The following is a 56742-nucleotide window of genomic DNA, read 5'->3' as shown; positions in this document are numbered from 1 at the left end:
GATGACATTCCGGGTGATGACATTCCGGGTGATGACATTCCGGGTCTTGCCGGAGACTCAAGCGTTCTTCACGCTTCACCACACCGCCACCTGTCCGTCGCGGCGGGGATCGCTGGCGCCGACATAACCCTCGGTGCCGGGGTCGCCCATGCGCCAGATGAACTGGCCGGCGCCGAAATCCTGGTAGCTGTCCTGGATCACGTCGACCCGGTGGCCGCGCGCCTGCAGACCCTGCAGGGTCGCGGCCGGCATGGTCGACTCCGCGTTGATCTCCAGGCCGGCGTTGAAGCGCCAGCGCGGCGCGTCGCAGGCGGCCTGCGGGTTCTGGTGGTGGTCGATCATCCGCACCAGGGTCTGCAGGTGGCCCTGAGGCTGCATGTTGCCGCCCATCACGCCGAAGCTCATCACCGGGGCGCCGGCTTTCGTGAGGAAGCCCGGGATGATGGTGTGGAAGGGGCGCTTGCCGGGCGCCACCCCGTTCGGGCTGCGCGGGTCGAGCACGAAGCCGTAGCCGCGGTTCTGCAGCGACAGGCCCCATTCGGGCACCACCACGCCGGAGCCGAAGCCCATGAAGTTCGACTGGATGAAGCTCACCATCATGCCGGATTCATCGGCCGCGGTGAGGTAGATGGTGCCGCCACGGACCGGATTGCCGGCGCCGAAATCCTGGGCCCGGCGCGGATCGATCAGCTTGGCGCGCGACGCCAGATAGGCGGGGTCGAGCATCGCCTCCGGGGTCACCTCCATGGTGCGCGCGTCGGCGACGTAGCGGTAGGTATCGGCGAAAGCGAGCTTCATCGCCTCGATCTGGAAGTGCTGCGCCTCGGGTCCGTCCACCGCGAGGCCGGCGAGGTCGAAGGATTCGAGAATGCCGAGGGCGATCTGGGCGGCGATGCCCTGCCCGTTCGGCGGGATCTCGTGCAGGGTGTAGCCGTGATAGTCCTTGGCCGTCGGCGTCACCCATTCGGGCCGGAAGGCAGCGAGGTCCGCCACCGTCATGGCGCCGCCATGGGCCGCGGCGTGGCGCGCCATGGCCTCGGCGATCTCGCCCTCGTAGAAGGCGCGCCCCTTCGTCTCGGCGACGGCCCGCAGCGTCCGGGCGATGCCCGGCAGAGTGACGCGCTCGCCCACATGCGGTGCGCGGCCGTGGGGCAGGAAGGTCTCGGCGAAGCCGGGCTGGCTCACGAGATCGGTGACTTTCGCGGCGGCCGCCCATTTCTGCTGCACCACCACCGGGGCCAGATAGCCACGCTCGGCGATCTCGATGGCGGGCTGGAGCAGGTCCCCGAAGGGCAGCTTTCCGAAGCGCTCGCTCAAGGCGACCCAGGCGGCGACGGCGCCCGGCACCGTGACGGAATCCCAGCCCCGCATCGGCGGCCGCTCGGCCGCCCCGTATTTCCGGATGAAGTAGTCGGCGGTCCAGGCGGCGGGCGCCCCGCCCGAGGCGTTGAGTCCGTGCAGCGCCTTGCCGTCCCACAGGATGCAGAAGGCATCCGAGCCGAGACCGTTGCTGCACGGCTCGGTGATGGTCTTGGCCGCCGCCGTGGCGATGGCGGCATCGACGGCGTTGCCGCCCTGCCACAGCATGCGGATGCCGGCCTGGGCCGCCAGCGCGTGCGAGGTCGAAACCATGTTGCGGCCGAAGATCGGCATCCGCACGGTGGGATAGCCGGTGGTCCAGTCGAACGGCGTCATCGGGTCGGGGTCTCGCGCATCGGAGGGTGTCCGCTGAGTGTGGAGACAAACGCCGGGGCCGCCAAGTCGCCAAATCGGCGTGCAAGTCGAAGAATGGGCGACGGGACGGAGCAGCAAGGTGAGGGAGCCGCCCCGGCCGGTCGCCCTCAGCGTTCCGTCGCCCGTTCCGGCATCAGGCGGTTGATGACGCTGTAGTTGATCGCCGTCCAGAACTCGGACGTCTCCGGATCGGCGATCGCGTTCTCCGCCGCCTCGATCACGGCATGGTCGGCCGTCACCAGGAAGTCTTCGACGTCGTTCAGCGAATCGAAGGACAGGACCGAGATGCCGTCGATCTTCGAGCCCTCGGGATCGGCCCGGGTCGCGCCGAACGGATGGAGCTGGGCGTAGCGGCGGACATACTGCGCGGTCGCGCCCTGCGCGCGGACGAGGTCGGCCTGCGCGTGCAGCCACGCCTCCTGGAACGCGGCGCGCGACAGGTGCGGCCGGCGCCGGTGGATCTTCACCAAGCTGACGGGATCGCGGTGACGCGCGCTCGGGATCAGGATGTATTCCCGCGCCACTTCGCGGGTCACCATGCGGAAGGCGGTCCGCTCGTCGGCGACGATGCGCTCGGCATATTGCTCCTGGTCGAGCACGGCCGCGATGTCGTCCTCGTCCGCGTAGGCGATGTAGGCGAAGCCGTCGAAGCTCGGGCGCCGGTAGGCCGGGACCCGCGCCGCCGGATCGGGCACCAGCTTGCCCGCTCCGTCCACCATCGCCCGGTAGGGTGGCCGGAAGCCGGAGGACGGCCCCGAGGCGACGCGGTGGACCTGATCGTAGCGCACCACCCGGTCGTTCCGCGTTCCGGGCTCCGCATGGGCGAATTTCGGCCCGTGCACCTTGCGCCAGTATTCGTCCCAATGCTCGAAGGCGAGGTTGGGGTCGGGCTCCAGCGCCACCGCCTCGGGATGGCGCCCGGGCCGCATCACGGGCCGGCCGTCGCGGCCGACATTCGCGCCGTCGTCGCGCGGGCGCCGGGACGGCGAGGTGTCGTCGCTGCGCGAGACGAAGGTCGGCGTCACGATCAGTGGCTTGGTGGTGGAGCGGACCGCCTCCCCGTGGGGCGGCCGCTGCAGCATGTCCGAGCGGGCGAGGTCGGGGGTTCCGGCGGGATCGGTCATCGGGGCTCCTGGGTGCGGACGGGACGGCGTCGGGATCACGGGATCACCCGCTCCGCCCGCAGGCGCGCGAACAGGTCGAAGAAGGCCTCGTCGGTGGCCTGATAATCGAGGAAGCCGAGGCGCCGGCTCTTGCTCATGTCGGTGACGACCTCGATCGGCCGCCCGAGATCGGCGTCGGTGTGCCAAGCCGAGGCGAGGCGGCCGAGATCGGCCTCCTTGAGGCCGTGGCGGGCGGCAAGCTCGGCCCAGAGCGGGGCGGCCCCGTCCATCTGCTGCTCCAGGGGCAGGACTTCGCCGTCGAAGGGCGCCGGCGCCACGCCGAACCACTCAGCGATCCGGCCCCACATCCAGCTCCAGCGGAAGACGTCGCCGTCGACGATGTTGAAGGCCTCGTTGCGCGCCGCCGGCGTGGTCGCGGCCCAGGCGAGCTGGCGCGCCAGGATGCGGGCGTCGGTCATGTCGGTCAGCCCGTTCCACTGCGCCGCCGAACCGGGGAAGCGGAACGGCCGCCCGGTCTCGCGGCACAGGGTGGCATAGACGGCCAGCGTCACGCCCATGTTCATGGCGTTGCCCAGCGCGTAGCCGATGATGGTGTGCGGCCGGTGCACGCTCCAGCCGAAGCCGTCCCGCTCGGCGGCGGCGAAGACCTCGTCCTCCTGCGCGTAGTAGAAGTTCTCGACGTCGAGGCGGCCCTGATCCTCGCGAAACGGCGTCGCCGGCAGGGTGCCCTTCCCGTAGGCCTCGAACGGCCCGAGATAGTGCTTGAGGCCCGTGACCAGGGCGACGTGCTCGACGCCGCCATTCGGCCGGAGGGCGTCGAGGAGGTTGCGCACCATCGCGCCGTTGACGCGGATGTTCTCCGCCTCCGTCGCCTGGCGCAGCCACGTGGTGATGAAGACGTGGGTCGGACGGACCTGCGCCAGGGCGCCCTTCAGGCTGTCCGGTTCGAGAAGGTCGGCCTGGACCGGGGTGACACCCGGCAGGTCGGTGGGCGGCTTGCGCGCGAGGCCGGCGACGGACCAGCCCTCCGCAACGAGATGATGCGCGAGATTGTTGCCGACGATGCCGCTGACACCGGCGATGAGGGCCGTCCTGCTCATGATGGGTCTCCGTTTTGCGTCGAAAGGGACCTATGGAGCGGGTCCGGCCCCGACCAGACGGCACCGTTTGGGGTCATAGGCACGAGAAGGTAACCAGCATGGAGCGGGGAAGTGCGGACGAGGCATGGCGCGAGGACTGCGCCCCGCGCCGGGTGCTCGACCTGTTCGCTACCAAATGGACCAGCATGGTGCTGCACACGCTCCAGGCCCGCCACGGCGGGGCGGCGCGCACCGGCGTGCTCCAGCGCAGCCTGCCGGGCATCTCGAAGAAGATGCTGACCCAGACCCTGCGCGACATGGAGGCGAGCGGCCTCCTCACGCGCCATGTGGCCGGCACGGTGCCGCCCGCCGTGGAGTATCGCCTGACCGCGCTCGGCCACCGCTTCGTCGAGCCGGTCGAACTCCTCTACGCCTGGGGCCGCACCAATGCCGACGCCCTCGACGCCCTCAAACCCCGGCCGACCTCCCGGCGCTGATTGCGTGCCAAACCCAATTCGGCAAACCTCCTGCATACGCGGGCGTCATCGAGCGGGAACGGGTGGAGACGGACGATCATGGCGGCACGACCCAAGGTGGCCTTCATCGGAACGGGCGGGACGATCTCGTCGCTCGGGTGGGATTCCCTCGACGTCCTCGACTACACCGCCACCGGACAGCGCCTGGACGCCGAGGCGATCCTCGAGCGGGTGCCCGAGGCCCGGACCATCGCCGACATCGTGGCCGTGCCGTTCCGCGCAGTTCCGAGTCCGGCGATCGGGTTCGCCGAGTGGCGCGCCTTGGCCAATCTCTGCGCGGAGTTGGCCGGGGCGCATCCCGACCTCGCCGGGATCGTAATCGGGCACGGTACCGCCACCCTGGAGGAGACCGCCTATGTGCTCAGCCTCACCCTCGCGGTCGATTGCCCCGTGGTGATGGTGGGCGCCCAGCGCCCGATCAGCGCCCTGTCGAGCGATGCCGGCCTCAACCTCGTGGCGGCCCTGCGTACCGCCGCCGACCCGGCCTCGCGCGGACGCGGCGTTCTGGTGGTGCTCAACGACGAGATCCAGGCGGCCCGGGAGGTGACGAAAACCTCGGTCGGCCGGCTCCAGACCTTCCGGACACCGGATTTCGGCGTGCTCGGTCAGGTCGACGGCCCGGCGGTGCGCTACTACCGACGCGCCCTTCGACATTCGCGCCCTGCCCGCCCTGCCCCGGGTCGACGTGTCTTACGCCTATGCGGATGCGGACGGCACGGCCGTGCGCGCCTTCGTGGCGGCCGGCGCGCAGGGCCTCGTCTCGGCCGGCCTCGCGCCCGGCATGACCCCGCCGGGCGAGGCCGACGCGCTCGCGGCCGCCGTCGCGGCGGGCGTGATCGTCGTCCAGTCGACCCGGGCCGGCAGCGGCGTGGTGCCCGCCACCACGCGGTTGCGGGAGCGCGGAATCCTCAGCGCCGACAACCTGACGCCCCAGAAGGCGCGCATCCTGCTGGCCCTCGCGCTGACCGTCAGCCGCGACCCGGCGGATGTCGCCGAGATGTTCGCGACCTACTGAGGAATGCGGCACTCGGAGGGTTCACCGGGACGTCTCCACGCGAATATTGCGACCTTTCCGGCTCTCGGCCGTTGATGGGACAGACCGGACCAGTCGCCTAAAGCGCGATCGGCCCCCCACGCACCATCACGAGGAACCGCTTCATGAAGTCATTCGTCATTGCCACCGCCCTCCTTCTCAGCCCCGTCGCGCTGTCGGCCACGGCCCAGGCCCAGGGCACCATCCGCGGCGCCGAACGCGGCGTCGAGGACGGTAACCGCGCGGCCGGCCCGATCGGCGGTGTGGTGGGCGGCGCCGTCGGTGCAGCCACCGGCACGGTCGGGGGCGTCCTCGGCGTCGATCCGGATCGCCGCGAGGACCGGATGGAGCGCCGCGAAGAGCGCACCACGATCACCCGCGAGCGTCGCGACCGCTAAGAAACCCACGGCCTCGGCCCCGAGCGGGGCCGGGGCTCCGGCCTGTTCCTTGCTCGCCGCCCCGCATGATGCCTGAGGCCGATTCCCACGCGCACCTGCTGGCCGTGGCGCAGCGGTTGTCGATGCCGCTCTACGCGGCCCTCGCCGGCTTGGGTCCGGTCGCGATCACGCCCCCGACACACGCGCGGGTCGCCGATCGGCTCGCCCTCGAAGTGGTGAACCAGCAGCTCTCGACCAAGGCGGCGGCCGCGATCTGGTCCCGGGTCGAGGCCGCATGCGCCGTCCAGGGCCTCGCACCGCGCGACCTCTTCGTTTCCGAGCACACCGAGACGCTGCGCAGTTGCGGCCTCTCCGCCGCCAAGGTCCGGGCCGTCCAGGCGATCAGGCTGGCGGACGAGGCGGGCCTGTTCGGCCCCTCGCTCGCCACCCTGCCTCACCCGGAACGGTCCGCGATCCTGCGCAGCATCAAGGGCGTCGGACAATGGACCGCCGACATGATCGGCATCTTCCACTACGGCGACCCGGACATCTGGCCGGCCGGCGACGTTGCCGCCGTGGGGTGCCTCCGGCGCCTGACCGGTGGCACCGCCACCCAAGCCTTCGATACCCGGGCCTTCACGGCCCCCTTCGCCCCCTACCGGTCCCATCTCGCTGTGTCGCTGTGGCGGCTCCGGGATGGAGTGCCGGCCCCGACCGTCGCGGTCTGATCAGCGCCGATCCGACGCCGTCAGCGGCGGCGTGCTGGCCGGGGCCCGGCGCAGCTTCGTCGCCTGCTCGAAGGCGTAGGCGAGGCCGAGCAGCTTCGCCTCGCTCCAGGGCCGCCCGAGCAGATCCATCCCGATCGGAACGCCGTCCGGCGCCGTCGCGCTCGCGGCCGAGAACCCGGCCGGCACGTCGATGGCCGGGAAGCCCGTCAGCCCGGCGACGATGCCGTTGCGGTCGGCCTGATTCAGTTCGCCGATCGGCACCACCAGCCGCTTCTGCAGCGGATAGACCAGGGCGTCGAGGGTCTGGGCCTCGAACACCGCTGCCACATGCGCCTCGAAGGCGGCGATCCGTCCGAGCCGCGCCGCGTATTCGGGATCGGCCATTCCGTCCGCCCGCGCCTCCGCGCCGGTCAGGAACTTTTCGAGTGCGGCGCGATGGAATTGGCCCGAGGCGAGAATGCCGGCCAGATTCGTCTGCGGCGCATTCGGGATGGTGGCGAGGTAGGCGTTCATCAGAGCCTTGAACTCGTAGGTCTGGACGTCGTCGTCGCGGTTCAGCGCATCGGCCTCGAAGGCGGGATCGTCGACGGTCACCAGGGTGGCGCCGGCCGCCGCGAGGGCATCGAGCGCCTGGCGCATGACGCGATTGACCTCGGCGTGCTCGGGCTTCGTGCCGAACAGGGCGGTGACGACCCCGAGGCGCGCGCCCTTCAGGGCATCGGGCTTGAGCGCATCGGCATAGCGCTCCGGAACCCGGCCGGCCGCCGCCGCGGTGAGCGGATCGGCCGGATCGGCCGGATCGGCGCCCGCCATGGCCTGCAGCAGCGCCGCCGCGTCCGCGACCGTGCGGGTGATCGGCCCGATCGCATCCTGCGTCTTCGAGACCGGCATGATGCCCGCGAGGCTGATCAGCCCTTGCGTGACGCGCAGGCCCACCAAATTGTTGGCCGAGGCCGGCGAGCGGATCGAGTTGACCGTGTCGCTGCCGAGGCCCCCGAGGGCGAAATCGGCCGCGATGCCGGCGCCGACGCCCCCGCTCGAGCCGCCGGGGGTCCGGGTCAGGTCGTAGGGGTTTCGCACTTGGCCGCCCAGCGAACTGACCGAGACGCCCCCGAGGGCGAATTCCTGCATGTTCGCCTTGGCGAGCACGATGGCGCCGGCCGCGCGCAGCCGGGCGACGGCGGTCGCGTCCCGCGCCGGTTGCGCCCCCTCCAAGGATGCCGAGCCGCCGGTCGTCGGCACCTCCGCCGTGTTGTAATTGTCCTTGAGCAGCAGGGGCACGCAGCCGAGAGGCTTGGAGGCGCCGGCAGCCCCAACAGCGCGGTCGGCGTCGTAGGCCTGCGCCTGCGCCAGGGCGTTCGGGTTCACCGCCCGGATCGCGCGCAGAGCCGGCCCGGCCTGATCGTAGGCGGCGATGCGGTCGAGATAGGCCTGGACCAGGCCCACGCAGGTGATCCGCCCGGAGGTCAGCGCCTGCCGCACCTCGGCGATGGAGGCCTCTTCGACGGCGAACGCCCCAGGCGGTCCGCCCTGCGCCGCGGCCGGCGAGACCGGCAGCGCCAGGCAGATCGCGACGGCGATCGGCAGTCTCCGAGGGGACGAGAGCCTGAAGACCGAGGAGAATCGGGAGATGGGAGAAAATCCGGAGATGGAAGAAAATCCGGAGATGGAAGAAAATCGGGAGACGGACGAAGAAATGGACATGTATCCCTGACGGTCAGATTGCGACGCGTGCCATGAGGCATGCATCATACCAGCTTCCTCGCCGCGCCCAGCCGCCCGTAAAGATGCCGCCCGTGAAGATGCCGCCCGAGAGAAGCCCCCGGCCATGACGTCTCCCCTGGTCCTCGTCACCAGCCTGCCCCCGGACGAGAACGCAGCCTGGCGCGACTGCCTCGCCCGGGCCATGCCGGCGGAGCGCATCCTCGAGCCCGAAGCGATCTCCGATGCGGGCGCGGTGGAGATCGCCATCGTGGCGAACCCGGTGCCCGGATGGGCCTGCGCCTTCCCGCATCTGCGCTGGGTCCAGAGCCTGTGGGCCGGTGTCGACCGCCTGCTCCGCGATCCCGCCCTGCCCGACGTGCCGGTCCGGCGCCTCGTCGATCCGACCCTGGCACGCGCCATGGCGGAGGCGGTGGCGGCGGCCGTGCTGTCTTGGCACCGGGATTTTCCCCGCTACGCGGCCCAGCAGCGCGCCGGACTCTGGCGCCAGCACCCGGTTCGACCGGCCAGCGCCCGGCGGGTGACGATCCTGGGCCTGGGCGAGATGGGCCGGGCCTCGGCCGAATTGCTCCGGGCGATCGGCTTCCCGGTCCAGGGCTGGAGCCGGTCGGGCCGGCCCGCCGGTGCGATCCCGGTCTCATCCGGCCCGGAGGGATGGGCCGCGTGCCTCGCGGAGGCCGACATCCTGGTCAACCTCCTGCCCCTGACGCCCGAGACCCACGGCATCCTCGATCGGTCCGCCTTCGCATGCCTGCCCGAGGGGGCGGCCCTGGTGAATTTCGGGCGCGGCGCGCACGTGGTCGAGGACGACCTGATCGCAGCCCTGGCGACGGGCCGCCTCGCGCATGCGATCCTCGACGTGTTCCCGGAGGAGCCGCTGGCCGAGACCCATCGCCTGTGGTCGCAGCCCGGCGTGACGATCCTGCCCCATGTCGCCGCGCCGACCAGCCTGGACTCCGCCGCCGCCATCGTCGCCGAAACGGTCGCCGCATTCCGCCGGACCGGACAGGTGCCGGTGGGAATCGACCGCGGGCGCGGATACTGAAACCGCGCCGTCGCAAACCTCGGGGCGGCGATCGGCGCGCCCAGACGTCTTCGTTTGTCTTGTCGGGATGACCGGTTTCCACGGATCCCCGACAAACTCTGGCGCTTCCTCTAACGCTTCTTGCCGAGTTCGGCCGCGATGTCCTTGGTCATCCGCCCGACCTTGCGGTGCGCCGCCGTGATCTGGTCCTGGGTGACGCCCCAGCGCTTCATCCAGAACTCCACGGCCTTCCGCTCGGAGAGGTCCAGGCGCTCCTTGTCGATGAAGCCGCGCTTGTCCTTGAGGCCAGCCATGATTGCTCCTGTGGGGCGGAGAATGCTCCTGTGAGATCGGACCCGTGTCGGCCCGCGAGGGCGCGCGGTCAAGCGGTCCCGAAGGCGCGCGGCGCGCCCGCCGGCCCGGCCGGCGGGGCGATGCCCTGCGGGCGAAGACTCCGCGAATCCGAACGAAGCCGCCGGGTTCGTGCCCGACGGCTTCGAGCTCGGTGCGCCCCGCCCGTCTCTCCGCCCGTCTCTCCGCCCGTCTCTCCGCCCGTCTCTCCGCCTACCAGCGGCCGTCGCCATGCGGTCGGTCGCAATCCCGGCCGAAGCCATATCCCTCGGAACGGTATCCATACCCCGCGCTGCGATAGCCGTACCCCTCGGGGCGGTCGTACCCCTCGAATCGATCGTGATCGAAGCGCGCGCGACGCGGATACCGGTAGACCGGCGCGTCGGCGAAGTCGTCTTGCGGGACCACCCGGGCGGGGCGATAGCGGACCACCGGGGGTACGGCGTCGTCATATCCGTAGACCGGCGCGGGACGGGCATAGCCATAGCCGTCAACCGGGGCCGCCTGCGAGACGGCGGCCCCCAGGAGGGCGCCGGCGGCGAGCCCCCCGATGAGGCCGGCCGCGACGGCACCCCCACCGCCCCGGGCCTCAGCCTTCGGCGCTCCGAGGGCGCCGGCGGCAACGAGCGCCGCGGCCGTCAACGCTGCAAACCTGTTCATCGCCGAACCCCTGATGCTTCGCCCAAAGCCGCGCCGAGACCCGCGCCAAAACCGGCCTGCGGCCCAGCCGGGGATGTCCCGGCCGTGAGGAAGACATTGGCAGATCCACGCTGCATCGCGGCTGAAGCGCCCCGGCAGCATCCGTTCAGGTCCGGGCGGGCGGTGGCGGTGGCGCGGGGCACCGCGCAGGCGGACGGGATTCCGCCCTGGCGCGGAGGACCAGACCGAATTCGGACGCCGTCAGTGGAGCGTGCCGCCCCCTCGCTCGGGTTCGGGGACCGGCTGCTCGATGAGCGCCTCGCTCAGGGGAAATTCAAGGATGATCTCCCGCGCTTCGTCCTCCACGAACAGGACGGCGGTGAGGAGCGCGGGGTCGCTGTCGGCGCCCTGAAGCAGTTGCCGGGCGAGAATCCGGGCGGCGTCCCAGGCGGCATCGGCGCTCGCCAGCTCTCGGCCGTCCGGGTCCACCACCACGTCGTCCCCGATATGGGTGTGGAAGAAGTAGCGTTGCATGCGAAGCCCGTCCCTTGCCCGTCGCGAGACCATCCGGGTGGCCCGCCTCCGCAACCGAGATGGGGATGGGCACGGCCGAACCCCAGCCTTCGGCCCAGCCGCGCCTGTCCGGTCCGCTGAATCGTCAGCGCGTGGGGGCGCTGGTCCCCTTGCCGGCCGCGCCCGGTGACGCTCCCGAGCCTGCATCGTTGGCCCCGGTGCTGTTGGCCGTGCCCGAGCGGCTCTTGTCGCCGGTCGAAGGGCCGCTTCCCGCCGCACCGGGCGAGGCGCCGGCGCCGGCGTCGTTCGGGCCGGTGCTGTTGAGGGTGCCCGACCTGGTGGTCCCGGAGCCCCCTTCGGCGGCGATGGCCCCCGAGGACAGGACAAGCGTGGTGGCGAGCGCAAGCGCGACGGCCTTCATGGTCTCTCTCCCTGATGTTTGGCGTGAAGCACGCCCAGGGTAACGCCCGGCCCAGCTGCGATGTTCTGGCACCGCCCCCCCTGCGCCGAGGCCCCATGGCCGCACATCACCCGGGTCGATGCCCCGAGGTGGCGAACGCGGCCCTGCCGCCACGCGGACGAGCCTCGCAAAAGAGGCCGCTCCCGGACAGGAGCGGCCCAAGTCGAAGGAGGAACACCCACGCGGGTGCCGCACGCGACGCAAAGGGGGGCGTGGGTCGCGTGCTGCGCGGCAACAGAGTTCGCCACGCCCCGTTCCACGTTCCAGGCACAAGGTTGCTTTTCGGGTGTTCGCGCGCCGTCTCCTCGAACGGGGCCGCTACGGCGCCGCGCCGTCCGCCTTCTCCTGGAGCGCCGCATCGTACCCGGCGGTCCATTGCCCATGCGCTTCGGTGCCCTCCGCATAGGGGCAATCCTCGCGGCGCAGGCCCTTGCCGGGCGCGTAGAAGCCCAGGGCGTAATGGTCGAGATTGTCGTCTGGCGGCTCAGTCATGGGAAGCAAGGTAGGGCGCCGGGTGGCCGCTCCAAGCGGCTTTCCGCTGGCTTGGGAACGCAATCGCGACAGACCGGCGTCGGCCCCTCGCGGACCGAGCGCATGCAAGGTCCATCGCCCAGGCTATCCGTGAGCGTCCTGCCGGCCGCGTTTCAGTTATCTCGGCCAGATGCGCGCCAGGAGCGATAACGAGTTCTAAATCGGAATACTTGATCGAACCGGGTGTCGGACCGACCCCGTCTCACAGCGAGCCTGCGCTCAAACCTTATCGATCACATGTGTTTTGCGGATCAGCGGCTGAGCCAGCTGATGGTGCCCAGGAAAGGACTCGAACCTTCACCTCTTGCAAGACTGGTACCTGAAACCAGCGCGTCTACCAATTCCGCCACCTGGGCTCGTCGGGGCCGCTTGCGGCGCCGACGCGGATTTCGTTTAGGCGGGGTGGGGCCGGTCGTCAATCCGGATTGTGCGGGATTTTCGACCGGCCCTTCGATTGTGGCTCAGGCCTCGCTGCGCCACTCGCGGATGTCGACGAAGCGGCCGGCCACCGCCGCCGCCGCCGCCATGGCGGGGGAGACGAGGTGGGTGCGGCCGCGATGGCCCTGGCGGCCCTCGAAGTTGCGGTTCGAGGTCGAGGCGCAGCGCTCGTTGGGGCTCAGGCGATCGGCGTTCATGCCGAGGCACATCGAGCAGCCCGGCTCGCGCCAGTCGAACCCGGCCGCCTTGAGGATGCGGTCGAGGCCTTCGGCTTCCGCCTGTTGCTTCACGAGGCCGGACCCCGGCACCACCATGGCCGAGACGTTGGCGTGGACCTTGCGGCCCTCGACCATCTGGGCCACCGCCCGCAGGTCCTCGATCCGGCCGTTGGTGCAGGAGCCGATGAACACCCGGTCGAGGGTGATGTCGGTGATCTTCGTGCCGGGGGTCAGGCCCATATAGTCCAGGGCCTTCTCCTTCGACTGGCGCTTGTTCTCGTCGGCGATCTGGGCCGGGTCGGGCACGGCGCCCGAGATCGAGACCACGTCCTCGGGGCTGGTCCCCCAGCTGACGATCGGCGGCAGGTTGGCGGCGTCCAGGCGCACCTCGCGGTCGAAATATGCGCCTTCGTCGGTGACCAGACTCTCCCAGTAGGCCCTGGCGCGGGCGAAGGCCTCGCCCTTGGGCGCCTTCGGCCGGCCCTCGACATAGGCGTAGGTGGTCGCGTCCGGCGCCACCAGGCCGGCGCGGGCGCCGCCCTCGATCGACATGTTGCAGATCGTCATCCGGCCCTCCATCGAGAGGGCGCGGATGGCCGAGCCGGCATATTCGATGACGTAGCCGGTGCCGCCGGCCGTACCGATCTCGCCGATGATCGCCAGGATGATGTCCTTGGCCGTCACGCCGGGCGGCAGGGTGCCGTCGACGCTGACGCGCATGTTCTTCGCCTTCTTCTGCAGCAGCGTCTGGGTGGCGAGCACGTGCTCCACCTCCGAGGTGCCGATGCCGTGGGCGAGCGCCCCGAAGGCGCCGTGGGTCGAGGTGTGGCTGTCGCCGCACACGATGGTCTGGCCCGGCAGGGTGAAGCCCTGTTCCGGCCCGATCACGTGGACGATGCCCTGGCGGCGATCCAGCGCGTCGTAGAACTCGATGCCGAAGTCGCGCACGTTCTCGGCCAGGGCTTCGAGCTGGATGCGGCTTTCCGGGTCCTCGATGCCGAAGCGGCGATCGGAGGTCTGCACATTGTGGTCGACCACCGCGAGGGTCTTCTCGGGATGGCGCACCCGGCGCCCGGCCACGCGCAGGCCCTCGAAGGCCTGGGGGCTGGTGACTTCGTGGACGAGGTGGCGGTCGATGTAGAGGAGCGTGGAGCCGTCGGGCTCGACATCGACGACGTGGTCGTCCCAGATCTTGTCGTACAGGGTGCGCGGCGCGGTCATGGCGTGGCTGTTCTGGTTGTTCGTCAAAAACGGATCGGCGTGTTCCTTTAGTAGTGTTCCAAGGCGCGCAGCGAAAGGTGCCTCGCGCGAAACCGCGGCGTTGCTTGCATCGGGCGGATGGCAGCCCGGAGGCGGCCGCATGAAGTCCGCGCAGCGTGAAAAGAGCCCGCGCAGCGCGCGATGATCCCGCCCGGTGCTGTTCGGGCAGGTCACTGGACCGGTCCGGACCGCGCGCCTAAAGCTGTCGCCATCGTCCCCGGTCCGGGGGCCGCGCCCTCACAAGACACCGTCGCCGAGATCCGCCGCATGCAGCCCGTCGACATCCTGATGCTGAAAGCGATGCATCCCGACGTCATGGACGCCGTCGCGCAGCGCTTCACCCTGCACCGCCTCGACACCGCCCCCGACCCGGACAGGTTCCTGGCCGAGATCGGCCCGCGCATCCGCGGCCTCGCGACGGGCGCGCAGGCGCCGGTCGACCGGGCCCTGCTGGCGCGCCTGCCCGGCCTCGCGATCGTGGCGAGCTTCGGGGTCGGCTACGACACCATCGACACGGCGGCGGCGGCCGAACGCGGCATCGTGGTGACCAACACCCCCGACGTGCTCACCGACGAGGTGGCCGACCTCGCCGTCGGTCTGCTGCTGGCGACCGTCCGTCAGATCCCCCAGGCCGACCGGCACCTGCGCGCCGGGCACTGGCCGAGCCGGACCTACCCGCTCACCCCGACCCTGCGCGGGCGCACCGTCGGCATCCTCGGTCTCGGGCGGATCGGGCGCGCCATCGCGCGCCGCCTCGAAGGCTTCGGCGTCGCCCTCGCCTATCACGGCCGCCGGCCGCAAGCCGACATGCCCTACGCCTACCACCCCACCCTCCTGGGTCTGGCCGAGGCCTCCGACGTGCTCCTGGTGGTGGCGCCCGGCGGCCCGGACACCCACGGGATCGTCGACGCGGCGGTACTGGCGGCGCTCGGGCCGCAGGGCCTGCTCATCAACGTCGCCCGCGGCAGCCTCGTCGACGAACCGGCGCTGATCCGGGCGCTGCAGGCGGGCACGATCCTGGGCGCCGGCCTCGACGTCTTCGCGCGCGAGCCGCACGTGCCGCCGGACCTCGTGGCCATGGATCAGGTGGTGCTGCTGCCGCATGTGGGCTCGGCCTCCGTCGAGACCCGGGCCGCCATGGGCCGGCTCGTGGTCGACAACCTGACGGCGTTCTTCGACGGCCGGGGGCCGCTGACCCCCGTGCCCGAGACGCCCGTGCCCGAGACCCCCCTACCTGAGACCTCCTGGACCGGGGGGACCCGCGCATGAGCCGCGCCGTCGTGGTCAGCCGCGCTCTGCGCCTCGCCGGCTTGAGCGCCACGCTCCTCGTCCCGGCCCTGCCCGCCGCGAGCCAGGAGACGGCGCCCGGACTGGCCGAGCCGGCGACGCCGGCAGAACAGGCGAGTTCCGCCGCCGGGACGCCCTTCGTCGAGAGCCTGCCGCGCGACATCGCCGGGGTGCCGGGGACCTGGGACCTGTCGCGCGACGGCAGCACCCGGCGCTGCGTCCTGACCCTGTCGGGCGCGAGCGGGCCGGCCGGGCGACGCCTGTCCTTCCCGGCGGGGTGCCGCCGCGCCCTGCCGATCCTCAACGGCGTCGCCGGCTGGCTGTTCGCGGACGGCAACCTCCGGCTCGTCGACAAGGATGTCCGGCCGGTGCTGCAATTCGCCGCCCGGGTCGATGCCCGCAGTCTGGTGGCGGCCGCGGGCGAGGAGCATTTCAGCCTCGTGCCGCTCCAGATCGTCGCGATGGTGCCGCCGACCGATGCGGTGCCCACCAGCCCCGGCGCCGGCAGCGCCGCCCCGGACGCCCGCAGCGCCGCGCCGGCCCAGCCCGAGCCGGCCGGCGACGCCCCGGCGCCCGGCATCTATGCCCTCGACCGCTACCGCGAGCAGGACGTCTGCCGCATCGCCCTGACGCCCGGCACCGCGCCGGCCCCGGTCCGCATCCTCGATTCCTGCCGCGACGGCGGCCTCACGGTGTTCGATCCGGTCTCCTGGCGCTTCGCCAACGGACACTTGACCCTCAACGCCCGCCGCGGCCACGCCGTGAACCTGATCGCCGCCGGCGACGGGCGCTGGCGCCGCGACCCGGAGGTCGGCACCACCTTCGTGCTGCGCCGGGTCGAGGGCGCGGCCCCGTAGGTCCTCGTCTCTGATACTTCCACCCCGAGTTCTTCCACCCCGAGTTCTTCCACCCCGAGTTCTTCCACCCCGAGTTCTTCCGCCCCGAGTTCTTCCGCCCCGAGTTCTTCCGCCCCGAACGCCTCCCGAAGTCCCGCGATTGCCCGACCCGATGCCCCTCACCGTCGCCGCCCTGTACAAGTTCGTCGCCCTGCCGGACGTCGCCGCGCTGCAGGCCCCGCTCCAGGCCCTGTGCGAAGGGTTCGGGATCACCGGCACCCTGCTGCTGGCGCCGGAGGGCCTGAACGGCACGGTGGCGGGCTCGGCCGAGGCGATCGCGGGCTTCCTCGCCGCGCTCCAGGCCGGACCGCCGTTCGGCGACCGCCTGCACGGCCTCGAATGCAAGCTGTCCCGGGCCGAGGCGCCGCCGTTCCGGCAGCTCAAGGTCCGGGTCAAGCGCGAGATCGTCACCTTCGACGACGGCGCCACCGATGCGGCCGCCGGCGCCGGCACCCCCGTGGCGCCGGAGGCCTGGAACGCGCTTCTCGACACGCCCGGCCTGCTGCTGATCGACACCCGCAACGCCTTCGAAGTCGCCCTCGGCAGCTTCCCCGGCGCGGTCGATCCGGGCATCACCCGGTTCAGCGCCTTTCGCGATTACGTCGCCGGCCTCGATCCGGCGGCGCATCCTCGGGTCGCCATGTTCTGCACCGGCGGCATCCGCTGCGAAAAGGCCGGCGCCTACATGCGCGCGAAGGGTTTTGCCGATGTGCGCCATCTGGCCGGCGGCATCCTGCGCTACCTCGAGACGGTGCCGGAGGCCGAGAACCGCTGGACCGGCGACTGCTTCGTCTTCGACGGCCGCATCGCCCTGGGGCCTGCCCTGGTGGAGCGGCCCGACCACGCCCCGGAAACCCTGCGATGACCGACCTCTCCGCCCGCATCGACGCCCTGGAGATGCGCCTGACCGAACAGGACGTGGTGATCGACGACCTCAACACCACGATCACCGCCCAGTGGCGCCAGATCGACGCCCTCACCCGGCAGATCGCCAAGCTCGTCGAGGAAGTGGAGCAAGCCTCCCACCGCCCCGGCTCGGGCGCACCGGAACCCCCGCCGCCGCATTATTGAGCGGTCGGGCATCCGGCGACCTCATCCGCCCGCACGGCATGGGCGCAGTCCGCGGGTCGATGTCGCGCAAAGCCGGCGCGCGCAGGCCACGGCAGCCAAGAAAGAATCGGCAGCACCCCGTCATCCCGGGGCCGCGGAGCGGAGCCCGGGATCCAGACACGCAGGTGATACACGACTTTGCACGGTCAGCGGCTCTGGATTGCGCGCCGCTGGCGCGCCCCTTCGGGTCCGGGCTCGCCTGCGGCGCCCCGGAATGACGGTGCGGTGCCCTCTGCCGCTGCGTTGCCTGTGAAAAGCGCGCCCCCAGTCGGGCGGCACCCGACCGTTCCCTCCTCCGTCGCCCCTATTGTCGCCTCATCAGCGGCCGGCCACGTCCGCTTCGGGAGGCCGAAGGCTGCGCGGGGCCCCTCTGCTTGCCGGAGAGGGGGCAAGTCGGGGCGCGCATGGATCGTCTCCCTGCCACAGAGGGGGCAGGGACGACCCGCGACTTCGCCCCCTACCCCCCGACGCTCGCCTGGCTGACGAACTTCGTCGTCAGGTAGGCCTCCAGCGCCTCCGAGCCGCCCTCGCTGCCGTAGCCGGATTCCTTGACGCCGCCGAACGGTGTCTCGGGGAAGGCGAGGCCGTGGTGATTGATGCCGACCATGCCGCTCTCGATCCGGGCGGCGGCTTCGACGGCCCGGGCCGCCGAGCGGGTATAGGCGTAGGCGGCCAAGCCATAGGGCAGCCGGTTGGCCTCGGCATAAGCGGCCGCGTCGTCGGAGAAGCGCTGGATCAGCGCCACCGGGCCGAAAGGCTCCTCGTTCATGATGCGGGCGCTCACCGGCACGTCGCACAGCACGGTCGGTGCGAAGAAGGTGCCGCGATTGCCGATGCGCTGGCCGCCGGTGCGCAGCGTGGCACCCTGCGCCACGGCATCGGCGCAGAGCGTTTCCATGGCCTCCAGGCGGCGGGCATGGATGAGCGGCCCCATGGTGGTCTCGGGGTCGAGCCCGTCGCCGACCTTGCGGCCCTCGGCGAAGGCCACGAAGCCATCGCGAAACCGGTCGTAGACGGAATCGTGCACCAGCATCCGGGTCGGCGCGACGCAGACCTGGCCGGCATTGCGGAACTTGTTGGCGCCGAGCACGGCCACGGCTTTGTCCACGTCGGCATCCGCGAACACGATCGCGGGCGCGTGGCCGCCAAGCTCCATCGTCGCCCGCTTCATGTGGCGCCCGGCCAAAGCGGCGAGTTCCTTGCCCACCGGAGTCGAGCCGGTGAACGACATCTTGGCGATGACCGGATGCGGGATGAGGTAGCCGGAGATCGCGGCCGGATCGCCGAACACGAGGGAGAGCACGTCGCCGGGCACCCCGGCATCGAGGAAGGCCCGGATCATCGCGGCGCAGCTCGCCGGCGTGTCCTCCGGTCCCTTCAGCACCACCGAGCAGCCGGCGCAGAGGGCGGCCGCCACCTTGCGCACCGCCTGGTTGATCGGGAAGTTCCAGGGCGTGAAGGCGGCCACCGGCCCGACCGGCTCGCGCAGCACCATCTGGACGACGCCGTCCGCCCGCGCCGGGATGATGCGGCCATAGGCCCGGCGCCCTTCCTCGGCGAACCAGTCGGTGACGTCGGCCCCGGCCAGGATCTCGACCCGCGCCTCGGCCAGCGGCTTGCCCTGTTCCAGGGTCATGATGCGGGCGATGGCCTCGACCCGCTCGCGCAGAAGATCGGCGGCGCGGCGCAGCACCTTCGCGCGCTCGAAGGCCGAGACCCTGCGCCAGAGGGCAAAGCCGCGCGCGGCGGCCGCCAGCGCCCGGTCGAGATCGTCGCGGGTCGCGACCGCCAGCGTGCCCAGGGTCTCGCCGGTGGCCGGGTTCAACACCGGCAGGGTCTCGGCGCCGGACCCGTCGGTCCAGCTCCCGGCGATGTGCAGCGTCACGTTCGGATACGTCATCGGCGGCTCCCGCATGGCGATGGAGCCGGTTTGTCCGCCCATCCCGCGCCGCCCGCAACCCTTATCCCGCGATGGCTGGGGCGCCTGACGCGGGAAGCCGCGGGACGCATCACGCTGCACCGACGACTCACCCTGCCGTGGATCGCGCCGCCGTGGATCGCGCGGCCGAGTCCCTTCAGGCGGCGATGCGCTCGGCGGCGCTGGCGCCGGTGACGACGACGGAGCCGCCGATTCGCGCCTGCAGGGTGGCGCCCTTCGGCACCACGGTCCAGCCGTCGCGGCAGCCGTCGATCGGCTCCGACACGACGACGAGGCCGGTGTCGGTCTGGCGGTAATACAGGCTGGGCGGGCTGCTGTCGCAGGCCCAGCGGAAGGCCGTGAGGGTGTCGCCATCGGTGACGACGGCGGTGAAGCGCAGGGGCTCGGTCGCCTCGGCGGCCCGCATCAGCTCGCGCACCGTGGCCAGGGTCTTGTGCATGGCGCCGACCGGGTCCTCCGCGAGGCCGTTGGCCAGGGCCAGCAGGAAGATCGCCTCGGAATCGGTGCTGCCGCGTCGCTGGTCGTAAAGCGCGTCGGGGATCAGCGCCTCGATCCGGCGCTTGATGCGCCCGTAGCCGCCGATCTGGCCATTGTGCATGAACAGGTGCCGACCGTGGGCGAAGGGATGGCAGTTCGCCCGGGTGGTGGCGGTGCCGGTCGAAGCCCTCACATGGGCGAAGAACATCCGCGCCCGCACCTGCTGGCAGAGGTTGACCAGATTCTCGTCCGACCAGGCCGGGCAGACGTCGCGGTAGAGGCCGGGATCGACCCGCTCGCCGTACCAGCCGATGCCGAACCCGTCGCCGTTGGTCTCCGTCTTCGCCTCGGCCGCGTGAAGCGACTGGTAGACCAGCGAGTGCGTCGGTGCGCAGACGAGGTCGGTCAGGAAGACCGGCTCACCGGAATAGGCGAGAAAGCGGCACATGACGGACAAACACCCCCTGATCCCAATGACCCGCCGAACCGACCGCCGCCCCTAGGGCAGCGTCCGTCTCATGCAACCACGTCCACAGGCTCGATGGTCAGGTTCGAGCGAACATGGTGAATGCATCGTTAACGTGAGCACCGGTCTCGACCTCCTGCGAGGCGAGCCATGCAAGAGACGCACCGCTCTCGCGCCGGGAGGGGCGAGCCGCCCCCATCCACTCCCCCATCCTCATCACGGGAGCCCGGCGGGAATACGGCGAAGACCGATTTTTCGACCGCGGGAACCACAGAGCCGGCTCAGCGATTCGGATTCTGATCGGTCAGACTGTGCCGATCAGCCTCTCGCCGTTCAAACGCTCGCCATTGGGACTCTTGCCGATCACACCGTGGCGGCGCAGCATCACTGCGAAAGAATCAGCGCCGCGACAGGGTCGCGACGGACAGGATCACCGCGAATTCCGTCGGCACGGGCCGCAGAAAGCCGTCCGCCGACCGTGTGCTGCGTCACGTTCATCCCGGCTCATTGCCCGGCGCCCGTTCCCGCGCCCCTTTCGTTCAGAAACCCAGATGCCCGACGAGGAGACTCCATGGATCGCTCACACACCCCCTGCCCGATCGCCCTCGTGGTCGAGGACGACGCCGACGTCCGCAATCTCGCCACCGCGGTTCTGGAGGAGAGCGACCTCGACGTGATCGCCTGCGACACGGCCGAGGCCGCGATCTCCGTGCTGGAGCGCTCCGGCGGCAACGTCGCCCTACTCTTCGCCGACGTGCGCCTCGGCTCCGGCATGGACGGCATCGCCCTCGCGAGCACCGTCGAGCGGCGCTGGCCGGACGTCCGGGTGGTGCTCACCTCGGGTGGCGATGCGCGCGGCGGCGGCAGCCTGCCGGCCCAGGCGGTCTACATGCAGAAGCCGTGGCGCGCCCTCGATGTGCTGGTCCAGGCCGAGCACGCCGCCGAGGCAGCCCGGGCCGCCTGAGACGGGTCCTCCCGGACGGGTCAACCCACGCGAAAAAGCCCGGCCGCCGAGCGGCCGGGCTTTTTGCAGATCGATGGGACACGCAAGGCGACGGCGCGGGGCGGGCGATACGTCCCGCCGCGCCGCGCTGCGGCGTCAGGCGTTGCCGGCGGGCGGCAGCACGGTCGGGGCCGTCGGGGCGAACGGCGAACCACCCGGACGACGCGGCGCACCGGCACCGAAACGGGGCTTCGGCTTCGGCGCGGCGATCAGGCCCTCGCGGATCGCGGTCTTGCGAGCCTGCTTGCGGGCGCGGCGCACGGCCTCGGCCTTCTCACGTGCCTTGCGGACGGAGGGCTTCTCGTAAGCCTTGCGCTGCTTCATCTCGCGGAAGATGCCCTCGCGCTGCATCTTCTTCTTCAGGACGCGGAGGGCTTGGTCGACGTTGTTGTCGCGAACGAGTACCTGCAACGGTTTCAATCCTCTGAAACGGTGTTTGTTGGGCGGCGCCGACCCTTGAGACCCGAACGGAGCCCCGCGACGCGAACTGCAAAACGTCCCGGACCCAGGATTACCCCGGGCGGGACGTCCGTCAGACGGCCTCGAATCGGCGCAGAAACTGCACTTGGGGCAGGCTCATACACCAACCGCCCGCGAGTTCCAACACGCCTTGCGACGGGTCGACGGCATTGTGGCGCTCGGAGTGCGCCGCCGGTCGGCGTCGGGTCGCGCCCGGCACGGCACGGGGATGCTGAGAACAGACGCCGGACATCCTGAAGGATCGCAGTTCTCAGGCGACAGGACAGTGCTGAATCGCTGCGCCGGAGCCTTTATCGTGCGGATGAAGATTTGGATTGATCGCCCACAGCTTTCCCGCAGTGAACGTTGAGGTTCGGAACCGACCTTTGGTTGCTGCATCGTCACGAAACCCGGCCCAATTTTCCAATAATTAATTTTTGTATGCAACATTCTTTGAGCAACACGGCCGCTCTTCGGACGGGACGGCGCGCAGTTGCGGCATGAATCCTTCAGGGTTCTCACGTTGGGGCGACGGATGTTGGGTCTGCGGAACAAGGCGTCGGTTGAGACGGACGCGAAGCTGGCGGCCCTGGACAAGTCTCATGGCATCATCGAATTCAATCTCGACGGAACCGTCATCACCGCCAACGAGAACTTCCTGGCGGTGATCGGTTACCCGCTGGCCGAGATCCGGGGCCGGCACCACAGCCTGTTCGTCGCGCCGGGCGAGCGCGACGGCGCCGCCTACGCCGCGTTCTGGGCGAGTTTGCGCGCGGGCACCTATCAGGCCGCGCAGTACCGCCGCATCGCCAAGGGCGGGCGCGAAGTCTGGATCGAGGCGTCGTACAACCCGATCCTCGACCGCGCCGGCAAGCCCTACAAGGTCGTCAAGTTCGCCACCGACATCACCCGGCAGAAGATGCAGGACGCCGACCGCGAGGGTCAGATCGCCGCCCTGCACAAGGCCCAGGCGGTGATCTCGTTCTCCCTCGACGGGGTGGTGCTCGAGGCCAACCCGAACTTCCTGGCGGCGGTGGGCTACAGCCTGCCGGAGATCGTCGGCCAGCATCACCGCATGTTCGTGCGGCCGGAGGAGCGCGACAGCCCCGCCTATGCGGCGTTCTGGGCGAGCCTGCGCGCCGGCACGTATCAGGCCGCGCAGTACCGCCGCATCGCCAAGGGCGGCCGGGAGATCTGGATCGAGGCCTCCTACAACCCGATCCTGGACGCGGCCGGGCGCCCCTACAAGGTCGTCAAGTTCGCCACCGACATCACCGCTCAGGTCACCCTCCTCGACGACCTGAGACGGCTGATCGCCCAGAACTTCGGCGAGATCGACAGCGCCGTGCTGTTGTCCAACACCCAGACGCGGGACGCCGAGACGGCGGCCGGCACGACCGCGGACAACGTCCAGACCATGGCGGCGGCCTCCGAGGAACTCGCCGCCTCGGTCGCCGAGATCTCGCAGAGCATGACGCATTCGCGCGCCGCCACCGAGGCCGCCCAGGGCCAGGTCGCGGCGGCCGCCGCCGAGACCCGGCGGCTCACCGACGCCGCCAGCGCGATGACCGGCATCGTCGGCCTGATCCAGAGCATCGCCGGCCAGATCAACCTGCTGGCGCTCAACGCGACGATCGAATCGGCCAGGGCCGGCGAGGCGGGCCGAGGCTTCGCGGTGGTGGCGCAGGAGGTGAAGAATCTCGCCAACCAGGCGGCCCGCGCCACCGAGCAGATCGCGGCCGAGATCGACAACGTCCAGGCCGTCTCGAAGGAGGTCGGCGACGCCCTCCAGACCATCCAGGGCTCGGTGGCCCAGATCGGCGACTATGTCGTCAGCACCGCGGCGGCGGTGGAGGAGCAGAGCGTCGTCACCCAGGACATGTCGGGCAACATGCAGCACGCCGCGAGCGCGGTGGCGGCGATCTCCCAGAACATCCAGGCGATCGCGCAGTCCATCGGCGACGTCTCCCGCGCGGTCGGGACCACGAAAGACGCGGCGCGCGTCCTCGCGCGTTAGAAATGGTCAGGGATCAGGGGAAACCGGTGATCCCGACCAGACAAACGAAAACGAAAGACTCGCGAAGACGAAAGACTCTAGCCGGCGATCGCCCCGCCCTTCGGCCGCGCCAGGTCCGCAAGCAGGCTCGCCGCCACCGTCGCCTTGGAGACCGTGAGGCCGGAGGCGGTCACCGCCTCCAGGGTGGCGCGGGCCTGGTCGAGGGCGGCGCCCCGGCTCCGGCTCCAGGCCTCCACCGCGTCCGCGCCGGCCCCCACGGTGCCGACGATCTCGGCGGTGAGCTGCCGGTGCGCGGTGGCGATGGTGGCGATGGCGCGTTCCAGGGCGATGCGGTCGTAGGTGTCGCCGGTGGCGACCGCCCGGGCCGCGCCGGTGAGGTCCGAGAGCTGGAGCGCCCGGTCGAGGGCGAAGTGGGTCGCGGCGATCTCGGACATGGCCCCGCCGCCGGTCTCGGCGATGCGCACGATGTCGGGGGCCGAGGTCAGGGTGGTCAGGGCCGCCAGACGCCGGGCCGGCGCCTCCGCCATCCCGAGCCCGACGAGTTCGGCTTCGCGGGCGGCGAGCTGCCGGTTCACCGCCTCGCCCATCACCGCCGGCAGGGCCGCCTGAAGGGCGCTGATGCCCTCGCGGTAGCGGGCGACGATCGGGGCGACGCTGCCCGAGAGGTCGAGGTTGCGCAGGAACCAGACGATGCGGCCGACGAGGAGGTCCTGCACCTCGGCGTAGAGGGCGATCTGCGCCTGTCCGCCGATGGCGCCGGCGAGCCCGTCGATGGCGAGATTCAGCTCCATCAGCCCGTAGGCGTCGCGGGTGATGGCGTAGGCCTTGGCGATGGCGCTCGCATCCGCCCCCGTCTCCTCGACGAGGCGGGTGACCAGCGAGGGGCCGCCGCGATTGACGATGATGTTGGAGAGCGCGGTGCTGATGATCTCGCGCCGCAGGCGGTGGCCGTTGACCGCGTCGGGGAAGCGCTGGCGCAGGGCGGCGGGGAAGTAGCGCTGCAGCTCGCGGTCGAAATAGGGGTCGTTCGGGGCGGTGCTCGCCAGCAACGCGTCGTAGAGCGCGAGCTTGGCGTAGGCGAGAAGCACCGCGTATTCCGGCCGGGTCAGCCCCTCGCCCTTGCGCATGCGTTCGGTGATCGCCGCATCGTCCGGCAGCAATTCGACAGTGCGGTCGAGGCGCCCGTCCGCCTCCAGCGCCTGCATGGTCCGCATGGCGAAGCCCGTCTCGGACAGGCCGCGATGCTGGGCCAGCGACAGGGCCAGCGTCTGGAGCTGGTTGTTGCGCAGCACCAGGGCGGCGACCTCGTCGGTCATCGCCACCAGGAGGGCGTTGCGGTCTTGCCCGTCGAGGCGGCCGTCCCGCTCCGGGCTCATCAGGGCGATCTTGATGTTCACCTCGACGTCGGAGGTGTTGACCCCGGCCGAATTGTCGATGGCGTCGGTGTTGAGGCGGATGCCGTGGCGGGCCGCCTCGATGCGCCCGCGCTGGGTCGCCCCGAGATTGGCGCCCTCCCCGATCACCTTCGCGCGCAGCATGGCCCCGGTGATGCGCACCGCGTCGTTGGCCCGGTCGCCGGCCTCCTCGTCGGATTCGGTGGTAGCGCGAATATACGTGCCGATGCCGCCGAACCAGAGCAGGTCGACCGGCGCCGTCAGGATCGCCTGCATCAGGTCGGCCGGCGTCGCCTCGGCGTCCGCGATTCCCAGCACGTCCCGGATCTCGGGCGAGAGCGGAATGGTCTTCAGGCTGCGGGCGAAGACCCCGCCGCCGGGCGAGATCAGGCCGGCATCGTAGTCGCGCCAGGACGAGCGCCCGAGGTCGAACAGGCGTCGGCGCTCGGCGAAGCTCGCGGCCGCGTCGGGGTTGGGGTCGAGGAAGATGTCGCGGTGGTCGAAGGCGGCCACGAGGCGCAGGGTGCGCGACAGCAGCATGCCGTTGCCGAACACGTCGCCGGACATGTCGCCGACGCCCGCCACCGTGATCGGGTCGCTCTGGGTGTCGATGTCCATCTCCAGGAAGTGGCGCTTCACCGCCTCCCAGGCGCCGCGCGCGGTGATGCCCATGCCCTTGTGGTCGTAGCCCTGGCTGCCGCCCGACGCGAAGGCGTCGCCGAGCCAGTGGCCGCGCTCCGCCGAGAGGGCGTTGGCGATGTCCGAGAAGGTGGCGGTGCCCTTGTCGGCCGCCACCACCAGGTAGGCGTCGTCGGAATCGTGCCGCACCGTGTCGGCCGGCGGCGCGATGGCGTCACCCACGATGTTGTCGGTGAGTTCGAGCAGCGTGCGGATGAAGATCCGGTAGCTCGCCGTGCCCTCCTCCATCCAGGCCTGACGGTCGGAGGCCGGCGGCAGGCGCTTGGGGAAGAAGCCGCCCTTGGCGCCCACCGGCACGATCACGGCGTTCTTCACCTGCTGGGCCTTCACCAGCCCGAGCACTTCGGTGCGGAAATCCTCCGGCCGGTCGGACCAGCGCAGGCCGCCGCGCGCCACGTAGCCGAAGCGCAGGTGCACGCCCTCGACGCGGGGCGCATAGACGAAGATCTCGAAGAGCGGCCGCGGCAACGGCATGCCGCTGACCCGGGCGCAGGCGAACTTGAAGGCCAGGGCCTCGCGGCGTCCGCCCCCCGGCGCGACCTGGAAGAAGTTGGTGCGCAGGGTCGCCTCGATCAGGTTGACGAAGCGGCGCAGGATGCGGTCCTCGTCGAGGCTGGTGACGGCGGCGAGCGCCGTCTCGATCTCGGCGCGGATCTCCGCCTGCCGGGCCTCCCGATCGCCCGCCAGCGCCGGATCGAACCGAGCCTCGAACAGGGCGACGAGGGACCGGGCGACGTCCGGATGCGCGCCGAGGGTGGCGGCGAGGTAGTCCTGGCCGTAGCGGATGCGGAGCTGGCGCAGGTAGCGGCCATAGGCCCGCAGCACCGACACCGCGCGCCAGGGCAGCTCCGCCTCCAGCACGAGGCGGTTGTAGCCGTCGGATTCGGCCGATCCGGTGCCCAGCGCCAGCAGGGCGTCCTCGAGCAGAGTCTCGAGGCGGCCGAGATCGATGGCGGCGCCGGTGGCGCGCTCGAGCAGCATGTCGTGCAGCCAGACCCGGGAGCCTTCGTCGGTCCCGGGGGGCAGGATGCGATAGGTCCGCTCGTTGATGACGCGGAAGCCGAGATTCTCCAGCACCGGCACCCGCTCGGAGAGCGACAGCGACGCCCCGCGCGAAAACACCTTGAGGCGGATCTGCGCATCCGGGTCGGAGGCGCGCCGGCCGATATCGGCGGCGCGCGGGCGCTCGGGGCTCAGGCGCTCCAGGGTCATGATGTCGGCGATGGCGACGCGCGGAGCGAAGCTCTCGCGATAGGCCGCCGAGAAGGCCTCGCCGTAGCGGGCCGCCAGGGCGCGGGCCTCCGGCCCGTCGAGGGTTTCGGCGAGCGCGACCCGCAACGCGTCGCCCCAGGTGCGCACCAGGGCCGCGATGCCGGCCTCCAGGGCGGCGGGATCGCGCTCGGGCGCGCCGGATTCGGGCAGGCCGATGATGAAGTGGGTGCGCGCCAGCGGCCCGTCCGGGAAGTACGGATAGGCCGCCGAGAGCCGGCCGCCATACTCGGCGGCGAGGTAGGCGCCGATCCGCGCCCGGACGGTGGAATCGTAGCGGTCCTTCGGCACGTAGACCAGGAGCGAGACGAAGCGGCCGAAGCGGTCGGGCCGCGACAGCACCCGCAGGCGCGGCCGGTCGGCGAGATGCGCGATGGCGAGGCTGAAGCGATAGAGCCGGTCGGCATCGATCTGGAACAGGTCGTCGCGCGGATAGGTCTCCAGCACGTCGAGGAGGCCGCGCCCCGCATGGCTCATCGGGTCGAGGCCGGCGCGGGCCGCCACCTGCGCCACCTTCTCGCGCAGATAAGGAATTTCGCGGGTGGGCAGCGTGTAGGCGCTGGCGTTGAACAGGCCGACGATACCGACCTCGCCGGTGAGCCGGCCATCGGGACTGAACAGCTTGCAGGCGACGTAGTCGAGATGGGCCGCGCGGTGGACGCGCGACTTCACGCTGGCCTTGGTGATGATGAGCGCCTGCGGGCCTTCGAGGAAGGCGCGGATCTCCGGCGTCATGTCCACGAGGGCGCCGCCGCGCCGCAGCACCGCCACGGCGGGATCGCGCAGCAGCCCGAGGCCGGAGCCCTCGACCAGCGCGTGCTCGTCGCCGGCCAGGCCGTGCTCGCGCAGGCCGAGCAGGGTGAAGTGGCCCTCGCCGAGCCAGGCCAGGAAGGCGCGGGCCTCCGCCACCTCCCTCTCGGACAGGGGCGGCGGGGCGCCGGCATAGGATGCCGCCAGGGCGGCGAGGCGGGCCGCCATGGCGGCGTGATCGTCGGTGGCCAGCGCCACATCGCGAAACACCCGGGTCAGGCCGTCGACGAGGCGGGTGCGGGCCGCGTCGTCGTCGAGCCGGTCGAGGTGGATGTGGATGAAGCTCTCGCGGGCGAACCCGGCCTGAGTGTCGGCGGTGGTCTCGCCGACCACCCGGATCAGGACGCCGGTCGCATCGCGCTCGACACCGAGGATCGGGTGGGCGACGAGGTGCGGGGCAAGCCCCTGCTCGGTCAGCTCGGCCAGGGCCGAATCGAGCAGGAACGGGCGGTTGTCGTTGACGATCTCCACGATCGTGAGATCACGGGCACGGCCCTCGCGCACGACGACCCGGTCGCTGACGGACAGGTTCGCCGGCGCGCCGGGATGGCGGCCTCGCGCCAGATTCGCGCGCGCCGCCAGGGCGAGGTCGGCGAGATCCTGCGCCGGATAGGGCGAGAGATCCTCGGGCGGCACCCGTCCGAACAGGTCGGTGACGAAGCCGCCGGGGCCGCCCTGCGCGGCGACCCGCTCGGCGGCGGCCCCGAGGAGATCGGTGCGGGCGCCCCGGGCCTGGGGGCTGGAGAGCGCGGCATTCCGTTCCAGAGCCATGGTGTTCCGTGTCCTTGCGTCGGTGCGGCCGGCCCGCGCTTGCGGGCCTCGGCGCGCGTCGAGACGAAGAAGCCCGACCCGGCCGTCGCGGCCCGTCGAACCCGGACGCACTTGAGCATCGGTGCCGATGGGTGGCCATAGCGCGCCCCCCGTTGCACCCCCTGCAAACCGCGCCGGAGGCTACGACCCATGATCGATGTCAGGCTTTCCGGTCACGCCGCCGCATCGACCCACAATAATGCAAAGCTGGGTTGCATAATATGCATATCAATCGCCACAGGCGAGCAGGGTGCAGCACCGGAGCCTGCCCTGACGGGTGGCGGAGCGTGACAATCAACTCGGTCGCCGGAATCACACGAAGATCAATGAGTCTGCCGACTCGGTATCGCCGATTGAAAGTTGCGATCTCGATCCAATACCCCCGACAGGTGGTAGGTCGTTGTGAGATTAAGCAGCTAAAAATACGAATAATCACTTTTTTTTGAAAACAACCACCGGTTATTATGCTCACAAAACGGCACGAATTCTCGTCCTTGGAACTCCTAGTCACATGCCGTAACTCAGTCATACAACGTCGCATTCAAAATTTGCTAAATGTTAGTTGGCGGCTGAGTTGGCGGGAGAGGCCCCTGCGAAGGAATCGCAGGATGTTCTCAGATTAGAATTGCGGCGCCGAGCAGTCCTGACGTCATCTGGTCGACCGGTCGCGTGTTGAGAGGCTGGTGCTGGCAAAGGAGGCAGATCAAACCCTAATAGCGACCCGCGTGGGGCGTGGGTACGACCATGCGCACGACTCTGGGCGGTCCGGCGCGGTGAGAAACATCTGCGTTCATAGCCCGCAATCAATGCAGAAACCTATGCTGATCATGCGTTGATCTGAACAAGACTGCGAAGATGGACTGATCGATCCACACCGAGCGTCTTCACGGAAAAATACCTATTCCCGGTGTACGTTATTGGTCGACCCGAAGAGCGATATGGACCTCCCTCAGAATTTCGCTCATAAAACCGCGCGGTACGGTCATGTCGTACCGATCCCGAAGCTATCGTGAGAGATGATCACGTGTTCGCCGCGAGCATGACTCGTCTAGAATCGCATCTTTTAACAGGTCAGCAGCGCCGGCCCTTTCCCGCTGCACCCGGACGCATGCTCCAGTTGGCCGAGGATCTGACGCAGATCGGGCTCTGGTCTGTCGATCTGCGATCGAGTGAACTGGCCTTCTCGGATGGATTCGCGCGCCTGACCGGGTTGTCGCAGCTGAACGGCAAGCTGGATACGCTGGGCGACCTGTTCCATCCGGACGACCGGCACATTTTCGAAGAGATCTCCGCCGCCTTGCGAACCGGAATTCCGGTCGATCGCGGGTTCCGGGTTGTGCGGTCCGACCGCTCGGTGCGCTGGGTCGAGCTCAAGGGGCACGTGATCCTCGGACACGACGCCTATCCGATCCGGGCCGATGGGATCCTGCTCGACGTCACCTGCCGGCACGAGGCGACCCAGTCGGTCCTGCGCAACCAGGCCCGGTACGAGGGACTGGTCGAGGCCGTCGCCTCCGTGGTGTGGGAGATGACGGCCGACGGTCATTACCTCCCCTCGACGAGCTGGTGCGCGCTGACGGGCCAGACCCCGCAGGAATGGCAGGCCGGTGGCTGGTCCGCCGCGATCCATCCCGACGACCGCGCCCAGGCCGCCGCCGCCTGGGCCAATGCCGTCCGGCGCGTCGAATCCTACGAGGCCAATTACCGGCTGCGCTGCGCCGACGGGCTGTTCCGCTGGGTCAGCGCCCGGGCGGTGCCGATCCTCAACCCGGACCACTCGGTCCGGGAGTGGATCGGTCTCGTCATCGACATGACGAGCTCGGCCAGCGTGATGAGCCAGCCCAACGGCATCCCGTTGGAGGAGATCTCGGGCCCGCTGATCCGCAGCGCCCGGGCGATGCTGAACTGGTCGATCCCGGATCTCGCCGCGGCGGCCGAAGTCTCGGGATCCAGCATCAAGCGATTCGAGGAAAGCGACGGCGGTGCCCTGCGGCCGCGAACCCGGACCGCCATCCGGCTGGCCCTCGAGGCGGCCGGGATCACGTTCGTGTCGCGCCAGCCCGGCGAGGTCGGGCTGGTATACCGTCCGGTCTCGAACGCCTGACGCGGACCGAAGATCGCGTGACCTCCACGCGACCCTCGTGAATACGCGTCGGTCGGAAACCCGCCTCAGCGGGCGCCGAGCAGCTCCACGTCGAAGATCAGGGTGGCGTTGGGCGGGATCACGCCGCCGGCGCCGCGCGGGCCGTAGCCCTGGTCCGGCGGGATGATCAGCGTGCGCTTGCCGCCGACCTTCATCGTGGCGACGCCCGTATCCCAGCCGGCGATGACCTGTCCGGCCCCGAGGGTGAAGCTGAACGGGGTGCCGCGATCCCGCGAGGAATCGAACTTCTTGCCGGGCTTGCCGCCCTCGTCGAGCCAGCCGGTGTAGTGGACGCTGACCTTCTGGCCGGCCTTCGGCTCGGGGCCGGTGCCCACGACCTCGTCACGGTACTGGAGGCCCGAAGGGGTGGTGACGGTCTCGGCGGAAGCGGATGCAGTCATGGCGAGGATCAAGGCTCCGGTGAGGGCGTAGAGGGGACGGCGCATGGATAGTCCTGTCTGGCATGCCGAGGCGGCGCAGTAGCACGGACTCGGGATGCCGGTACAATCCCCGGCGCGAAACCCCTCGGCGCCTCAGCGCCTCAGCAGGCGCCGCACCTCGTGACGCGCCTCGCCCTCGAAGCGGGCCAGGCGGAGGCGCCGCTCCAGCGAGATCAGGCCGCGCCCCGCATCCGGCACGGCGATGATCTCCGCAACCGCGTCGCGCTCCCGGTAGAGGCTCTCCAGGGCGGAACCGGCCAGGGTCGCCGAATCGAGCCGGTCGGCAAAGGCCTCCGCGTGCAGGGCCCGGACGATCTCGGCCTCCAGCACGAGACCCGGCGCGTAGGCGCGGGCGGTCTCGTCGTAGGCGGTCTTCAGGAGGTAGGCGGTTCCCCCCGAGACCAGGGCGAGGCTGACGGCCAGCGGCGTTCCAGCCTGACGCAGGGTGTCGGCCCGGATGCCGACCGGACCTTCGCCCGCTCCGAACACGGCGCGGGCGAAGGTCCCGTGGGCGGCCCGGCACGCCATGGCGCTCCCGGCGGCGCCCTTCCACCCGGCGGCTTCCACGGTCAGGAAGACCTCGACAGCCCGCGCGAGCCCCGGACCGCGGGTCTCGGTCTCGAGGCTCACGGCCCCTCCCTCGGCGATGCGCCGCTGGCGGCGGCGTAAGTCCTTCAGCCGGGACGGATGCGGATGCCCGGCCAGGAACGCCGCATGATCGGGGCGCCGCTGCAGGACGGGGCGCCAGAACCGCGCCACCTCTCCGACATCCCAGCCGGCAAGCCCCATCGCAGTTAGCAGATCGCGACCGAGGCTGGTCTCGACCGAGAGCAGCGGCCAGCGCCACGGGCGTCCAGCGGATGCGGCCGCCAGACCCGCGACCAGGGTCACCAGGATGGCGGGTCGCTCCGGCCCATCGGCGACCAGGGGCGCCGTGGCGGTGATGAAGGGCGAGAGGTAGGGCAGCGACACGCAGCGCCCAAGGCCGCAGATGTCGTAGGATCGGCGAAACGGCAGCACGGCCTCCAGCCGATCGCCGAATCGCACGACGACCACCCGGAGATCCGGTGCGGCGAGGCCGCTCGCCCGATGGGCCAGCATCACGTGGCGACTGTAGAACGGATGGGCATCCCCCGACCGGGACGAGAGATCGTCCCAGGCCGCGGCGTTCTGCCCGAGGGCGTCCAGGGTGGTGACGGCGCAGGAATAGGCCTGACAGGGATAGGCCGACGCTGCAGGCGGGCGCGCGACAGCGGCGGTCATTGGGCAAGCCTTCCGAAGCGAGCGATCCGGACCGGCGTGAACAGCCCATGCACGGCATAGGCGGCCCGGGCCATCGCGACGGCTCGCACCACGGTGGCGATCGCCATCGCGAACGCCGCCCCCACGACACCGAGCACCGGGACCAGCGCGAGGCAGAGGCCGCCGGCCAGGATCAGCATTGCCAGGGCGATGCCGGCGGCGAGGCGCTCGCCACCGAGCATGTTGAGCAGATCCTCGCCCGGACCGAAGGCACTGGCGGCGACGCTGCCGGCGACCAGAATCGCCAGGATCGGCAGGCTATCCCGAAACTCGGGTCCGAACAGTCCGAGCAGCACGGGCGCGGCCGCCACGACGGCGATGCCGATCAGCGCGGTGGCCGCCAGGGTCAGCCGCGCCTGCAACGACACCAGGGTGGAGAGCTGCTCCCGATTACCGGTGGCATGCGCTGCCGTGAAGCGCTGTGCCGTGGCGGCAGTAGCGGCGAAATGCACGAAGACGACGAATTGCTGGATGCGGGTCGCCGCGAAGTACAATCCGACCGTAGCCGGCGGCACGAGCAGGCTCAACACCACCACGTCGATGAAGCTGGAGGCGGCGCTGGCGAGATCGCTCGCGGCGATCGGAAGGCAGGCGCGGAACCAGTTTCGCCAGGCGTAGCGGCGTGGCCCCGGAGGCAGGATCGCCCGCAGGCGCAGCAGCAGCAGACCAGCCTGGATCGACACGGCGACGCCCGTCGCCACCAGGGTGCACACAACGGCGATGCGGGCTTCCGCCGGGGCGCCGAGCGCCACCGCCGCGAGCATCGCGGCCATGATCAGGCCCTGGCGCAGCAGGTAGGGCGGTGCGATGGCGAGCACCGCCCAGTTCTGGCCGCGGGCGACGCCCTCGCAATAATCCTGGAGGGCGAAGAGCGGCAGAACGAGAGCGGCGACCAGCAGCGGAGCGGCGTAGGGTCCGGCGAGCAGCGATCCCTCCAGCCAGACGAGGGCAAGTCCGCCGATCGCCACGGCGATGGCGCTGGCCAGGGTGACCATCGCGCCGCCGAAGAGATAGGCCCGGACCGCCGCGAGATCGCCGCGCGCCTGGTCGCCCGGGATGAAGCGGCAAGCGCCCTGCGACAGCCCGAGGGTGGCCGAGTGCCCCAGGATCGCGATCCAGACCCAGATCGCCGCAAAGATCCCGTACTCCGTACCGCCCATCAGGCGGGCCATCAGGACCTGTCCGATATAGGCGAAGCCGGCCGCCCCGATGCGGATCGCGAAGACTTGGATCGCCGCACCGCCTGCGCCGGTTCGCAGGCGAGTCAGGGTGCTCCACAGGCTGGCGGCTCCGATCCTGTCCGTCGCTATGCTCACCGAATGGCCCCCGCCCGATGCGTTCGGGTCTAGGCCATCCGGCCTTGCGGCGCGGTTAAGCCGGGCGGTTAAAGCATTGCGTTCAGGGGCCGGCGGACGGGGTCGGCTTGGCACCAACCGCGTCGTTCGAAGGCGCCAGGGTCAGAGCCGGGCGCCCGGCCGTGCCGGTGGAGACGGGGTCCGGCTGAAGCAGCGAGAGCGTGATGGCGCGGGTGACGTGCTCGGCCATGCAGCGCAAACCCAGTTCGTTGAGGCGAAACTGGGTGCCGAGCAGGTGCCCCTCTCCCTTGTCGTTGCTGCGGGCGAGGTAGCGCATGGCCTCGTAGCGCTGAACCAGCGGCACGCCCTCCCGCTGGGCCACCTCCTGCACCTTGCGCACGAGGCTTGTGTAGTAATCGTCCTTCGCGAGGCTGGCGGTGTAGACCGGACTGACCAGCACGACATCGATCGCGTGGCCCTTGATCCACTGGACGGTCTCATCAAGAGCGCTGCCGAAGGCCTCCAGATCCACTCGCGCGAGGGCATCGTGCGATCCGACCTGCCAGATCACGAGGTCGGGCTCCACCTCGGCCACCATGCTGCGCAGGCGCTCGCCGGCTCCGGAGGCGATCTCGCCCTGCAGGCCCCGGCTCTCCACCACCACGTCGACATTCGTCAGGGAGCGCTCGAGCGCCGTCTCCAGCTTGACCGGGTACGTGGCGGAAGCCCCGAGTCCCATCGTCGAGGCTCCGATGGCGAGCACCCGCACCGGACGATTCTCTTTGAGCGCGTCCTTGACCGCGCCGAGCCGGGCCAGGGTGTAGAGCTTGGAGCCCGGAACCCGGCATTCCGGCGAAAGCGCCACGTCGACGGCTTCCGCATCCGCGCCCTGACCGGCCACGACGACGCTCGGCGGCGAAACGACGGTGGGCGCAGGCGGCACCGCCTTGACCACGGGATCCTGCTTGACCACGGGGTCCTGATGGGCCGCCGGCTCCTGCGCGTAGGCGCTCTCTCCGCTCCCGTACCAGAGGAGCGAGAGGCTCAGGGCGAGGAGAGCCGCGGTTTGCGGGAGCGCCATTCGACGAACCATGCGGTGAAACCCAGTGCGAACAGGCCGGACCCTACGACGAAAACGTCAACGACGACACCGCCTCCGGTCCAGAACCTGACAAGTTGCGCGGCCAGACTCAGCAGCGAGCCGATGGAGAAGACCGCGAGGGAGTTGCGTCCAAGGCTCGCAAGGAAGTTCGTGACCCAGCCGAGCCGGGGCGCCAGGACGGCGTAGACTGCCTGGAACGCGAGGAGCACGCCGAGGAAGTGCACGACACGGGCCGGCGACAGGTAGGTTTTGTCGAAGGTGAAGACGAGGCGCGGGTCAGGTACGAGAAGCGGATCCGGCCGCAGTTCCAGCACCGACAGCACGATCCCCGTCACGACGATCACCAAGCCGAGCGGAAGCAGTCGCCGCGACCAGCGCTTCAGCCAGGGGGATGTCCGACTCCAATCCTGCATGGTGAACCCGAGCACCAGGAGGAGCTGCCAGCATAGGGGATCGAAGAACCAGTCTCCCTCCCCCGGCCAGGAGGGCAGGTTCCACTCGAAGACAAGGCTCGCGGCATAGAGGGCAAAGGACAGGACCAGAGCGGCGACGCGGCTCACCCGGCCGATCAGCACGAAGATCGGGGCGATGCCGAGAAGCACCACGTAGAGCGGCAGGATGTTGAAGAAGCCGAGCTGGTGGGTGAGCAGCACGAAACCGACCGTGGTCTGGATCGGGTCGGCGAAGAAGCCGCCGGCATTGTGCCATTCGAGCAGCAGCGGGTTGTCGAGAAACAGGGCGGCACCGGCGATCATGCCCAGCGCCAGGGCCATGGTGGTGATCTGGGCGCGATACACCTCGATGGTGCGGGACAGGAGTCGCAGGACGCTCTTCAGGCGCGGCTCGGGGCTGCCGTCACGGTTGCGCGTGGCGATCCCGATCGACCAGCCGGCCAGGAAGACGAACAGCTCCGCGGCATCCGAGATGCCGTATTGCGAATAAGTGTAGCGCTCGAAGGTATTACCGGGGATGTGGTTCACGAAGATCGTGATGAGGGCGAGGCCCCGCCAGAAATCCACCGCGTTCGGTTCGCGCATCGGGGCTCGGCACTCCGGCAGCTCGAAGGGACAGGTGCTAGGCGGACTGGAGGTCGCGGCCGCGCGGCAAGGGCCGGCCCTGATAAGGTGCCCTCGACGTTCTGCAAAGTGCAACCTTCGCGGGCTGCCGGTCGGCCCGGATCGGCTCGGTCACCGCGCTCGGTCCGGCCGCAGCCTATGAGGAGATGCGTGTCTTCGCTGGATCGGGTCCAGGGCCGGGCGCTCAGGCCTTATCGCCCGGCCGGTGTGGTATAAATACCGGGGACGTCGGGCGGTCCCGCACCTATGGTGAACCTCGTTTCTCACGCACCGGAATCATCCATGCAGACCCCCGTCGTCGGCGATGCCGCGCCGATCCCGACCGGAGTGCCCGGCCTCGACGAGATCCTCCATGGCGGCTACGCGGCCCAGCGCGCGCACCTCATCGAGGGACGTCCGGGCAGCGGCAAGACCACGCTGGGGCTTCAGTTTCTCCTCGACGGCCTGAAGCGGGGCGAACGCGGGTTGTACATCACGCTGTCGGAAAGCCGGCGCGAACTCCTGTCGGTGGCCGAGCGGCATGGCTGGTCCCTGGACGGCGTCGAGATCTACGAGCTCGTGCCACCCGAACTCAGCCTGGATTCCGAGCAGCAGCAAAGCCTCATCCACTCGTCCGACCTGGAGCTCGGCGAGACGGTTCGGATGGCGCTGGCGGAGATCGAGCGTGTGAACCCGGTGCGGGTGGTGTTCGACAGCCTGTCGGAGATCCGCCTACTGTCGCAGGGCTCCCTACGCTATCGCCGCCAGGTCCTGGCGCTGAAGAGCTACTTTCTGCTCAACAATGCCACCGTGCTGATGCTCGACGACCTCAGCTCGGAGGACGACGACCTCAATCTGCACTCGATCAGCCATGCGGTCCTGCGCCTGGAACAGGTGACACCGACCTACGGAGCGGGCCGCCGCCGGCTCCATGTCATCAAGATGCGCGGCACGCCCTACGAGAGCGGCTATCACGACTTCGTGCTCCGGCGCGGCGGGGTCCGCATCTTCCCCCGCCTCGTTGCGGCCGACCACCACACCGCCTTCACCTTCGGAACCATCGCCTGCGGAGTCCCGGAGCTCGACGCGGTTCTGGGCGGCGGTCTCGATAGGGGCACCACCAACCTGATCATCGGGCCTTCGGGAGCCGGCAAGTCCACGTTGGCCCTCGGCTACCTCATGGCAGCCCTCGAGGCTGGCGAGCACGGCTTGATCATCAGCTTCGACGAGACCACCGGCATTCTGTTGCGTCGAGCCCTGGGCGTCGGATTCGATATCGGCCCCCACGTCGAATCCGGACTGCTCCGGATCGAACAGATGGATCCCGCCGACGTATCGGCCGGCGATTTCGCCGGGCGCATCCGGGACGCCGTGGAGACGGATCAGGCCCGCGTCGTGGTGATCGACAGCCTGACCGGGTACATGAGCGCGATGAGCGGGCAGCCGCACCTCGTGCTGCAGATGCACGAGATGACCACCTACCTGAACCAGCAGGGCGTGGTGACGATCCTCGTGCTGGCGCAGCACGGCATGGTGGGCCGGATGGAGGCCCCGGTCGATCTCACCTATGTCAGCGACACGGTCGTGATGCTGCGCTTCTTCGAGGCGGGTGGGCGCGTCAGACGCGCCCTCTCCGTGCTCAAGAAGCGCACCGGCCCGCACGAGGATACGATCCGCGAGTTCCGGATCGACGCCCAGGGTCTGCGGGTCGGATCGGTGCTCAGGCAGTTCCGCGGCGTACTGACCGGCGTCCCGACTTTCGAAGGCGACCGGGCCGATCTCCTCGACGATCGGCCGGACCCGTCGCCCCGAATCATCGACCAGGAGTCTAGGCAACAGGCCGGAACCGGGCCTGATAACTTGACCGGGCCTCATGGTGTGACCGGGCCTCATGGCGCAGCCTGAACCCATCGCCCTGATCCTCGCACCGGGTGGACGGGACGCCCGGATCGCGACGGCGATCCTGGCCGAAGTCGGCGTCGCTTCGCGGATCAAGGACAGCTTGGCCGACTTGGTCGAGAACCTCGACACGGCCGCCTGCGCGGTCATCACCGAGGAAGCCCTGCTGCGTTCCGACCGACGGGCGATCGCCGACTGGTCCGAGCGCCAGCCCCCCTGGTCCGACTTTCCATTCATTGTCCTGAACCATCGCGGCGCTTCGCCGGATGAGCGCCTGACCGGTCTCCTCGGGAACGTCACGCTCCTGGAGCGGCCGTTCCACCCCGCGGTGCTCGCCAACGCCGTGCGCTCCGCCCTGCGCGCCAGGCGTCGGCAATGGGAGGTCGCGGCGTATCTCGACGAGCGTCAGAAGACGCACGAGCGCCAAGCCCTGCTGATCCGCGAATTGCATCACCGGGTGAAGAACACCCTCGCGACGGTGCAGGGGCTGCTCGGCGCGACCGCGCGTTCGACCACCGATGTCGAGACCTTCTACCAGTCCTTCTCGAACCGCATCGTTTCGCTGGGCAAGACCCACACCCTGCTCACTGAGGATTACTGGCAGACGGCGCCCCTGCACGAATTGCTTGAGAACGAACTCAGCCCCTACAATGATGTCGACGGGCAGCGCATCCGCCTCGAAGGGCCGGTGATCGAGCTTGCGGCCGATTTGGCCGTTCCCACCGGCATGGCCTTTCACGAGTTGACGACCAACGCGGCCAAGCACGGGGCCCTGTCGCAGCCCGGCGGTCGGATCTCCATCGTCTGGAACGTCACCGCCGCCGAGGCGGGCCGCCGCTTGCACCTCACATGGACGGAATCCGGCGGTCCCGCCGTCGAGGCCCCGAAACGGAAAGGCTTCGGCTCCACCCTGCTTCAGCGGGTGCTGGCTCAGCAGTGCAACGCCACCGTGACAATCGACTATGCGCCGACCGGCCTGCGGTTTCACATGGAAGCCCCGCTGCCCGAGGAGCGGCTGGTCCCAACCTACTGAGTGCGTGCGCAGGGCTCAGTCGAGATAGTCGCCATATTTTTCGACATGACGGGCGAGACCCAGGCCATGCTCGCGGACCAACCGCTCGGCCCGCTCGGCATCTCGCGCCTCAAGTGCCTGAATGATCTCGACATGCTCCTTGATCGAGTTCGCGGCCCGATCGCCCTGGCGGAGGGCAGTGTTCCGGATGCCGCGCACGTGCATCAGAAGGTTGCTGGTGATGTCCTGGATGACATGGCATCCGCCGAGCGAGATGATCTTCTGATGGAAACGGATATTGGCATCCGAGTACTCGTCCATATGGTCGGTCGGACGTCCCTCGTAGAACTCGGGAAAGTGCTCCCGCAAGCAATGCAACTGCTCGTCGGTGGCATGCTCACAGGCAAGGCGGGCGGCCATGCTCTCCAGCGCCGACCAAGCCTGGATCATGGCGACGATCTCTTTCTTCGACTTCTTGATGACGAAGACGCCACGTCTGGCTTCGAACCGAACGAAGCCCTCCTGCTCCAGCACGGTCAAGGCTTCGCGGACGGGGGTGCGACTGACGCCCAGATCCTGAGAGAGCTTGCGCTCATCCAGCCTGACCTCCTCGCGTTGGCTATAAATGTTCATGTTGGTGATGGCTTCTTTCAGCGCATCGTAGGCCAAGGCACGCAAGCTTGACGTTGCCGCCAGCGGCTTGATCTGGAATGTCGTCGACTCGACCATCTTTACACCTGGAACAATGACAAGGACGCAGACGCCACGTCAATTTGGCCCGAAACATGCCGAACCCGCTGCCGGAACACAAGGAAACCAGGGCGTTTCAGCCGGGACAAGATTTGAATATCCCCCCTGCGGCAACAACATAGCTTCAGCCGCTCACTGAAGTGTGACGCCGCACGCTGGAGCTCCCCTTCGCGATTTGTACCCGTTTCACGTGCGAAGCGAGCAATGTCGACTCAGAGGCAGCCGGAGGGCCGTCGTGAAGGGCCAACCGCCCGGAATCCCCTCACATGGCTCAGATCCAATTTGACACCTGGTATTTGGTATGCCACCATTCTTGAACTGGCAATGACGTTGTCAGAAGTGAATGCACCGCACCCGACACAGTGATCGTAGCGCAATCTCTCTATGTGAGCACCGGTCCCCGAACAGTTTTACATCTTGAAACTGAATTGGACCAATTTTCACGGATCGTTCACAACGAAAGCCTCGACCCCGGAAGATACGCCACCGGGACACCGGACCGACGACCGATCCTTCTTTCAGAAACGATCAGGATCTCTGTCTAAGAGCTCGTCCGTCAACACCGCGTTATTCTGAATTACGATCAAGAACGGCGCGTCATCGAAAAAATAAGCGCCCGAACCGGAGGAAACCATCATGGATAGAACCGCTGGCTCCGAGACCGCTCAGGCCGTCCACGACGTCGCAACCGGCGTCGGTGTCACGTCCGATCATGCGGGCGAGCAGATCGACGGCTTCCACCTCGTCATCGACGCCCTGAAGCTGAACGGCATCACCAATATCTACGGCGTGCCCGGCATCCCGATCACCGATCTCGGCCGCCTTGCGCAGGCCGCGGGCATGCGCGTCATCTCCTTCCGCCACGAGCAGCATGCCGGAAACGCCGCCGCGATCGCGGGCTTCCTCACCAAGAAGCCCGGCATCTGCCTGACGGTATCGGCGCCCGGCTTCCTCAACGGCCTGACGGCACTGGCCAATGCCACCACCAACTGCTTTCCGATGATCCTCATCTCCGGCTCCTCCGAGCGCGAGATCGTCGACCTGCAGCAGGGCGATTACGAGGAGATGGACCAGCTCGCCATCGCCAAGCCCCTGTGCAAGGCCGCCTTCCGCGTCCTGCACGCCGCCGATATCGGCATTGCCGTCGCCCGTGCCATCCGGGCCGCCGTCTCGGGCCGTCCGGGCGGCGTCTACCTCGACCTTCCCGCCAAGCTGTTCTCCCAGGTGATGGATGCGGAGGCCGGCACCAAGTCCCTGGTGAAGGTGATCGACGCCGCTCCTGCGCAACTGCCCGCCCCGAGCGCCATCGCCCGTGCACTGGACGTGCTCAAGGGCGCCAAGCGGCCGCTGATCGTTCTCGGCAAGGGCGCGGCCTACGCGCAGGCCGACGAGGAGATTCGCAACCTCGTCGAGCGCAGCGGTATCCCCTACGTCCCAATGAGCATGGCCAAGGGCCTGCTGCCCGACACCCACGCCCAGTCGGCCGGTGCGGCTCGCTCCCTCGTGCTGAAGGAGGCCGACGTCGTCCTGCTGGTCGGCGCACGACTGAACTGGCTGCTGTCGCACGGCAAGGGCAAGACCTGGGGTGCCCCCGGCTCGAAGAAGTTCATTCAGATCGACATCGAGCCCAAGGAAATGGACTCGAACGTCGAGATCGTCGCCCCGGTGGTCGGCGACATCGGCTCCTGCGTCACTGCTCTCCTCGAGGGCATGGGCCAGAACTGGCAGGCCCCCCCTGCGGCCTGGACCGACGCCATCCGGACCAAGAAAGAAGAAAACCTCGCCAAGATGGCCTCGAAGCTGAAGAAGAACTCGGCTCCGATGGACTTTCACGGGGCGCTCGGCGCACTCCGCACCATCATCAAGGAACGTCCCGACGCGATCCTCGTCAACGAAGGCGCCAACACCCTCGACCTCGCTCGCGGCATCATCGACATGTACCAGCCGCGCAAGCGCCTCGATGTCGGCACCTGGGGCATCATGGGCATCGGAATGGGCTTTGCGGTGGCGGCCGCCGTCGAGACCGGCAAGCCGGTCCTGGCGGTCGAGGGTGACAGCGCCTTCGGGTTCTCCGGGATGGAGGTCGAGACGATCTGCCGGTACGATCTGCCGGTGTGCATCGTGGTCTTCAACAACAACGGCATCTATCGGGGTACCGATACGGATCCCACCGGCCGCGACCCTGGCACTACGGTGTTCGTGAAGGACTCGCGCTACGACAAGATGATGGAGGCCTTCGGCGGTGTCGGCGTCCACGTCACGACCCCGGACGAGCTCTCCCAAGCCGTCAACGCCGCGATGGATTCGGGCAAGCCCACCCTGATCAACGCGGTGATCGACCCCAGCGCCGGGACCGAGAGCGGCAACATCGGGAGCCTGAACCCGACGAGCACAGTGGTTCGCAAGAAGACCGTCTGAACCTCCAGGCCTCCGGAGATCGACGTGGTCTCCGGGGACCATCGAGCGGGCCGGCTCCCCCGGGACGGCTGCCCGCTCGATGCCAGAGAGTTCGGCCAAGCGGCGCCGGAGGCCCTTCGGCCTCTCTCGTCGATCGCCTCGAAGGTCAGCGCTCGAATCCCCGTGCCGAAGTCTCCCTTGAAGCTGAAGTCTCCCGCGAAGGTGAGCCCGTGCCATGAAAGCCCTCGAAGGCGTCAAAATCCTCGACTTCACCCATGTCCAGTCGGGACCGACCTGCACCCAGTTGCTGGCCTGGTTCGGCGCCGACGTGATCAAGGTCGAGCGCCCGGGCGTCGGCGATGCCACGCGTCAGCAATTGCAGGACATCCCGGATGTGGACAGCCTGTATTTCACGATGCTGAACCACAACAAGCGCTCGATCACGCTCGACACCAAGCATCCCAAGGGCATCGAGGTGCTGTGGCGCCTCATTGATGAATGCGACGTCCTGGTCGAGAACTTCGCCCCCGGGGCGCTCGCCCGGATGGGCCTGACCTGGGAGGCGATCCACGCTGCCAACCCGCGCATGATCCTGGCCTCGGTGAAGGGCTTCGGCCCCGGCGCCTACGAAAACTGCAAGGTCTACGAGAACGTTGCGCAATGCGTCGGGGGTGCCGCCTCGACCACGGGCTTTCGCACCGACATCCCGATGGTGACCGGCGCGCAGATCGGCGATTCCGGCACCGGGCTGCATCTGGCGCTCGGCATCGTCACCGCCCTGTACCACCGAACCCAGACTGGCCTCGGCCAGCGGGTCGACTGCGCCATGCAGGACGGCGTGCTGAACCTCTGCCGGGTCAAGTTGCGGGATCAGCAGCGCCTGGAACGCGGCCCCTTGCCGGAATACAGCCAGTTCGGCGAAGGCATTCCGTTCGGGGACTCGGTGCCGCGGGCCGGCAACGATTCCGGCGGCGGCCAGCCCGGCCGGATTCTGAAGTGCAAGGGCTGGGAGACCGACCCCAACGCCTACATCTACTTCATCACCCAAGGGGCAGTCTGGGCAAAGATCTGCGACGTCATCGGTGAACCCGCCTGGGCGACGCATCCGGACTACGCCACACCCAAGGCGCGGCTGCCGCACCTCAACGAGATCTTCACCCGCATCGAATCCTGGACGATGTCCAAGACCAAATTCGAGGCGATGGAGATCCTGAACGCGCTGCACGTGCCCTGCGGGCCGATCCTGTCGATGAAGGAGATTGCGGAGGACGAGTCCCTGCGCAAGTCCGGGACCGTCGTGGAAGTCGATCACCCGACGCGGGGCAAGTACCTCACGGTCGGAAATCCCATCCGGTTATCGGCGAGCGAGACCGAAATCACCCGGTCGCCGCTGCTGGGCGAGCACACCGATGAAATCCTGACCCAGGTCCTCGGGTACTCCGAGGCCGAGCGTCTCAAGATCTCCGAATCCGGCGCCATCGGCACGATGCAACAGATCGCTGCCGAGTAGGCACGTCCCCCAACCCGGTCTCTCCTCTCCACCCGGTCTCTCCTCCCAACTTGGCACGGCTTCGATCCGTCGAAGCCGTGCTTCTTTTAAGGACGATCGAATCGAGGGATGCTAAGCGGCCCTTTCCGGCGCCGACGATCGGGGTGCGACCCGAGGCGGACGTGCTATCCTGCGGAAGCCAGTTGGCGGGCTCGCTCGCCCCAGGCGCCAAGCGTACGCGCTTGGCTCGGGATCAGCACTTCGCCGGCATCCCCCAAGGTCTCGTCGATCCGGATCACGCCCAGCCCCATCAGTACGCGGTGGACGATCGGGTCCGCCTCCGCCAGCGCAGGTGCAAGACCGGTCACGCGGCCGCGGTCGAGGCGAGCAAGAACGCGGCCGGTGGTCTGTTCGGCAAACCGGATCGTGGTCATCCTGCGAAGGCAGTCGCGCAGGAAGCGCATGTCACCGAGCCTGTCCCGGGGCGGTACGCCGACATACACCGCGTCGGGATCGCGCGCCTGGATGTTGATCGCTCGATAGCGATCGATATCGAGCAGGACCCGCACGTCGAGGATGTTCATGACGCCGCCCACCCCAAAGGCGACGGTTCGTGGCCGTTGGCCGTCCGGCACGCTGTTGTCCAGAAACTCGAAGTGAACTTCCTTGTCTCGCCGCAGCACCCAGGTGAAGAACAACCGCGGCATGCCCGTATAGGCCTCCACATTATGCGCGAGCAGATCCTCGACCGCTTTGTAGCGGCCGAACTGCTGGCCCCGCTTCCAGGCCCGCTCCACCGTGGCGTCGGGCGGCGTGACCATGAATTGCATGTAGACTTGGTGCCCGAACCGGGTGAGGAGTTGGCTCCCCATCTCGGTCCCGGGATTCACCGCGAAGCTGTCGAAGCGGAAGCGATCGATGAGGAGGTGGGAGATCCGACCTGCCTCCGCCTTGCGCGCCATGTAGCCGTCGAGCTTCCGATCGACGATCTCGACCTCGTGCCCGGTGAGTGGGCCTGCATAGCGCCAGGCCGGGCCGAGGCTGTCGTAGTCGAGCAGATACTTGCGCCAGACATCCGGAGTGATCAGCGCAAAATCCGCCCAATCGAGCCCCAGGGATTCCACCAATGCGCGCTGATGCGGCCGGATCGTACTTTTGCCGGAGGCGGAGGACCCCTTCACGTTCAGAATGACGGGGCCGTCCTGCGGCCTGAGCCGCCCATAGCCCTCCCGGTCGATCACAGTCTGCATCCAGGGCTCGATCATCTCGCCGAGCGCACGACTGCCATAGCTGTTCGCGAAGAGAATGCCGGCGAGCTTGCAGAGCAGCGTCCGGTCGCGGATCAGGAAGCCACGACGGCCGATCACGCTGGCAACGACGGAGCGAAGCGCCGCGCAGGCTGCGATCGCCATAGGATCGGCGGCCTCGGCGGCGCGTTGCTGCCACGCCTCGAGATGAAGCTCCGCCCTCCGCTCCGGATCCAAGCCCGCACGTGGCGCGCGCGCGAGCGCAGAATCGGTTTGCCGGAAGGCGCTGGTCCAGAAAGTCAACCAGGGCGGCGATGGGCGGATGGGCGGCGCGGAAGGCAAGCCCTCGCCCAGCATCGCGGCGACTTCAATCTGGAGAAGCGCCGCAGCCTCCGCACGAATCGCGGCGAGGCGGGTGGCGATCTGTGGAGCGTGGGTGGCGAGGCCGTCTTGGAGGATGGTGGAGACCATCGCGCGGAAGTTCACGCCAAGGTCGCCGTAGGTCTGCCCCATCGGCACGAAGAGATCCGCCATGACGCGGATCAGAACCTCATGGATCACCAGCCGTTCGGCTCGGAAGACCACGAGCTGAGTCAGTGGCAGACCGCTGACATCGCTCATCTCGAAGGCGTCCGCGAGTGACGTCTCGACGTTCACGCTTCGAAACACCGTCGCCAGGGGTAGCATCGTGCGGGGAAGGCCTGACTCGAGACCGGGGTTCCAGGGTCCGCAGACATCATCGCGCATGGCCTGCGGTGGGTCCTCCCGGGCACGGATCAGCATGCCAAAGCCCTCCGCCCCTCAAGAGGCTCCTGTCCCGAAGTCCCGACTGAGATCTCGAAGATGAGAGCGGTCAGGCCGCCTGTGGCTCCTCGATCGCTTCCAGCCGGAGCTGATACTGATCGCCCCAGAGTTCGCTAGCCTTCTGATACCAAGCGGTGTCGAAGTAGACGCGGCAGCAAAACTCGCTGGTCCAGATGCAGACTGCGATCAGACGGCCATCGATCACCTTCACGTGGCGGCTGATCAGGCCACCTGTAATTCCAGTCGATGGGCACATATCGATGCTGGTCATCCCGTAGCTGTTCTCGCCACTGAAGATCACGGGGCAGTCGAGGATGGCCAGAAACCGCATGGAAGTCCCTCCTTCATGAACCGACCGAGGATCGAGGCGTCACCGGGTGCGCCCTCTATGCTCGTCGGCGCCGGCGCCAAGAGCCAGCTTTGTTGTGCCTCATCCGCCGGACGAGGGTTTAGAAAAATCTGTGTTCAAACGAGATCAGGGTCAAGACGACCGCACCGCAAAAGCTTTTGTGCAGCACAAACCTTGCCTCACCGAGTCTACATCTCGCGGTCCGATAAGTTGAAGACGAATCCTGTCACAACCCATGCATCGGTGTCCTTTCCGACATCTTCCCACATTCCAACGGCTCATCACGGCGCAAGTTCGGTCACGCGACCTCGGCGCTCACCTCGGCGCTCGCCGTAGCGCTTGGAGGGACCGCCGCAACGCAATCCCAGATGCTCTGGACAGAGTGGAGGGCGAACCCGTCCATGATCGCGATATGGTTGGTCTTGTGGGTGCAGAAGACCTGTAGACGATCAGCTGGGGGCGTCCGGATATCGACGGACACGACGTCCGGCGCCGTCAGCATCCACACCAGACTATCCAGGACCTCAAGACCCTGATCCGCCATGGCCTGAAAGATATCGCGCTCCGTCAGTAGACCCATGAAGGACCCGGTGTTCTCGCAACGCCCGTCCACGACGATCAGGGCGTCGACGTCGGGCAAAGACAAGGTTTGGACCGCTTCGCGAACGGAACGATCCATGCGGATGGCACGGACACGGGAGTCAGGACTGATCGGTGTCTGACGTAACTCCGTCATGCCTCCCCTCCCCGGATCTCTACGTCTTCTCGGATGAACACTGGTATACAGAATTTCAGCCGTCAACGCGCGCGCTGCAATATTATGCAAAAACCAGCAACAGAATCTCCCCTTTGTCGCCTTTGACGCTTCGGCCTGATCAGGCGTTCGCAAGCTACGGTTTGCGAATCACCTCGGTATTTCACTGATTTCGTGCTGCATCGCAAAAATAATCGATCTGGGAGGCCAGTCTTCGCCTGGAACGGGCCAACCCGCGATTTTTTATGAATTTGGCTTGCAGACACGACCGTCTGGATACGAGAAGGTGCATTATCGCGCAGCTTCCGACCACGGGAGCGCGAGGGTGCTGTCCGCCGCGGAGGCGCTCCGGTGTCAGGCGCAAAGTCGGTGGAATGGCCAAGCGATTGAGCCCGTTCCCCTCGAACGCCCAGGTTGAGAAATCGATTGGCTCTGCCGACGCCAAAGCCCACGCTTTGTTATGAAAGCACTTCCGATTTTAATCCCTGTTGCTGCGTTGCGAAATCGATTTCTTGACCAAAGACCCTTGACGACTGCATCGGCGCGAGCGAGGCTGGTATTCCACATACCAGTCGGCACCAAGTTCGGCGGCGGGTGGCCTTTGCGCCCAGGATCGGCCCTCGAGCCGACCGCGTATCTCGTTTCAAAAAATGATGGAGGAAAGCCATGTCGAGGGCGGAAACTGCACCTGAGCGCGTATCCGACAGTTATCGATGGGGACAGCTCGTAATCGGCGTCATCTGCATGGTGATGATCGCCAACCTGCAATACGGCTGGACCTTCTTCGTCCCGGACATCCAGAAGAAATTCGGCTTCGATCGCGCCGCGATCCAATGGGCCTTCACCTTGTTCGTGCTGTTCGAGACCTGGCTGGTTCCGGTCGAGGGCTGGTTCGTCGACAAGTACGGCCCGCGCGTGGTGGTGCTGTTCGGCGGCCTGCTCTGCGGCATCGGCTGGGTCATCAATTCCTACGCCAGCAGCTTGAACATGTTCTATCTCGGTCAGGTCGTTGCCGGCATCGGCGCGGGCGCCGTCTACGGCACCTGCGTGGGCTCTGCCCTGAAGTGGTTCCCGGACAAGCGCGGTCTCGCCGCCGGCATCATTGCCGCCGGTTTCGGCGCGGGCTCGGCCCTGACCGTGGCACCGATCCAGTGGATGATCGCCGATCACGGCTTCCAGGCCGCGTTCTTCAACTTCGGAATCGGCCAGGGCCTCGTCGTCTGCGCGCTGGCCTTCTTCTTCACCTCGCCGAAGAAGGGCCAGGTCCCGGAGGTTGTCGCCAACGCCAACATCATTCAGACCCGGCGCAACTACACGCCCGGTGAAGTCGCCCGCCAGCCGATCTTCTGGCTGATGTACTTCATGTTCGTCATCGTGGGCGCAGGCGGCCTGATGATCACCGCCAACCTCAAGCCCATCGCCTCCGACATCGGCGTCGACAAGGTTCCGGTCACGATCATGGGCATCACCATGGTGGCGATCACCTTCGCGGCCACCATCGACCGCGTGCTCAACGGTCTGACCCGTCCGTTCTTCGGCTGGGTCTCGGACAAGATCGGCCGTGAGAACACCATGTTCGTCGCCTTCGCGATGGAAGGCTTCGGCATCTACATGCTCTATCTCTGGGGCCATGATCCGCTGTGGTTCGTGCTGCTCTCCGGCTTCGTGTTCTTTGCCTGGGGCGAGATCTACTCCCTCTTCCCCTCGACCTGCACGGATACCTTCGGCACAAAGTTCGCCGCCACCAATGCGGGGCTGCTCTACACCGCGAAGGGCACCGCCGCCCTCCTGGTGCCCGTCGCGAACTACCTGCAGCAGGCGACCAACAGCTGGGACGGCGTGTTCCTGGTGGCCGCCGGCGCCAACATCCTCGCCTCGCTGCTCGCCATTGCGGTGCTGAAGCCCTGGCGCAAGCGGGTGGTGGCTCAGGCCCTGGCCGTCTCCGACGAGACCAAGCCGGCCTCGCGGATCGCGGTCGCCTGACTCTTCGGACCGAATGACAGCAGAGCGCGGGGGCCGGACCATCAGTCCAGGCCCCCGCGTCCGTTGCGGCCCCCAGGCAAAGCCTCGGTCTCGAGCAGGCAACGCCACACCTCAGGAGGAGATGTCCGATGCAGCCGCTCGCTCCCTGGCGCCCGATGCACACCGCGCCGCAGACGATCGATCGGATCTGGCTCAATCATCTGACCCTTGGGCCGATCCTGGCGGAGGGACGGCCCGGACGCTGGTATGCTCCGAGCGCCGCCCATCAGGTCTGGCGCTGGTATCGCTCCGTCGAGACAAGCGCGATCGAACCGTTCAGCGGCTGGCTGCCCTTCGAGGCTGTGGCGGGCACGGCGCTCCCTGCGCGGCCCGCAGCCGACACTGGATTGATCGGTCCCGGCCTGATCCGGGCGGACAGCACGTCGGAGGATCTGACGACGACGCGCGCCTGATGCGTGCCGGGTGACCCGTCAGCCTGATCGCCCGGACCGATCCGGTCGCCCCATCGACGCCGGGTTTTGCGCGTCCACAGCCTGGATGGCCGTTCGAGGCATGCGCCGAGCGGCCTGTCCGCAGCGTGCCGAGCGCGTATGGTAAAGGCCGCGGTTGTCCTCAGGTCGAGACAGGACGTTGGCCACCATGAGCCTTGCCCGAACCCTGCGGCCGGTCGCGGATCTCGACTTCCACGATGTGCAGTCGATCCTGCTTCCCGTCGCGGTCACCCCGCTTGAGGCGTGGAATCTCATGACGCGCGCCCCCCACCCCCTCATGCGGCTGGCGTTCCGTCTCCGCGATGCGATGTCCGCGCTGTTCGGCGTCAAGCGCATCGGCGGATACGGCCGAGCGAACCTGAAGCAGGTCAGGGCCGGGGAGCGGCTGGATTTCTTCCTCGTCGAGCATGCTGAACCCGACGTGCTGATCCTGACCGAGCGGGATCGGCACCTCGACGTCATGATCTGCATCGCCATCGAGGGCCGCCGACTGACGATCACGGCCTCCGTCGTCACCCACAATGCCTTCGGGGGCCTCTACATGCTGCCGGTTGCACCGGCGCATCGGCGGATCGTCCGTCACGATCTCAGGCTCCTGCAGCGATTCCTGCGGGGCAGCGTGGCGAATTCTGCGGTCCCATAACGTCAGGTGGCGCAGACCGTCGCGCTGACCGCCACCGTGCAATTCGATCCCTGGCGACATCAGAAGGCCGCCTCCTCGCAGGGTAGCAGACCGCCCGCGGCGGGCGAACAGACCGCAGATCGTCCGGGCACGAACGAAGAACGGCGCGCCTCGCGGCGCGCCGTTGTATTCATTCTCGGGATGTTGCGGCGGATTTCGCCTCAGACGGCCCGAGCCTGGTGCAGGTGCTCGATCTGCTGCTGCGTGTAGCCAAGGTCGAGCAGGACCTCGTCGGTGTGCTCGCCCAGCAGCGGCGAGGCCTTCACCTCGACCGGCATATCCGAGAACTTGATCGGGCTTCCCACCGTCAGGTACGAGCCGAGCTTCGGGTGCGGGACCTCGACGATGGTGCCACTGGCGCGCAGGGACGGATCGACCGAGAGTTCCTTCATCGACAGCACCGGCGAGCACGGGATGTCGAACTTGCGCAGGATGTCGACGGCCTCGAACTTGGTCTTGTCGGCCAGCCACGCCTCGATGGTGCCGAAGATGTCCATGATCTTGTCCTGGCGAGCCCGGGCCGTGTTGTAGGCCGGATCGTCGATCCATTCTTCCTTGCCGATCGCCTTGCAGATCGGCGCCCAGGCATGGCCCTGGATGGTGAAGTAGATGTAGGCGTTCGGGTCGGTCTCCCAGCCCTTACACTTGAGCACCCAGCCCGGCTGACCGCCGCCGCCGGCATTGCCGCCGCGCGGCACCACATCCGTGAACTCGCCGTGCGGATACTGAGGGTATTCCTCAAGGTAGCCGAGGGCATCGAGACGCTGCTGGTCGCGCAGTTTCACACGGCACAGGTTGAGCACCGAATCCTGCATCGACACAGCGACCTTCTGGCCCTTGCCGGTCTTGTTCTTCTGATGAAGCGCCGTGAGGATGCCGATCGCCAGATGCATGCCGGTGTTCGAGTCCCCGAGGGCGGCGGCCGACACGGTGGGCGGGCCGTCCCAGAAGCCGGTGGTCGAAGCGGCACCGCCCGCACACTGGGCGACGTTCTCGTAGACCTTCAGATCCTCGTAATGGTGGCCGTCCGAGAAGCCCTTCACCGAGGCGAGGATCATGCCCGGGTTGAGTTCCTGGATGCGGGCCCAGGAGAAGCCCATACGGTCCAGCGCACCCGGACCGAAATTCTCGACCATCACGTCGGACTGCTTGATGAGGTTCTCGAGAACCTCCTTGCCCTCGGGGGTCTTGGTGTCGAGCGTCAGCGAACGCTTATTGGAGTTGAGCATCGTGAAGTAGAGCGCATCGGCATCCTCGACATGGCGAAGCTGCGTGCGCGTCACGTCGCCTGCACCGGGGCGCTCGACCTTGATCACGTCGGCGCCGAACCAGGCCAGGAGCTGCGTGCAGGCCGGGCCAGCCTGGACGTGGGTGAAATCGATGATCTTGGTACCCTCGAGCGGCTTGCTCATCGTGGCGTTCTCCCTGTCGCTTAAACCGATAGACTTGGTTGGAAGCCGTTATCCGACATTCTGCCCGGTCGATCCGGGTTCTGGTTTGGCCAACACGACCGGTGAAGACGCGTCTTCAGAGTCGTCCTGGTCCGATCCGGCGCGCCGCCTTCAAGCGACGCGGGATTCGAGGTCTGCGAGGCGCCGGCGCAGGGTGCGCTCGTCGTTCCAGCGTTCGGTCTCGTCGCGGATAATCGCGGCGATTCCGGTGACGTTCTGATCGGGACCGTGGATCAGCCCGACCGTGAAGGCGATGGAGAGCGCGCGCCCGTCCTTGTGGATCGCCGGAACCCGCAGGACGTCGGCGCCGTACTTGGTCACCCCCGTCGCCATGGTTTTGGCGTACCCGTCCCAGTGGCGCTTGCGCTGTCGCTCCGGAGTGATGAGATCGAGGGACTGGCCGATCGCCTCCTCCGCCGCGTACCCGAAGATGCGCGTTGCGGCCGGATTCCAGACGGTGATCGCCCCCGCAGGATCGGACACCACCACCGCGTCCCCCGCAGCCGCCACCAGCGCCGCGAAATCGACGTCCTGCGCCATGGTCATGCCGTCTGCCGGCGGCCTCGCACTCCGCATCGTCGGATCGAAAGGCTCGGGGATTTCGGCATCGGACACTCCTCTGTTCTCCGCCGGGCCGAAACCCAGACGTTGGCGTTGCGAGGACTTGCTGTTTCGACGACTTGCTTTTTCTCTGCTTCCGTCGTTGGTATTTGGTATGCCAACGATTAGAGGGTGTCAACCGAGGCGTTCCGCACCGCTCGTGGGTTTCACACCGGGGCCATGAGGCCGGCCGTGACTGCCCGCGGAAGGGGTCGGAGCAGGGAGGCGGGCCGGAACGTTCTCGGATCGGTGCCGACAGAAAATGGTCGTCTGAGGGAGACACGCGATGGGGCCGAGCCCGAGCATCACAATCACGCAGATCGAAGGCTACAAATTCGCGGTCGATTTCGGCAGCATCCTGCCACACTTGATCGTCGACGAGGCCGTGCCGATCGGCAAGGGCGAGGGTCCCTTTCCCGAGCAGTTGCTGATGAGCGCCGTAACCAACTGCCTGTGTGCCAGCCTCGTGTTCGCGCTCGGAAAGTACAAGCAGGATGCGGGCGGGATTCGGGCCGAGGCCCATTGCGAGGTCACGCGCAATGCCGAGAACCGCCTCCGCATCACCGGGATTACGATCGCCATCATCCTCGGGGCGACGGCCGACGCCGTGCCGCGCATCGACCGGGTGCTGGAGCAGTTCCAGCGCTTCTGCACCGTCTCCGAGAGCGTCCAGGCCGGCATACCCGTCGCGGTGGCTGTCCGCGATGCGGCCGGCACGCTGCTGTCCTGAGAGTCCACCACCTCCGTTACGGAAGGATCTGCCATGACCCATTCGGATCGCACCACCGACACGGCCCCGGCGTCAGCCGCACCTGCATTGACTGCGCAAGCCCCGGAAGATCTGGCCCGCCTCTTCAACGAACGCGCCAATGCGGGTGACGTGGAGGGCCTGGTGGCGCTCTACGAACCGGATGCCGTGCTGGCCGCCGGCCGGGTGGTGGCGACCGGGCATGCCGAGATCCGGAAGTTCTATGCCGACCTGCTCGCCCGCAAGTCGGACTTTCCGGCGGCCGAGGCCCTGCCGGCGATCCGCAACGGTGACCTTGCCATGACCTTTGCGCGCCTGCCCAACGGCACGATCTCGACCGAGACGGCCCGGCGTCAGGCCAGCGGCGGATGGCTCTGGTCGATCGACCAGCTGAAAATCAAACCGCTTCCGGTGGACAAGGCGGACTAGCAGGCCCTCGGCGCCGCCCCACCCATCCGCCACAGAGGTTCGCATGATCGATCCCCAGCTCGCCGGGCGGCTCACCTTCGCCCATCGGCTTCCGACGAAGCCGCCCCTGCCTCCGGGGCGCCATGCCCTGGAATTGTTTGCCGAACGCGACGCGATGCTGGTGGTGCCGGATGGGATCGTGCCGCGCCGGCCGACGCCCCTGGTGGTGCTGTTCCACGGAGGCGGCGGCAGTGCCGAGAAGATCCTGCCGATGCTGGAGGACCACGCAAAGGCACGCGGCTTCCTGCTTCTGGCGCCCCAATCGCTGTTCCCGACCTGGGATCTGGTGATCGGCGGGCATGGTCCCGACCGCGAGCGGCTCGATCAGGCGCTCGCCGAGGTGAGCGCGCGCTACCTCCTCGACCCGACTCACCTCATCTTCGCGGGCCATTCGGATGGCGGCAGCTACACGCTCTCCCTCGGCCTCGCCAACGGCCACGTGGTCACCCACCTCCTCGTCTCCTCGGCGGGCTTCCTCTCCGTCCACCTGCAATCGGGGGCGCCGCGGATCTTCCTGTCGCACGGCACACGCGACGAGCAGATTCCGATCGCCCGCAGCGCCCGGGTCCACGTCGCCCAGTTGCGAGAGGCCGGCTATGAGGTGATGGCGGTCGAGTACGATGGGCCGCACGCCTACGATCCATCCGTGGTGTCCGAAGGGATAAGGGTCCTCCTCGAGGGTACGACCTCCTGAAGGTCCGAACGCGCCGGACGAATGCCCGGAGTCTCGCCGGCCCCTCGCTTCTTTGCGCCGGCACGACCCGGAGGACCTGCTGCAGCCTGATCGACAACGTCCACGATGCGGTCCGACGGCACGCGGCGCTCGGTTTCTGCGCGCCGATCCGAACAGGAGCCACGACAGGACAGGTCGCCCGCAGATCACGCCCCGCTCTACGCGAGCAGATCAACATCAGTGCAGGACTGGCGCCGCAAATATAAGTATGAACCCTTTTCGCCAGCTCGACGTTAGGACGGAGTTAATCCTAATCTTGAGCACCGCGACGATGCCGTTTGGCCCTTGGAAGAACACATCGGATCGCGCTGCGCGAACGCTTGTGATGGCAAATTCACACGCGGACGCTCCGTCCATGCTGGAAGTGTTGGGCAAACGTGGATTGGATATTTCCGTTGCCGCCATCGCGCTCTTTCTGCTCCTCCCGCTGCTGCTGATGCTCGGCCTGCTTGTCTGGGCGAGCGACCGCAAGGCGCCGATCTTCCGCCACATGCGGATTGGACGCGATGGCCGCCACTTCGGCTGCCTCAAGTTCCGGTCCATGATCACGGACGGCGATGCCGTGCTGCGCGCGCATCTGGCGGCGAACCCCGCCGCGCGGCGCGAATGGGAGGCGACGCACAAGCTCACTCATGATCCACGGATCACGAAGCTCGGCTCGATCCTGCGCAAGACCAGCCTGGATGAGCTGCCCCAGTTGGTGAACGTCTTGCGCGGCGAGATGAGCCTGGTTGGCCCCCGCCCGATCGTTTCCAGCGAGATCGAGCGCTACGGCGCGGCGTTCGCGGCCTGCTTTTCGGTCACGCCTGGAGTGACCGGCCTGTGGCAGGTGTCGGGGCGCAGCGATTGCTCGTACGCCGAGCGGGTCGCCCTCGACCTCGACTACGCCACCCGCTGGAGCTTCTCACGCGACATGGCCATCCTGTTGCGGACCGTCCCGACCGTGCTGACGCAGCGCGGCAGCCGCTGACATCCGGCAGCGCAGGCGTCGCTTCACAAGGTCGGGAATTCGATCGGATGGGACCCGGTCCGATTCGCCGGGGTGCCTTGCCTGCACTGCACCCGCACCTGGACCTGAACCCGGGAATCCCGATCGCGGCATGGCCGAACCCATGCCGGGCCATGTGCGATCGTCACGACGCGAGCCCGTGCCGTGTCTGCATCTATCGTGAAGCGACCGTCCTGGATCGGGCGCGGTTCTCGGATGAAGACGGGATCGGGAACGGCTTTTCGCGGCGCGCCGGCGCGTGAGACGTCTGCGAACAGAATCAGCTGCCGGCCTCGGTCTTCGGATTGTTAACAATCCCAATTGCGCAGTATCCAAGCGCGTCATAAAATACTTGAACAATTAGGGAGGCCGATCATGGCAGCAGGCGGAAATCTTGCACCTGCGACCCAGGACGATATCCTCAATGTCCGTCCCTACTACGATGATTTTCAGCAGTTCTTCAGCTTCTCGGATCTCACCCAAAACGACAGAGATCCTGAGGGTGGCCCTCTGACGCTGGTGGCGATCGAGCCAAAGCCCGGCACCGGCACGGGAGACTGGGCTTCCTTAAGCGACCCCAATACCGATGCCATCTATTTTTCCGTCGGCAATCCGTCCATCCGTGCTGAGGGCGTGGCCACCTTCGTCTACACGGTTGCCGATCAGGAGGGTCTCACCAGCACCGGCACGGTGCAGATCCTTTACGGGGAGCCCGCTCCGGAGCCGCGGTCGATCACGGTTTCGGAGGACACGCGCGTCTTCGTCGCCAGCTACATCATCGCCAATGGCGGAGGGACCAGCTACGATCAGCCCGAACACGGCGTGGTCTATCAAGAAGACGATCCGGAAAACGGCCGCAACCAGCTCATCTACTATCAGCCGGATTCGGACTTCAACGGTACCGATACCTTTGACCTCATATCCGGTCCCAACGGCGGCCCTCTCACTTACGCCCCCATCGTTCTCACGGTCACGCCGGTGGCGGACGCGCCCGAAGCCAACAACGACAGCGGCGCCACCGGCGCCGGCCAGCCCCTGCTCATCCCGGTGGCGCAGCTCCTGAGCAACGACACCGAAGCCGATGGCGACACGCTCACCCTCACGGCGGTCGGCGACGCCGCCAACGGCTCGGTGAGCCTCGGCAACGGCCAAGTCGTCTTCACGCCGAAAGCCGGCTTCACGGGTCAGGCCAGCTTCACCTACCAGGTCGAGGACGGGACCGGGCTCAGCGATACGGCCACCGTGAGCGTCACCGTCGGGCAAACCGCGACCGGCAGCTATGTGCGCGGCACGGCCGGCGCCGATACGCTGGACTACGCCTCCGCCACCACGCGCGTGCAGATCGCGGGTCTGGCGGGCGACGACACCCTTCGGGGCGGGACGGGCAGTGACGCGCTCAACGGCGGAGCGGGCAACGACATCGTCACGGGCGGCGCCGGCAACGACAGCATCACGGGCGGCATGGGCGCCGACCGCCTCGGTGGCGGTGCGGGCAACGACACCTTCCACATCGCGCGCGGCGATCTTTCCCTGACGGGTGCCACTGACCTGATCGTGGACTTCCAGGGTGCGGGCCAAGCCGGGGGCGATGTGATCCGCTTCACGGGCTTTGCCGCGGGCTCGACGCTGGAGCTGGTCGGTGCTTCAGGCAATGCGCGGGTGTACGAGGTGCAGGACGGAGCGGGCGTGTCGGAGGGGCAGATCCTGGTGAGCGCGGGCGGTGCGCTGGGTCAGGTACTGACCTCGATCGATTACGCCTTCGCCTGAACGCCAGGAAGGGGTCCGGTCCGAGCGCCCTTCCTGAAGGGTCCCAACTCCCCGACCGGACACGAGCAGCCTGCGCCCTCACGCGAACCGGCCCACCGGCTCCCCGGCCACACGGTTTGACTGAGATGACCGGCCGCGAGGTCCCGGCTCCGGCAGCACTGGTTCGGACCTGCGTTCGAAGGAGAAGGCCTTCGGTCGGCCTCGGAGCAAGGGCTCGGCTGAGCCCCGCGTTGTCGAGGCGTCCGCCAAAGGTTTGGGGGTGCGCCTTGCCGATGCTGATGCCCTGAATACTAGGGTGTGAACCGAACCAAGACGTTGCGAGAATTCTGGTTTTGTGATTCAGAGCCGCCGTTTGCAGCACGGAGGCGGCGATGGCGGACCTGTTCTGGC

51 protein-coding genes, 1 tRNA gene and 1 pseudogene are annotated in these 56742 nt (G+C 68.3%); 26 read left to right on the top strand and 27 right to left on the bottom strand.

All coding sequences use genetic code 11. The features are described 5' to 3' along the window. Window positions 1–75: 75 nt before the first annotated feature. The 3 genes from ASF60_RS06360 to ASF60_RS06350 form a co-directional block, all read right to left on the bottom strand. Window positions 76–1695, bottom strand: coding sequence for a gamma-glutamyltransferase family protein (locus ASF60_RS06360; protein ID WP_056182130.1), 1620 nt, complete (start codon window positions 1693–1695; stop codon window positions 76–78). A 146-nt stretch (window positions 1696–1841) separates the two neighbouring features. Continuing rightward, window positions 1842–2858 carry an EthD domain-containing protein gene (locus tag ASF60_RS06355; RefSeq protein ID WP_056182126.1) on the bottom strand — a complete coding sequence of 339 codons (1017 nt, stop codon included), beginning with the start codon at window positions 2856–2858 and terminating at the stop codon, window positions 1842–1844. A gap of 35 nt (window positions 2859–2893) precedes the next feature. Next, window positions 2894–3958, bottom strand: coding sequence for an SDR family oxidoreductase (locus ASF60_RS06350; protein WP_056182122.1), 1065 nt, complete (start codon window positions 3956–3958; stop codon window positions 2894–2896). Window positions 3959–4056: 98 nt separating this feature from the next. Here ASF60_RS06350 and ASF60_RS06345 point away from each other — a divergent pair, with 98 nt between their 5' ends. The 5 genes and pseudogenes from ASF60_RS06345 (at window position 4057) to ASF60_RS06330 (ending at window position 6611) form a co-directional block, all read left to right on the top strand. Next, window positions 4057–4434, top strand: a complete 378-nt coding sequence (locus ASF60_RS06345) for a winged helix-turn-helix transcriptional regulator (RefSeq protein ID WP_056182119.1) — start codon at window positions 4057–4059, stop codon at window positions 4432–4434. 78 nt (window positions 4435–4512) lie between these two features. After that, window positions 4513–5058: pseudogene (locus tag ASF60_RS25545) on the top strand (asparaginase); the annotation flags it as partial. Window positions 5059–5158: 100 nt separating this feature from the next. Then, window positions 5159–5488, top strand: a complete 330-nt coding sequence (locus ASF60_RS25540; protein WP_244478344.1) for a hypothetical protein — start codon at window positions 5159–5161, stop codon at window positions 5486–5488. Between the two features lie 143 nt (window positions 5489–5631). Then, window positions 5632–5904: a hypothetical protein gene (locus tag ASF60_RS06335; RefSeq protein ID WP_056182116.1), complete on the top strand. Its 273-nt coding sequence runs from the start codon at window positions 5632–5634 to the stop codon at window positions 5902–5904. A gap of 65 nt (window positions 5905–5969) precedes the next feature. Beyond that, complete coding sequence (locus ASF60_RS06330) at window positions 5970–6611, top strand: DNA-3-methyladenine glycosylase family protein (RefSeq protein ID WP_244478343.1); 642 nt, start codon at window positions 5970–5972, stop codon at window positions 6609–6611. Here the strand turns inward: ASF60_RS06330 and ASF60_RS06325 are convergent, their stop codons facing one another. Then, entirely contained in the window at window positions 6612–8057 is a 1446-nt protein-coding gene (locus tag ASF60_RS06325; RefSeq protein ID WP_200940914.1) for an amidase family protein, read from the bottom strand. A 4-nt stretch (window positions 8058–8061) separates the two neighbouring features. Here ASF60_RS06325 and ASF60_RS25090 point away from each other — a divergent pair, with 4 nt between their 5' ends. Beyond that, window positions 8062–8325, top strand: a complete 264-nt coding sequence (locus ASF60_RS25090) for a hypothetical protein (protein ID WP_200940912.1) — start codon at window positions 8062–8064, stop codon at window positions 8323–8325. 114 nt (window positions 8326–8439) lie between these two features. Further along, the gene (locus ASF60_RS06320; protein ID WP_056182114.1) at window positions 8440–9378 is read left to right on the top strand and encodes a 2-hydroxyacid dehydrogenase; all 939 of its coding nucleotides are present in this window, start codon (window positions 8440–8442) and stop codon (window positions 9376–9378) included. 110 nt (window positions 9379–9488) lie between these two features. Here ASF60_RS06320 and ASF60_RS06315 read toward each other — a convergent pair whose 3' ends face one another. The 7 genes from ASF60_RS06315 to leuC all read right to left on the bottom strand — a co-directional run bounded on the left by ASF60_RS06315 (window position 9489) and on the right by leuC (window position 13728). After that, window positions 9489–9671, bottom strand: a complete 183-nt coding sequence (locus ASF60_RS06315; RefSeq protein ID WP_056182112.1) for a DUF3606 domain-containing protein — start codon at window positions 9669–9671, stop codon at window positions 9489–9491. Between the two features lie 250 nt (window positions 9672–9921). After that, complete coding sequence (locus tag ASF60_RS06310) at window positions 9922–10368, bottom strand: hypothetical protein (RefSeq protein ID WP_082507787.1); 447 nt, start codon at window positions 10366–10368, stop codon at window positions 9922–9924. A gap of 240 nt (window positions 10369–10608) precedes the next feature. Beyond that, a complete protein-coding gene (locus ASF60_RS06305; protein ID WP_056182106.1) occupies window positions 10609–10881 on the bottom strand; it encodes a DUF6894 family protein in 273 nt (90 codons plus the stop codon). Window positions 10882–11005: 124 nt separating this feature from the next. After that, window positions 11006–11281: a hypothetical protein gene (locus ASF60_RS06300; RefSeq protein ID WP_056182102.1), complete on the bottom strand. Its 276-nt coding sequence runs from the start codon at window positions 11279–11281 to the stop codon at window positions 11006–11008. A 357-nt stretch (window positions 11282–11638) separates the two neighbouring features. Continuing rightward, entirely contained in the window at window positions 11639–11812 is a 174-nt protein-coding gene (locus ASF60_RS06295) for a hypothetical protein (protein WP_056182098.1), read from the bottom strand. Window positions 11813–12122: 310 nt separating this feature from the next. After that, window positions 12123–12207 (bottom strand) — tRNA-Leu (locus ASF60_RS06290). A 105-nt stretch (window positions 12208–12312) separates the two neighbouring features. Continuing rightward, window positions 12313–13728, bottom strand: a complete 1416-nt coding sequence (gene leuC / locus ASF60_RS06285) for a 3-isopropylmalate dehydratase large subunit (RefSeq protein ID WP_056182283.1) — start codon at window positions 13726–13728, stop codon at window positions 12313–12315. A gap of 306 nt (window positions 13729–14034) precedes the next feature. Here leuC and ASF60_RS06280 point away from each other — a divergent pair, with 306 nt between their 5' ends. Beyond that, window positions 14035–15036 (top strand): 2-hydroxyacid dehydrogenase, encoded by a 1002-nt coding sequence (locus ASF60_RS06280; RefSeq protein WP_056182094.1) that lies wholly within the window; start codon window positions 14035–14037, stop codon window positions 15034–15036. Next, window positions 15033–15911, top strand: coding sequence for an AprI/Inh family metalloprotease inhibitor (locus tag ASF60_RS06275; RefSeq protein WP_056182089.1), 879 nt, complete (start codon window positions 15033–15035; stop codon window positions 15909–15911). The genes ASF60_RS06280 and ASF60_RS06275 overlap by 4 nt, the downstream gene beginning before the upstream one ends. Here the strand turns inward: ASF60_RS06275 and ASF60_RS26140 are convergent. Continuing rightward, window positions 15793–16125 carry a hypothetical protein gene (locus ASF60_RS26140; protein WP_443136735.1) on the bottom strand — a complete coding sequence of 111 codons (333 nt, stop codon included), beginning with the start codon at window positions 16123–16125 and terminating at the stop codon, window positions 15793–15795. The two genes, ASF60_RS06275 and ASF60_RS26140, sit on opposite strands and share 119 nt — an antisense overlap. Here ASF60_RS26140 and trhO point away from each other — a divergent pair. Then, window positions 16063–16815 carry an oxygen-dependent tRNA uridine(34) hydroxylase TrhO gene (gene trhO / locus ASF60_RS06270; RefSeq protein ID WP_056182086.1) on the top strand — a complete coding sequence of 251 codons (753 nt, stop codon included), beginning with the start codon at window positions 16063–16065 and terminating at the stop codon, window positions 16813–16815. The two genes, ASF60_RS26140 and trhO, sit on opposite strands and share 63 nt — an antisense overlap. Continuing rightward, entirely contained in the window at window positions 16812–17021 is a 210-nt protein-coding gene (locus ASF60_RS06265) for a SlyX family protein (RefSeq protein ID WP_056182084.1), read from the top strand. The genes trhO and ASF60_RS06265 overlap by 4 nt, the downstream gene beginning before the upstream one ends. 496 nt (window positions 17022–17517) lie before the next feature. Here the strand turns inward: ASF60_RS06265 and ASF60_RS06260 are convergent, their stop codons facing one another. Together ASF60_RS06260 and ASF60_RS06255 are read right to left on the bottom strand one after the other, a co-directional pair. After that, window positions 17518–18960, bottom strand: a complete 1443-nt coding sequence (locus ASF60_RS06260) for an NAD-dependent succinate-semialdehyde dehydrogenase (RefSeq protein WP_056182280.1) — start codon at window positions 18958–18960, stop codon at window positions 17518–17520. Between the two features lie 175 nt (window positions 18961–19135). After that, entirely contained in the window at window positions 19136–19924 is a 789-nt protein-coding gene (locus ASF60_RS06255) for a class II glutamine amidotransferase (protein ID WP_056182082.1), read from the bottom strand. Between the two features lie 589 nt (window positions 19925–20513). On the opposite strand from ASF60_RS06255, the gene ASF60_RS06250 reads away from it, so the two are divergent. Further along, window positions 20514–20906, top strand: a complete 393-nt coding sequence (locus ASF60_RS06250; RefSeq protein ID WP_056182079.1) for a response regulator — start codon at window positions 20514–20516, stop codon at window positions 20904–20906. Window positions 20907–21041: 135 nt separating this feature from the next. On the opposite strand, the gene rpsU is transcribed toward ASF60_RS06250, so the two are convergent. Further along, window positions 21042–21356 carry a 30S ribosomal protein S21 gene (gene rpsU, locus ASF60_RS06245; protein ID WP_055957071.1) on the bottom strand — a complete coding sequence of 105 codons (315 nt, stop codon included), beginning with the start codon at window positions 21354–21356 and terminating at the stop codon, window positions 21042–21044. A gap of 583 nt (window positions 21357–21939) precedes the next feature. Between rpsU and ASF60_RS06240 the strand changes: the two genes are divergently transcribed. Beyond that, window positions 21940–23421: a methyl-accepting chemotaxis protein gene (locus ASF60_RS06240; protein ID WP_056182077.1), complete on the top strand. Its 1482-nt coding sequence runs from the start codon at window positions 21940–21942 to the stop codon at window positions 23419–23421. A 77-nt stretch (window positions 23422–23498) separates the two neighbouring features. On the opposite strand, the gene ASF60_RS06235 is transcribed toward ASF60_RS06240, so the two are convergent. After that, window positions 23499–28364 (bottom strand): NAD-glutamate dehydrogenase, encoded by a 4866-nt coding sequence (locus tag ASF60_RS06235; RefSeq protein ID WP_056182074.1) that lies wholly within the window; start codon window positions 28362–28364, stop codon window positions 23499–23501. A 1147-nt stretch (window positions 28365–29511) separates the two neighbouring features. Between ASF60_RS06235 and ASF60_RS06230 the strand changes: the two genes are divergently transcribed. Next, the gene (locus ASF60_RS06230) at window positions 29512–30507 is read left to right on the top strand and encodes a PAS domain-containing protein (RefSeq protein WP_056182071.1); all 996 of its coding nucleotides are present in this window, start codon (window positions 29512–29514) and stop codon (window positions 30505–30507) included. Window positions 30508–30572: 65 nt separating this feature from the next. On the opposite strand, the gene ASF60_RS06225 is transcribed toward ASF60_RS06230, so the two are convergent. From ASF60_RS06225 to ASF60_RS06205, 5 genes are all read right to left on the bottom strand, one after another. Then, window positions 30573–30992, bottom strand: a complete 420-nt coding sequence (locus ASF60_RS06225) for an FKBP-type peptidyl-prolyl cis-trans isomerase (RefSeq protein ID WP_056182064.1) — start codon at window positions 30990–30992, stop codon at window positions 30573–30575. A gap of 87 nt (window positions 30993–31079) precedes the next feature. Continuing rightward, on the bottom strand, window positions 31080–32249 hold the full coding sequence (locus tag ASF60_RS06220; protein WP_082507786.1) for a GNAT family N-acetyltransferase: 1170 nt from the start codon (window positions 32247–32249) through the stop codon (window positions 31080–31082). Then, complete coding sequence (locus ASF60_RS06215) at window positions 32246–33604, bottom strand: oligosaccharide flippase family protein (RefSeq protein ID WP_156633901.1); 1359 nt, start codon at window positions 33602–33604, stop codon at window positions 32246–32248. The genes ASF60_RS06220 and ASF60_RS06215 overlap by 4 nt, the downstream gene beginning before the upstream one ends. A gap of 82 nt (window positions 33605–33686) precedes the next feature. Beyond that, a complete protein-coding gene (locus tag ASF60_RS06210) occupies window positions 33687–34664 on the bottom strand; it encodes an SGNH/GDSL hydrolase family protein (RefSeq protein ID WP_056182061.1) in 978 nt (325 codons plus the stop codon). Further along, entirely contained in the window at window positions 34628–35722 is a 1095-nt protein-coding gene (locus tag ASF60_RS06205; protein WP_056182057.1) for an OpgC family protein, read from the bottom strand. The genes ASF60_RS06210 and ASF60_RS06205 overlap by 37 nt, the downstream gene beginning before the upstream one ends. A 321-nt stretch (window positions 35723–36043) precedes the next feature. Here ASF60_RS06205 and ASF60_RS06200 point away from each other — a divergent pair, with 321 nt between their 5' ends. After that, window positions 36044–37645: an ATPase domain-containing protein gene (locus ASF60_RS06200; protein WP_082507785.1), complete on the top strand. Its 1602-nt coding sequence runs from the start codon at window positions 36044–36046 to the stop codon at window positions 37643–37645. After that, complete coding sequence (locus ASF60_RS06195) at window positions 37632–38672, top strand: sensor histidine kinase (protein WP_056182055.1); 1041 nt, start codon at window positions 37632–37634, stop codon at window positions 38670–38672. Before ASF60_RS06200 ends, ASF60_RS06195 begins: the two co-directional genes overlap by 14 nt. A gap of 15 nt (window positions 38673–38687) precedes the next feature. Here the strand turns inward: ASF60_RS06195 and ASF60_RS06190 are convergent, their stop codons facing one another. Next, complete coding sequence (locus tag ASF60_RS06190) at window positions 38688–39380, bottom strand: GntR family transcriptional regulator (RefSeq protein WP_056182051.1); 693 nt, start codon at window positions 39378–39380, stop codon at window positions 38688–38690. A 657-nt stretch (window positions 39381–40037) separates the two neighbouring features. Between ASF60_RS06190 and oxc the strand changes: the two genes are divergently transcribed. Both oxc and frc (ASF60_RS06180) read left to right on the top strand, forming a co-directional pair. Beyond that, window positions 40038–41819 (top strand): oxalyl-CoA decarboxylase, encoded by a 1782-nt coding sequence (gene oxc, locus ASF60_RS06185; protein ID WP_244478342.1) that lies wholly within the window; start codon window positions 40038–40040, stop codon window positions 41817–41819. Window positions 41820–42033: 214 nt separating this feature from the next. Continuing rightward, the gene (frc, locus tag ASF60_RS06180) at window positions 42034–43308 is read left to right on the top strand and encodes a formyl-CoA transferase (protein WP_056182048.1); all 1275 of its coding nucleotides are present in this window, start codon (window positions 42034–42036) and stop codon (window positions 43306–43308) included. A 164-nt stretch (window positions 43309–43472) separates the two neighbouring features. Here the strand turns inward: frc (ASF60_RS06180) and ASF60_RS06175 are convergent, their stop codons facing one another. From ASF60_RS06175 to ASF60_RS06165, 3 genes are all read right to left on the bottom strand, one after another. Then, window positions 43473–45317 carry a hypothetical protein gene (locus ASF60_RS06175; protein WP_082507784.1) on the bottom strand — a complete coding sequence of 615 codons (1845 nt, stop codon included), beginning with the start codon at window positions 45315–45317 and terminating at the stop codon, window positions 43473–43475. Window positions 45318–45387: 70 nt separating this feature from the next. Then, window positions 45388–45669, bottom strand: coding sequence for a hypothetical protein (locus tag ASF60_RS06170; RefSeq protein WP_056182045.1), 282 nt, complete (start codon window positions 45667–45669; stop codon window positions 45388–45390). Between the two features lie 316 nt (window positions 45670–45985). Then, the gene (locus ASF60_RS06165; protein WP_244478341.1) at window positions 45986–46423 is read right to left on the bottom strand and encodes a CBS domain-containing protein; all 438 of its coding nucleotides are present in this window, start codon (window positions 46421–46423) and stop codon (window positions 45986–45988) included. A gap of 684 nt (window positions 46424–47107) precedes the next feature. Here ASF60_RS06165 and oxlT point away from each other — a divergent pair. From oxlT to ASF60_RS06150, 3 genes are all read left to right on the top strand, one after another. After that, window positions 47108–48424 carry an oxalate/formate MFS antiporter gene (gene oxlT, locus ASF60_RS06160; protein WP_056182039.1) on the top strand — a complete coding sequence of 439 codons (1317 nt, stop codon included), beginning with the start codon at window positions 47108–47110 and terminating at the stop codon, window positions 48422–48424. Window positions 48425–48552: 128 nt separating this feature from the next. After that, complete coding sequence (locus tag ASF60_RS06155; RefSeq protein WP_056182036.1) at window positions 48553–48876, top strand: hypothetical protein; 324 nt, start codon at window positions 48553–48555, stop codon at window positions 48874–48876. 187 nt (window positions 48877–49063) lie between these two features. Then, window positions 49064–49558, top strand: a complete 495-nt coding sequence (locus ASF60_RS06150) for a DUF2867 domain-containing protein (protein WP_056182264.1) — start codon at window positions 49064–49066, stop codon at window positions 49556–49558. 200 nt (window positions 49559–49758) lie between these two features. On the opposite strand, the gene frc (ASF60_RS06145) is transcribed toward ASF60_RS06150, so the two are convergent. Together frc (ASF60_RS06145) and ASF60_RS06140 are read right to left on the bottom strand one after the other, a co-directional pair. After that, entirely contained in the window at window positions 49759–51009 is a 1251-nt protein-coding gene (gene frc, locus ASF60_RS06145; RefSeq protein WP_056182032.1) for a formyl-CoA transferase, read from the bottom strand. 150 nt (window positions 51010–51159) lie between these two features. Continuing rightward, window positions 51160–51588, bottom strand: a complete 429-nt coding sequence (locus ASF60_RS06140; RefSeq protein ID WP_443136734.1) for a PAS domain-containing protein — start codon at window positions 51586–51588, stop codon at window positions 51160–51162. A 346-nt stretch (window positions 51589–51934) separates the two neighbouring features. On the opposite strand from ASF60_RS06140, the gene ASF60_RS06135 reads away from it, so the two are divergent. From ASF60_RS06135 to ASF60_RS25990, 5 genes are all read left to right on the top strand, one after another. Continuing rightward, on the top strand, window positions 51935–52378 hold the full coding sequence (locus ASF60_RS06135) for an OsmC family protein (protein WP_056182029.1): 444 nt from the start codon (window positions 51935–51937) through the stop codon (window positions 52376–52378). Window positions 52379–52411: 33 nt separating this feature from the next. Next, a complete protein-coding gene (locus ASF60_RS06130) occupies window positions 52412–52825 on the top strand; it encodes a YybH family protein (protein ID WP_056182025.1) in 414 nt (137 codons plus the stop codon). Between the two features lie 43 nt (window positions 52826–52868). Further along, window positions 52869–53558 carry an alpha/beta hydrolase gene (locus tag ASF60_RS06125; protein WP_056182023.1) on the top strand — a complete coding sequence of 230 codons (690 nt, stop codon included), beginning with the start codon at window positions 52869–52871 and terminating at the stop codon, window positions 53556–53558. Window positions 53559–53952: 394 nt separating this feature from the next. Then, on the top strand, window positions 53953–54567 hold the full coding sequence (locus ASF60_RS06120; RefSeq protein ID WP_244478340.1) for a sugar transferase: 615 nt from the start codon (window positions 53953–53955) through the stop codon (window positions 54565–54567). Between the two features lie 339 nt (window positions 54568–54906). Next, window positions 54907–56352, top strand: coding sequence for an Ig-like domain-containing protein (locus ASF60_RS25990; protein WP_162241297.1), 1446 nt, complete (start codon window positions 54907–54909; stop codon window positions 56350–56352). Window positions 56353–56742 lie beyond the last annotated feature (390 nt).

This window comes from Methylobacterium sp. Leaf113 (assembly GCF_001423325.1).
In the GTDB taxonomy this organism is placed as follows: Bacteria; Pseudomonadota; Alphaproteobacteria; order Rhizobiales; family Beijerinckiaceae; genus Methylobacterium.
Note: the sequence above shows the minus strand (reverse complement) of the source record. Positions and strands in the feature narration are given on the sequence as shown.

Bases quoted from the DNA above. Each gene is read 5' to 3' on its own strand.
- ASF60_RS06210 (WP_056182061.1), bottom strand. From the start codon at position 34,664: ATGGCGCTCCCGCAAACCGCGGCTCTCCTCGCCCTGAGCCTCTCGCTC.
- ASF60_RS06190 (WP_056182051.1), bottom strand. From the start codon at position 39,380: ATGGTCGAGTCGACGACATTCCAGATCAAGCCGCTGGCGGCAACGTCA.
- frc (WP_056182048.1), top strand. From the start codon at position 42,034: ATGAAAGCCCTCGAAGGCGTCAAAATCCTCGACTTCACCCATGTCCAG.
- ASF60_RS06355 (WP_056182126.1), bottom strand. From the start codon at position 2,858: ATGACCGATCCCGCCGGAACCCCCGACCTCGCCCGCTCGGACATGCTG.
- ASF60_RS06155 (WP_056182036.1), top strand. From the start codon at position 48,553: ATGCAGCCGCTCGCTCCCTGGCGCCCGATGCACACCGCGCCGCAGACG.
- ASF60_RS06235 (WP_056182074.1), bottom strand. From the start codon at position 28,364: ATGGCTCTGGAACGGAATGCCGCGCTCTCCAGCCCCCAGGCCCGGGGC.
- ASF60_RS06345 (WP_056182119.1), top strand. From the start codon at position 4,057: ATGGAGCGGGGAAGTGCGGACGAGGCATGGCGCGAGGACTGCGCCCCG.
- ASF60_RS06300 (WP_056182102.1), bottom strand. From the start codon at position 11,281: ATGAAGGCCGTCGCGCTTGCGCTCGCCACCACGCTTGTCCTGTCCTCG.
- ASF60_RS06335 (WP_056182116.1), top strand. From the start codon at position 5,632: ATGAAGTCATTCGTCATTGCCACCGCCCTCCTTCTCAGCCCCGTCGCG.
- ASF60_RS06350 (WP_056182122.1), bottom strand. From the start codon at position 3,958: ATGAGCAGGACGGCCCTCATCGCCGGTGTCAGCGGCATCGTCGGCAAC.
- ASF60_RS06165 (WP_244478341.1), bottom strand. From the start codon at position 46,423: ATGACGGAGTTACGTCAGACACCGATCAGTCCTGACTCCCGTGTCCGT.
- ASF60_RS06360 (WP_056182130.1), bottom strand. From the start codon at position 1,695: ATGACGCCGTTCGACTGGACCACCGGCTATCCCACCGTGCGGATGCCG.
- ASF60_RS06150 (WP_056182264.1), top strand. From the start codon at position 49,064: ATGAGCCTTGCCCGAACCCTGCGGCCGGTCGCGGATCTCGACTTCCAC.
- ASF60_RS06135 (WP_056182029.1), top strand. From the start codon at position 51,935: ATGGGGCCGAGCCCGAGCATCACAATCACGCAGATCGAAGGCTACAAA.
- ASF60_RS06295 (WP_056182098.1), bottom strand. From the start codon at position 11,812: ATGACTGAGCCGCCAGACGACAATCTCGACCATTACGCCCTGGGCTTC.
- ASF60_RS06240 (WP_056182077.1), top strand. From the start codon at position 21,940: ATGTTGGGTCTGCGGAACAAGGCGTCGGTTGAGACGGACGCGAAGCTG.
- ASF60_RS06260 (WP_056182280.1), bottom strand. From the start codon at position 18,960: ATGACGTATCCGAACGTGACGCTGCACATCGCCGGGAGCTGGACCGAC.
- ASF60_RS06315 (WP_056182112.1), bottom strand. From the start codon at position 9,671: ATGGCTGGCCTCAAGGACAAGCGCGGCTTCATCGACAAGGAGCGCCTG.
- ASF60_RS06275 (WP_056182089.1), top strand. From the start codon at position 15,033: ATGAGCCGCGCCGTCGTGGTCAGCCGCGCTCTGCGCCTCGCCGGCTTG.
- ASF60_RS06205 (WP_056182057.1), bottom strand. From the start codon at position 35,722: ATGCGCGAACCGAACGCGGTGGATTTCTGGCGGGGCCTCGCCCTCATC.
- ASF60_RS06225 (WP_056182064.1), bottom strand. From the start codon at position 30,992: ATGCGCCGTCCCCTCTACGCCCTCACCGGAGCCTTGATCCTCGCCATG.
- ASF60_RS06280 (WP_056182094.1), top strand. From the start codon at position 14,035: ATGCAGCCCGTCGACATCCTGATGCTGAAAGCGATGCATCCCGACGTC.
- ASF60_RS06310 (WP_082507787.1), bottom strand. From the start codon at position 10,368: ATGAACAGGTTTGCAGCGTTGACGGCCGCGGCGCTCGTTGCCGCCGGC.
- ASF60_RS06195 (WP_056182055.1), top strand. From the start codon at position 37,632: ATGGCGCAGCCTGAACCCATCGCCCTGATCCTCGCACCGGGTGGACGG.
- ASF60_RS06120 (WP_244478340.1), top strand. From the start codon at position 53,953: ATGCTGGAAGTGTTGGGCAAACGTGGATTGGATATTTCCGTTGCCGCC.
- ASF60_RS06320 (WP_056182114.1), top strand. From the start codon at position 8,440: ATGACGTCTCCCCTGGTCCTCGTCACCAGCCTGCCCCCGGACGAGAAC.
- oxc (WP_244478342.1), top strand. From the start codon at position 40,038: ATGGATAGAACCGCTGGCTCCGAGACCGCTCAGGCCGTCCACGACGTC.
- leuC (WP_056182283.1), bottom strand. From the start codon at position 13,728: ATGACCGCGCCGCGCACCCTGTACGACAAGATCTGGGACGACCACGTC.
- ASF60_RS06175 (WP_082507784.1), bottom strand. From the start codon at position 45,317: ATGCTGATCCGTGCCCGGGAGGACCCACCGCAGGCCATGCGCGATGAT.
- ASF60_RS06130 (WP_056182025.1), top strand. From the start codon at position 52,412: ATGACCCATTCGGATCGCACCACCGACACGGCCCCGGCGTCAGCCGCA.
- ASF60_RS06250 (WP_056182079.1), top strand. From the start codon at position 20,514: ATGGATCGCTCACACACCCCCTGCCCGATCGCCCTCGTGGTCGAGGAC.
- ASF60_RS06330 (WP_244478343.1), top strand. From the start codon at position 5,970: ATGATGCCTGAGGCCGATTCCCACGCGCACCTGCTGGCCGTGGCGCAG.
- ASF60_RS06125 (WP_056182023.1), top strand. From the start codon at position 52,869: ATGATCGATCCCCAGCTCGCCGGGCGGCTCACCTTCGCCCATCGGCTT.
- ASF60_RS06265 (WP_056182084.1), top strand. From the start codon at position 16,812: ATGACCGACCTCTCCGCCCGCATCGACGCCCTGGAGATGCGCCTGACC.
- ASF60_RS06305 (WP_056182106.1), bottom strand. From the start codon at position 10,881: ATGCAACGCTACTTCTTCCACACCCATATCGGGGACGACGTGGTGGTG.
- trhO (WP_056182086.1), top strand. From the start codon at position 16,063: ATGCCCCTCACCGTCGCCGCCCTGTACAAGTTCGTCGCCCTGCCGGAC.
- ASF60_RS06200 (WP_082507785.1), top strand. From the start codon at position 36,044: ATGCAGACCCCCGTCGTCGGCGATGCCGCGCCGATCCCGACCGGAGTG.
- ASF60_RS06140 (WP_443136734.1), bottom strand. From the start codon at position 51,588: ATGGCGCAGGACGTCGATTTCGCGGCGCTGGTGGCGGCTGCGGGGGAC.
- ASF60_RS06220 (WP_082507786.1), bottom strand. From the start codon at position 32,249: ATGACCGCCGCTGTCGCGCGCCCGCCTGCAGCGTCGGCCTATCCCTGT.
- ASF60_RS06255 (WP_056182082.1), bottom strand. From the start codon at position 19,924: ATGTGCCGCTTTCTCGCCTATTCCGGTGAGCCGGTCTTCCTGACCGAC.
- frc (WP_056182032.1), bottom strand. From the start codon at position 51,009: ATGAGCAAGCCGCTCGAGGGTACCAAGATCATCGATTTCACCCACGTC.
- ASF60_RS06230 (WP_056182071.1), top strand. From the start codon at position 29,512: ATGCTCCAGTTGGCCGAGGATCTGACGCAGATCGGGCTCTGGTCTGTC.
- ASF60_RS06170 (WP_056182045.1), bottom strand. From the start codon at position 45,669: ATGCGGTTTCTGGCCATCCTCGACTGCCCCGTGATCTTCAGTGGCGAG.
- oxlT (WP_056182039.1), top strand. From the start codon at position 47,108: ATGTCGAGGGCGGAAACTGCACCTGAGCGCGTATCCGACAGTTATCGA.